Below are 57,671 nucleotides of genomic sequence, written 5' to 3' on the forward strand. Positions count from 1 at the left end.
GTCCCCGAGTGATCCCCATGGCCGAAGCCGCTGCCGCCACTACCGCCCCCGCCCCAGCAAAGGGCGGCTCCACCAAGCTGCTGCTGATCATCCTGATCGTGCTCCTGCTCGTCGGCATGGGCGGCGGCGCTGCCTGGTTCTTCCTCGGAGGCGGCAATCACGCCGCATCCGGCCCCGCCGCACCGCCCAAGCCCAAAGAGCCTGTGTTCGTGGCCATGGAAACCCTGACCGTGAATCTGCAGCCCGAAGAAGGCAACGACCGTTACCTGCAGATCGGCATTACGTTCAAGAGCTTCGACAAGCATGCCGAAGACGAGATCAAGACCTATACGCCCGAGCTGCGCAGCAAGGTCCTGATGCTGCTGGCCAGCAAGACGCCCACCGAGCTGTACCCGGCGGAGGGCAAGGTCAAGCTGTCCAAGGAAATCGTTGAACTGTGCGAACACGTCTTCAAGGCTGTCGGCAAGGAATCGCCCGTGGCAGACGTCTTGTTCACCAACTTTGTGATCCAGTGACATGCTCAAGGAAGAGTTTCTTTCCCAGGAGGAAATCGACGCGCTCCTGAAGGGCGTGTCCGATGACGCCGACGACGACCCCGTCGAAGCCGCCGACCCCTCAGGCGTGCGCTCGTACAACCTGGGCTCGCAGGAGCGCATTGTCCGTGGGCGCATGCCCACGCTGGAAATCATCAACGAGCGGTTCGCGCGCAACTGGCGCATCGGGCTGTTCAACTTCATGCGGCGCAACGCGGAAATCTCCGTCGGGCCAGTGAAGGTGCAGAAGTACAGCGAGTTCATCCGCAACCTGGTGGTGCCGACCTCGCTCAACCTTGTGCACGTCAAGCCGCTGCGCGGCACGGCGCTGTTCGTGTTCGACCCCAACTTGATCTTCCTGGTGGTCGACAACCTGTTCGGCGGTGACGGGCGCTTCCACATGCGCGTGGAAGGCCGCGACTTTACCGACGTGGAGCAGCGCATCATCCAGCGCATGCTGCACCTCGTCTTCGAGCACTATGCCAAGGCGTGGCAGCCGGTCTACCCGATCGATTTCGAATTCCTGCGCATGGAAATGCACACCGAGTTCGCCAACGTGGCCACGCCCAATGAAGTGGTGATCACCACCAGCTTCAGCATTGAGCTTGGCAACAATGGCGGCGACGTGCACATCTGCATGCCGTACACCATGATCGAGCCGATCCGCGACCGGCTCACCTCCGCCATCCAGGGCGAAGCGCTGGAAGTGGACAAGCGCTGGCTGCGGCTGCTGTCGCAACAGGTGCAGACCGCCGAGGTGGAGCTGATTGCCGACCTCGCTACGGCCAAGGTGCAGGTGTCCGACATCCTGAACATGAAGGTGGGCGACGTCATTCCGCTGGAGCTGGACGACTGCGTGACCGCCAAGGTAGACGGCGTGCCCGTCATGGAATGCAACTACGGCACGTTCAACGGCCAATACGCACTGCGGGTCAACCGCATGCTGAATATGAGCGGCAGCGAGTCTGCCACGGAGTCTGACGATGACAACTGAACCGACCATGAACCCCGAAGCCAACGCCGACGACATCGATGTCGAGATGACGATGGAAGAAGCCATGGCCCTGGAAGCCGCACAGCGTGCCGCGGCCAACCCGCCGGCCGCTGCGCCCGCCGCCGAATCCAGCACGGTGTTCAAGCCCCTGACGGCCGACGGCATGGGCGGCGCCCAACGCCAAGACATCGACATGATCCTGGACATCCCCGTGCAGTTGACGGTGGAGCTGGGCCGCACCAAGGTGCCCATCAAGAACCTGCTGCAACTCGCGCAAGGTTCGGTGGTGGAACTCGACGCGCTGGCCGGTGAGCCGATGGATGTCCTTGTCAACGGCTACCTGATCGCCCAAGGTGAAGTGGTGGTGGTCAACGAGAAGTTCGGTATCCGCCTCACCGACATCATTACGCCGTCGGAACGTATCCGTAAGTTGAACCGATAAGCCACACAAGTACGCCGTCAATCGGCACCCTGACAGCAACCAGTGCTCCCCCCGGGCAAGGTGTTGAAATGAACCATGCAGTGGATTGGGCCCGCACCCTAGGCGGGCTGTTTGTAGTGTTGGCGATGATCGTAGCGGCCGGCTGGCTGCTGCGCCGTCTGCAGCAGCGCGCGGGCATGGGCCCCGCAGGTTTAGGCCGGCGCCGCAGCCAGGTGATTACCGTGGTCGCACAGCAGATGCTGGGCGCCCGCGAGAAGGTCGTCGTCGTCGATGTGGAAGGCACTTGGCTCGTGTTGGGCGTGACTCAGCAGCACGTGCAGACGCTCCACACGCTGCCGCGCCCCGCCGAAGCTGCTTCCGCGCCGGACGACCAATCCGGCGACGGCACTTCCGGCTCCGGCAAGCCGCCCCGCTTTGCCGACGCGCTGTCCATTCAGCTCAAGCGTCACCTGACGGGAAAGTCGGAATGAGCGCGCGCACCTTCTTCCGTTGCCTGATTGCATTGGCGCTGCTGGGCGCCGCGCCCGCCGTATTCGCACAGGCGCAACCCGGTCTGCCGCTGCTCACGGGCACCGCCGGTGGCCAAAGCTATTCGCTGCCCGTCCAGACGCTGGTCTTCCTGACCTCGCTCGGGTTTCTGCCGGCGATCATCCTGATGATGAGCAGCTTCACGCGCATCATCATCGTGCTGTCATTGCTGCGCCATGCGCTGGGCACGCAAACCACGCCGCCCAACCAGGTGCTGATCGGGCTGGCGCTGTTCCTCACGTTCTTCGTCATGTCGCCGGTGCTCGACAAGGTCTACACCGACGCCTACGTGCCGCTGCGTGACAACAAGATCACCGTCGAACAAGCCATGGATACGGCCGCTACGCCGCTGCGCCAGTTCATGCTCAAGCAGACGCGCGAGCCGGACCTCGCCCTGTTCGTCAAGATGGGCAACATGCCGGCCATTGCCTCGCCCGAGCAAACGCCCATGCGTGCGCTCATCCCCGCCTTCGTCACCAGCGAGCTGAAGAGCGCGTTCCAGATCGGGTTTGCCATCTTCATCCCGTTCCTGGTGATCGACATCGTGGTGGCGGCTGTGCTGATGTCGATGGGGATGATGATGGTCACGCCGTCGATCTTCTCGCTGCCGTTCAAGATCATGCTGTTCGTGCTGGTGGATGGCTGGCACGTGCTGCTGGGCTCGCTGGCGCAGAGCTTTGTGCAATAAGCGCCGATAGGAAACCGACATGACACCCGAGTACGTTCTGGATATGGCCCGCCAGGCCATGCAGGTCGCCATGATGGTGGGCGCGCCGATGTTGCTGGTGTCGCTCGTCGTCGGCCTGCTGGTGGCCGTATTCCAAGCCGCCACGCAGCTCAACGAACAGACGCTGTCGTTCATCCCCAAGCTGCTGGCCGTCGCGGCCACGATGGTGCTCGCCGGCCCGTGGATCGTCGCCGTGATCGTCGACTACACGCGCGGCGTGCTGACCAATATCCCCAACTACGTCAACTGACGCGACGTAGCGCGCAGGCCGCCGATGATCCAATTCACCGCCACGCAGCTCAACGGCTGGATCGCCATGTACTGGTGGCCGCTGGTGCGCGTGCTGGCATTTATCGCCATCGCGCCCCCGTTTGCCAATACCGAGATCCCGACATCGATCAAGGTGGCATTTGGCGTGGTCATCACGGTGGCGCTGGCGCCCATGCTGCCGGTGCCTGCAGGCGTGTCGGTGGGCTCATACGAAGGGCTGTGGATCACGCTGGTGCAGGTGTTGATCGGGTTGGCGCTGGGCTTTTGCGTGCAGCTCGTGTTCTCGGCCATCAGTGGTGCCGGCGAGGTGATGTCGGTGCAGATAGGCCTGGGTTTCGCCTCGCTGCTCGACCCGACGCAAACCGAGAGCAGCATGCTGCTCGGCCGCTTCCTCAGCCTCACGGCCGTCACCGCGTTCATTGCCGGCGACGGCCATCTCGTGTTGCTGCACGCCCTGTTCGACAGCTTCACCGCCCTGCCCGTCTCGGCAGCTCCGCTGGCCAATCCGGGCTGGCAGACGCTGGCCGGCGGCGGCACGATCGTCTTTGCACTGGCCCTGCGCATCGCCTTGCCCATCATCGCGATCATGATGATCGTCAACCTTGGCTTTGCCGTGCTCTCGCGCACGGCACAGGCGCTCAACCCGTTTGCGGTCGGTATCGCCGCCACGCTCGTGGTGGGGCTGATGCTCGTCATGGTGATGATGACGTCGCTGGCGCCGGTGGTGGAGCGGTCTGTGATGGATGCGCTGGATTTGGGTGGGCGGGCGTTTAGCGAGTTCAGTACCCTGCCGCGGTAAGCGTCCACCGCTCGCGCGGGCAAGCCCCCGGCTCATGCGATGATCGCGGTATTCAGCCGAACGATCTTCAAGGGAGTCTCACCATATGAGCCGCCGTGTTCTTGTGACGGGCGCGAGCCGCGGTATTGGCCGCGCCATCGCCTATCAACTGGCATCCGACGGGTTTGACGTTTCCGTGCATTGCCGCAGCAGCCGTGCAGAGGCCGATGCCATCGTCGCAGACATCCAGGCAAAGGGCGGCATTGCCCGCGTGCTGCAGTTCGACGTGCGCGATCGCGACGCCTGCCGCACACAACTCAACGCGGACCTTGAAGCACACGGTGCCTACTACGGCATCGTCCTCAGCGCAGGCGTCACACGTGACGCTGCCTTCCCCGCCCTGACCGACGAAGACTGGGACATCGTTCTTGAAACCGGCCTGGACGGTTTCTACAACGTTGTGCACCCCCTGACCATGCCGATGGTGCGTGCGCGCAAGGGCGGACGCATCGTCACCATAGCGTCCGTCTCGGGTGTGATGGGCAACCGCGGGCAGGTCAATTACAGCGCGGCCAAGGCCGGCCTGATCGGTGCCACCAAGGCGCTGGCAGTGGAGCTTGCCTCGCGCCACATCACCGTCAACTGCGTGGCACCCGGGTTGATCGAAACCGACATGCTGGCCCACATGGAACACATCGACCAAGCCCTGCAAGCCGTGCCGATGCAACGTGTCGGCCAACCCGCAGAAGTGGCTTCCGTGGTCGGCTTCCTGATGTCGGATGCAGCGTCGTATGTGACGCGACAAGTGATTGGCGTAAACGGAGGCATGATCTGATGACCGCTGAAGCAACACACGTCGACGTCGCCATCATTGGCGCGGGCCCTTCAGGCGCGGTAGCGGCAGCCTTGCTGCAGCGCGCCGGGCGCAATGTGCTGGTGCTCGAACGCCAGCATTTCCCGCGCTTCTCCATTGGCGAAAGCTTGCTGCCGCAAAGCATGGCCTACCTTGAAGCGGCGGGCATGCTGCAAGCCGTTGTGGAAGCAGGATTCCAGTACAAGAACGGGGCGTATTTCGTACATCAGGACAAGCACGCCTCCTTCGATTTCCGAGACAAGCATTCCGCGGGTTGGGGCACGACGTATCAGGTCGAACGCGCGGTGTTTGATCAAACACTGATCACAAGCGCCGCCGAACAAGGCGCCGACGTTCGCTTCGGCCACACCGTGCGCACGATGCAGCCGGGCGATGCGCCTGTGCTGGAAGTTGAAGACGAAGCCGGGAACGCTTATGCCGTTCATGCCCGCTTCGTGCTAGACGCCAGCGGCTTTGGCCGCGTGCTACCGCGCCTGCTGAATCTTGAAGCGCCGACCCGCATGCCAACGCGTGCAGCGCTGTTCACGCACGTGCGCGACGCCTTACCTGCCGGTAGCACCGATCGCGACAAGATCTGCATCGCCGTTCACCCAGAGCGGCGCGATGTCTGGTACTGGATGATCCCGCTGGCCAACGGTCGCTCGTCAGTCGGCTGCGTAGCCGAAGCGAGTTTCCTCGACGTGCCGGAGGCAGAGCGCGAAGCGACCTTGCGCCAGCTGATCCAGGCCGAACCCAATATCGCAGCGCTGATCGGCGACGCACCGTTCCTCATGCCCGTGCGACAGATTGGTGGCTACGCGGCCAATGTAGAGCGCCTCTATGGGCCAGGCTATGCGTTGCTGGGCAATGCGGGCGAGTTTCTGGACCCGGTGTTTTCGTCAGGCGTAACGATCGCATTGCGCTCGGCGGACCTGGCGACGCGCGTCCTCGTGCGTCAACTCAACGGCGAAACCGTCGATTGGCTTGCCGATTACGACAAGCCGCTACGCAAAGGCGTCGATACGTTCCGCGCCTTCGTTGACCGGTGGTACTCGGGCGAGCTACAGGACATCATCTTCCACCCGCGCCACTCGCCAGGTATTCGCCGCATGATCAGCGCCATCCTGGCGGGCTACGCCTGGGACGAAACGAATCCGTTTGTAGTCAATCCGGAGCGGCGCCTGAATACGCTGCACGAGGTATGCCGGCGGGAAATGGCCTAAGGGAAGCGCCGCGCGCGCAGGCCGATGCAGCCCGGGCCCGCTTACCACCTGCGCGCCAACAAATCATCCACCACCGGCACAACGGCCAGCAGCATCAGGATGGACGCCAGCGGAATCGTGGCGGCATAACCCAGATACTTGAAGCCCAACGCGCCTGCCACGCCGCCCACGAAGAACATCCCCAGCAACGACGCCAGCAGTCGCAGCTTGGGCCGGTTGGCCACGACGGCCGGCAGGTTGCGGTGCCCGTGGTTCCAGTAGATCGCCTTGCCGATTTCGATGCCGATATCGGTGGCCAGGCCAGTCACGTGCGTGGTGCGGATTTCCGCTTTCGAAATCTTGGTGATGATGGCGTTCTGCAGGCCCATCAGGAAACACAGCAGCGCCACGGTGGCCGGCACAAACACGACCCGGTATTGCCCCAGCGACGTGCCCATCAGGCCGAAGAGCAACAGCAGCGCGGCCTCAAGCATGAGCGGCAACGCGAATTCGCTCTGCGTGCTGCGCCGGCGGCCCCAGTTGACGAGCACCGCCGTGCAGGCGGCACCACAAAGGAATGCCAGCAGCGAGGCGAAGCCGGCGAGCACAAGGACGATATCGCCCAGCACGAGCGAGTCGGCCATCGCCGAGACGATGCCGGACATGTGGGAGGTGTATTGCTTGACGGCGAGGAATCCGCCTGCGTTGGCGGCGCCCGCCACGAAGGCCAGCGACTGACCGAGGCGCCGGTTGGCGTCCTCTGAGCGTTCCGGGCTGGTCAGGCGGCGAAGATACTGGATAGGCATGACCAGTCCTGACGGTAGGTTAGCCGACATGATACGCCGCGCCACCCCACCGTCTGCCCGCGGCGGATCAAGGATTGATGTACTGGAACAGCGACATGCCCTGCATGGCCGTGAACGTCTTCTGCGCGGCCTGCAGCGACACCTGCTGCTGAGAAAACTGCGAAATGGCGGTGGTGTAGTCCACCGATTGCAGCTTCGAGATCTGCTCCTTCAACTGCTCGCCGTAGTTCGAGCCGCTGCTGTTGAGCGTGGTGATCTGCGCTTGCTGCGTGCCCACCGTCACTTGCGCTTGCAGGGCGACCTGGTAAGCGTTGTCCAGATTGCCCTGCGCCGTCTGCACGGCCTTTTGCAGGTTCGCGACGTCGGTGGCCTGGGTGGCCGCGCTGATCGGGGTCGACAGCGCCGAGATCAGGTTCTCGTACGTCTTGAAGATGCTCTGGTTGGTGTTCGGGTTGGACGTATCCGAGTTGGGGATGCGCACGAACACCGAATCGCCCGACACCGAATTCGGCATCGAAATGTTCTGGGATACCTGCACCGTGGGCGGCTGGCCGCTGCCAACGTACTGCACGGAACCGCTGGTGTTGGTGAAAGGATCGGTCGTGCCGTTGGCGCCGCCAAACAGGGCCACGCCTGCGGCATCGCGCTGGTTGGCCGTCGACAGCAGCTGCTGGTACTGCTGCTTGACCTGCGCCAGCACACCAATTCGCTGCGAATCCGTCATCAGCGAGGTGTTGGCCCCCACCAATGTCTGCTTGCCTTGCTGCAGCGTGGTCACCAGGTTGGTCAGCGCCGAAGACACGTTGGTCAGGCGCGCGTCGGTGGCGTCGCGATTGGCTTGGTATTGATCGTTGGCGTCCTGCGTTTGCTGCAGTTGCGCCATCTGACCAAACGCGCTGGGGTTGTCGCCCGCGCTGTTGAGCGCGATGCCGCTCGCAATCTGCTGCTGCAACGTGAGCAGGTTCGATTGCGTGTTCTGCATCGAAGCGGAAGACGCTGCAAAGAATTGGGCGGTACTGACTCGCATGATCGGTCCGGACGGTAGGGCTTTAGGACGTTATCGGCAGGCGGGGCGATTTCTTCAGCCGTCCCGATCAGCCGCCGGCAATCGACAGCAAGCTGGCGAACAGCGAATTGGCGGTCTGCATCACCTTGGCGGACGCCTGGTAGGCCTGCTGATACTTCATCAGGTTCATCGCTTCGTCATCGAGGTTCACCCCCGACACCGACTGCTGCTGTTGCGTGGAGCTGGCCAGCAGCGCCTTCTGCGAGGTCAGGTTGGTGCTGGCCCGGTTGGCCTGCACACCCACCTGGGTGACGAGGTTGTTCCACGCCGTGCCGATCGACGTCGTGCCGCCGTCCAGCAGGTTGCTGTTACGCAGCTTGGCCAGCGCGCTGGCGTTGCCGTTGTCGGTGCTGTTGGCGGTGTTGGCCGAAATGGTGAACGTATCGCCGTTGCCGGGCGAGCCCGACAGCGTCATCTGCACGCCGTTGAACGCATACGTCGCGCCCTGCGTGTACGGTGCCGTGCCACCCGTGTACGTGGTGGACGTGCCGCCCGCCGTGACCGTCACGCTGCCCGGGAACCCCGACAGCGAGCCGCCGACGGCCGAGCTGTACGTCAGGTTGATTGGCGAGGTGAGCGGCGAACCGGCATACGTGCTGTCCACGCCCAACGACGACACCGCGGCGCTGCCCGTGTTGTTGCTGCCCTGGTTGAGCACCACGGGCGAGGCCGCCGCCACGTTGTGGTAATCGGTGGTGAGCGTCTGCATGGTCGCGGCCGCGTTGGCGGTCGGACGCACCAGGAAGGAATCGCCGCTGTTCATCGTGCCCGACAGGTTCAGCGTGACACCGTCAATCGTGGTCGGCCAGCTCGACACCGTTACAGAGGCGGAGCCGTCCGGATAGTGCGAAACGGTGTAGGCGCCGCCCTGGTACTTGACCTGGTAGTCGTAGCCTTGCCCCGCATTGGCGTTGGTGATGCTGGCAGTGAGCGTGCCGCTGCCGGTGTTGTTCGCGCTGGGCGCAACGCTCGGGCTGGCCACGGAGAAGAGGTCCGTGCCCATCTTGCCGTTGGCGTCCATGCCGAGCTTGTTCTGCGCATTCACGTCGGCCGTCACGGCCGTGGCCAAGCGGCCCAGGCTGTTCTGCGCCGGAATGAGCGTATTGCTGCGGAAGTCCATCAGGCCGCCGAGCGCACCGCCGCCGAGCTGGCTGTCGTCGATGTTGACCGTGCCGCCCGGGCTCTTGTACCCCACCGACAGTTGCGTCGGGTCGTACTGCGACGGCACCGCCGTCAACTGGTAGCTCTGGTTGCCCTGCACCAGCGCCTGGCCGTTGCCCACGTAGATGTTGAACTGGCCGTCGCCGGTCTGCACCACGCTCGCCTTGATCGACTGGTTGAGCGTCTGCACAAGCTGGTCGCGCTGGTCACGCAGGTCATTGGCCGGCTGGCCGGTCGACGCTTCCGCCTTGGAAATCTGGTCGTTCAACGAGGCGATCTGCTGCGCCGTGCCGTTGACCGAGCTGATCTGCGTCTGCACCTGCGTATTGACCTGGTTGTTGAGCGAACTCAGCTGCCCGGCAATCGAATTGAAGCGGCTTTGCAGGCCCGCAGCCGCGTTCAGGAAAACCTGGCGAGCGGTGGTATCCGACGGCTTGGAGGCCAGGCCATCGGCGGCATTGAAGAAACTGGTGAGCGACGAAGTCAGGCCGCTGTTGCTGTCCGACATGTACTTGCTCAGGCCCGACACCAGGCTGTTGAGCTGATCGGCCGCGCTGGTCGACGCCTGGCCGCTTTGTACCTGCGCAGTCAGGAACTGGTCGTAGATGCGCTTGACGGTCGTGACATTGGCGCCCTGGCCGAGATAGCCCACGCCGGCGTACAGCGGAATGTTTTCCGTCTGCACGGCTTCCTGGCGCGAATAGCCGGGCGTGCTGGCGTTGGCAATGTTGTTGCCGGTCACTTGCAGGTTGATATCGGCAACCCGCAGGCCGGACGCGCCAATATTCAGAAGGGAGCTGCTCATAGTTGTCTCGGTGCGGGCAGCATGAAGCCGCCGAAATAAGCTCTAGAAACAACATCGGCCGGACAAGCGCAAACTTGAGCCGGCCGTCGTCGCCAAAACATGCTTCTTAGATCACTCAAACGATCTGTTTGAGCACCGCCATGATCTTGTGGGCGTAGTTCGGATCGGTGGCGTAGCCCGCGCGCTGCAAGCCCTTGGCGAACGACGCCGCATCGTTGCCGTTGCCGGCTGCCACGACGTTGCTGTAGCGCGGGTTGTTGGCCAGCAGGTTGGCGTAGTCCTTGAATGCCTCGGCATATGAGCTGTAGGCGCGGAATTTCTCCTGAACCTTGTGGGCGACGCCGCCGATGTATTCGGTGGTCGTCACCGTGGCAGTTTTGCCTGCCCACGAGCCGCCAGCCTTGATGCCGAACAGGTTGTGCGTGTTCGTGCCGTCGCGTGCCTTGATCTCGCGACGGCCCCAGCCGGACTCCAGCGCGGCATGGCCGATCATGAAGTTGGCCGGAATGCCAGTTTCCTGCGCGGCCTGCGATGCGTGGCCGATCAGCTTGTTGTAGAAGCTGGTCATGCGCTCGCCGCGCGGCTCAGACGCCACCGTCGACAGGTCAACCTCGGGCGGTGCGCTGGGCGCCTGGGCTTGTGCATCCGCCTGCTTGCGCAGGGCGGCCAGTGCACGTTGCACGCGTTCTTCCAGGCCCGGGCGCGGCACGGTGCTGATGCCCGAACCGTCGTCTTCCGTGCCGGGCGCAACGGCTGCGGCCATGCTGTTGAGCGACGAGCGGGCGATCGCCTTGGCGGCATCGCTCGTGGAGCCGGCCGCACCTGGCAGCGCGGTATTGGTGGCCGTGGTGTTGGACAGCGCGGTATTCACCTTGCCGCCCGCGTCCGGGTTCACATGCGTGGCCTGACGCAGCATCTGCTTCAGAAGCTGGTCTGCCACGCCCACGCCACGCGAGGCCATGGTCTGCGAAAGCTGCTGGTCGAGCATCGACGTGTACATCTTGCTCGACGACGAATCGAGCGGCCCGTTCTGCGGCGTTGCATCGCGCATCTGCTTGAGCATCATGTTCACGAAGATCGCGTCGAACTGCTTGGCGACGGTCTTGGCGGCGCCGGTCGGGTCCGTACGCGCCGTTTGCTTGAGCGACTCGAAACCCTTGGAGTCGAGCGCCAGGCGGCTGGTGAGGTCGGTTTGGTTCATCGTGGCCTCCCCAGCGTCAGATGATTTCCAGATCGGCGCGCAGCGCGTTGGCCGCCTTCATCGCCTGCAGGATTGAGATGAGGTCTTGCGGGTTGGCGCCAATCGCGTTGATGGCCTTGACCACGTCCGCAAGGTTGGTGCCGCCCTTCACGCTGATGAGGCTGCCGCCTTGCTGCTTGACCTCGATGCTCGAGCGCGCCGCCGCCACCGTCTGCCCTTGCGAGAACGGCGCCGGCTGGCTCACGACCGGGTCCGTGCTGATGGTGACCGACAGGCTGCCGTGCGCCACCGCGCAGGGCTCGAGCTTGACGAGCTGGTTCATGACCACCGAGCCCGTGCGGGCGTTGATCACCACACGTGCGGCGGCCAGCGCCGGCGTCACGTCAATGTTCTGCAGCTTGGCCAGGAAGCCGACGCGGTCCGACGCCAGGGCCGGTGCGCGCACGTTGATCGTGCGGCCGTCCGCAGCTTGCGCCGTATCCGTGCCGAACTGCTTGTTGATGGCCGTGACGATGTTCTGCACGGTGCCGAAATCCGTCGTGCCGGTATCGAGCTGGATGCTGCCCGCCTCGCCCACCGTGGCCTGCACGGCACGCTCCACCGTGGCGCCATTGGCGATGCGGCCAGCGCCGAGTTGATTGATCTGCACCTTGCTGCCATTGGCCGATGCGCCTGCGCCGCCAATCACCACGTTGCCTTGTGCCAATGCGTAGAGCTGGCCGTCCACGCCCTTGAGCGGCGTGAGCAGCAGCGTGCCGCCACGCAGGCTCTTGGCGTTACCGATGGACGACACCGTCACGTCGATGGTCTGGCCCGGCCGCACAAAGGCAGGCAGCGTGGCCGTCACCACCACGGCAGCGGTGTTCTTGAGCTGGATGCTCGCACCGGGCGGCACGTTGATGCCGAACTGCGTGAGCATGTTGTTGAAGCTCTGGACCGTGAAGGGGGTCTGCGTGGTCTGGTCGCCGCTTCCGTCCAGGCCCACGACAAGGCCGTAGCCGATCAGCGCGTTGTCGCGCACGCCGGCAACGGTGGTCAGATCCTTGATGCGATCAGCGTGTGCCGTTGTCGGAACAACCGCCGAGATTGCGCTCAGTGCCACCAGGGCCGCGCCAAGGGTTCGATAGAACCTGGTTCGATGCAAAGTCATGGCAGATCCCTTAGAACGGTGACACGGTCAGGAAGAACCGCGACAGCCAGCCCATCTGCTGCGACTCGGCCACATAGCCCGTGCCGCGGTATTCCATGCGTGCGTCCGCCACCTGGGTAGACAACACGGTGTTTTGATTGTTGACGGTGGTCGGGTTGACCACGCCGGAGAACTTGATCGACTCGGTGCCCTGGCCAACGGCCATCTGCTTCTCGCCGCTCACCACCAGGTTGCCGTTGCCCAGCACCTCGACCACCGTGACGGTAATCGTGGCCGTGAAGTTGTTCTGAGCACCGTTGGCGCCCTTGCTGTCGAACTTGTTGGCGTCGCTGGCCGACACACCCAGCAAAGACAGCACGCCAGCGTTCATGCCGGCGAAGGTCGGCACCGAAGCGCTCATGCTGCCCGAGCGGTTGACGCTGCCGGAGGTCTGCTTGCTGGCCGCCGTGTTCTCGGTGATCACAATCGTGATCGTGTCGCCCACCATGTGGGCGCGGCGGTCTTCAAACATGCCGCGGAAACCACCGCTGCCCGATGCCACTTCCTGGTAGATCGCCCCGTTCTGGCGCGGCGCCATCACCGGCATCGGTGGGCGCGCGGTTGTCGGACCCTGCACGATCGGGGCCGGCGGCGGCAGCATGCCGCACGCCGTAGCGAGCAAGGCGGCCGTGCCAAGCACGGCCAATCGAACGACTCGAACAGCAGACACAGCGCGGCCGCTGTGCTTGCCATTCTGGAGCGAGTAAACCGGGGGGGTATGCATCGCACTACATCCTCAAAAACTGCGCCGTCAGCTCAAAGCTGAGACAGCTTCTCCAGCATCTGGTCCGACGTCTGGACCGACTTGCTGTTGATCTCATACGCACGCTGCGTCTGGATCATGTTGACCATTTCTTCCACCACGTTCACGTTGGACGTTTCAACGTAGTTCTGATTGAGCGCACCCACGCCGTTCGAGCCCGGGTTGGCCAGGTTGGCCGTGCCCGACGCTTCGGTTTCGGCGTACAGGTTTTCGCCCATGCTGCGCAGGCCGGCCGGGTTGATGAAGTTGGCCAGCTGGAACGTGCCCACCTGCGTGTTGTTGACCGTGCCCGGCGTGGTGACCGTCACGACGCCGTCCTTGCCGATGGTCAGGCTGGTGGCGTTCTGCGGCACCGTCACGGCCGGCTGGACCGGGTAACCGCTCGAGGTCACGAGCTGACCCTGCGCGTTGATCTGGAAGCTGCCGTCACGCGTGTAGGCCAGCGTGCCGTCGGGCATCTGCACCTGGAAGAAGCCGTTGCCGTTGATGGCCACGTCGGTCGAATTGCCGGTCTGCTGCAGGTTGCCCTGCGTGTGCAGACGCTCGGTGGCGACGATGCGCGTACCGGTACCGATCTGCATGCCCGAAGGCAGCGTGGTCTGTTGCGACGACTGCGCACCCGGCTCGCGCACGTTCTGATACAGCAAGTCTTCGAACACGGCGCGCGAGCGCTTGAAGCCCGTCGTGTTGACGTTCGCCAGGTTGTTCGAGATGACATCCAGCTGCGATTGCTGGGCGTCCATCCCGGTCTTGGAAATCCACAGGGAGCGAATCATGTTCGAGTCCTTGGTTGATTCAATTCATTGCGCCGGCCGTTCAGGCGTGGCGCAGCAGTTCATTGGCCGACTGGGCGTTCGTGTCGCTCGTGTGCAGCGACTTCATCTGCATTTCCAGTTGGCGCGAGATTTCGATCATGTTGACCAGCGAGTCGGTCAGGTTGACGTTGCTGCCTTCCAGCGCCCCGCCGGTCACACGAACTTTTTCATCCACGTCGGCGTCCTGACCGTCGCGCTGACGGAACAGGCCGTCGGCGCCGCGGTCGATGTTCGACGGGTCGATGCTCACCAGCTTCAGACGGCCCAGCGACACGGGCGGCGTACGGCTGTCGGCGCTGATCGCGTTGACCGTGCCGTCCTTGGCAAACTGCACCGTGGTGTCGGGCGGCAGCGTGATCGGGCCGCCGTCACCCAGCACGGGCTGGCCGGAGAGCGTCTGGATCGTGCCGTCAGGACCGAGCTGGAACGTACCGGCGCGGGTGTAAGCCTCGCCGCCTTCGGGCGTCTGCACGGCAAAGAAGCCTTGCCCGTCGATGGCCACGTCCAGGCTGCGGCCCGTGGTCTCGATCGGGCCGGGCGCGAGGTCCGTACCGATGGCCGAGGCCATCACATAGCTGCGCGTGGGCGAGCCATCGCCTTGCACACCCACCGTATGGAACGCGTCGATCTGCGCCTTGAAGCCGGTAGTGCTGGCGTTGGCGAGGTTGTTGGCGCTGGCAGCCTGTTGATCGAACAGGTGCTTTACGCCAGTCATCGACACGTAGATCGAGCGGTCCATGCGAGTGTCCTTGGTGTGCGGTCAGTCAGCTTCGGGCAACGACGATTACATCGTCACCAGGGTCTGCAGAATGGTGTCCTGCGTCTTGATGGTCTGCGCGTTGGCCTGATACGAGCGCTGGGCAATGATCATGTTGACCAGCTCGGCAGACAGATCCACGTTGGATTGCTCCACCGCCGATGACTGCAGCAGGCCGAACGAGCCCATGCCCGGCGTACCCAGGTTGGGGGCGCCCGAGTTGGACGTTTCCACCCACTGGTTGCCGCCGATGTTCTGCAGGCCTTCCGGTGCCTTGAAGTTGGCCATGGCGACCTGGCCCAGCGTTGCCGTGCGGCCGTTGGAGTAGCGCGCGGTGACAGTGCCATCGGTACCGACCGCGTAGCTGGCCAGGCGGCCAGTGGCGTAACCGTCTTGCGTCACGCCCGGGGCGGTGTCGTTGTAGCCGCCGCCGTACTGCGTGGTGCCCGTGAAATCCATGCTGGCGATGCTCATGCCGGGGAAGGCCGTGGCGATCTTGCTCGGCGTGGAAGTCAGCTGGCCGCTGCTGTTGAAGGTGAGCGACGTCACCGGGTTGCCGCCGGTCGGGTTGTTGCCGTCAACTTGCGAGTACACATCCCAGCCCGCGGCGGTGCGCACGTAGTAGTTGGTCAGCATGTGGGCCGTGCCCGTGCCGTCGTACACCTGTTCCGAAACGGAGTGGTTGAACGTGGCCGAGTTGGTGGGCGAAAACGGCGTGGTGGTCGGCGCCGTGGCGGCAGCATCCAGGTTCACGCCGAACGCGGTGTTGGTGGTGGCCAGCGGCGCCAGGTCGTTGACGGGAATCTTCAGGTTGGTCAGCACGGCCGTGTTGACCTTGCCGGTGGAATCCACGCCGTAGCCGGTCAGGTTCTGGCCGGTGGCCGAGATGATGAAACCGTTCTTGTCGGTCTGGAACTGGCCGTTACGCGTGTACGACACCTGGCCGCTGGACGGGTCGACCATGCGGTAGAAGCCCGTGCCGTTGATGGCGATGTCCAGCGGGTTGCCGGTGTTGGTCACGTTGCCCTGCGTGAACGACTGCGACACCTTGGTCACGCTCACGCCCTGGCCGATCTGGTTATCGGACGCACCCACGAGCGAGCGTGCGTACACGTCGCCAAACTCGGCGGTCGATTTCTTGTAGCCGACAGTGTTGGCGTTTGCCACGTTGCTGCCGATCACGTCGAGGTTTGCAGAGGCGGCGTCGAGACCGCTCAGGCCTTGCTGGAATCCCATAGTGTTCTCCCGTAGAAGATAAAAGCGCGGGGTCTGCCCGCAGTTGACCGGTAATTACTGAATCGATGCAACGTCGGACAGCTTGGCGGTTCCGCCAGAAGCCAACACCAGCTGCATCGTGCCGTTGTTGATCGTGACGCCGGCCACCTTGTCGATGCCCAGCGCGTTGGCCGTGACGACTTTTCCACCCTGCGTGGCCGACACCTTGATGGAGTAGGCGCCGTCGGCGAGCTGGTTGCCCTTGTCGTCTTTGCCGTTCCACGTGTAGTTGCCACTGCCGGCTGCCATCTGGCCGAGGTCGACGGTGCGCACAGCCACGCCCGCAGCGTTCGTGATCGTGACGACGACATCGTCGGCGCCGTTGGGCACCGAGACGCCGAAGTTGGCAGCGCCCGAAGTCAGCGTCAGGTTGTTGGTCGGCACCTGCACGGTGCGGCCGATCATCGACGACGCCTGCGTTGTCGCGTTCTGCGTGAGCATGCTCGACATCGTGGTGTTCAACTGCTGAATGCCGTTCACAGTGTTGATCTGCGCAAGCTGCGAGGTCATCTGCGAGTTGTCCATCGGGTTGAGCGGATCCTGGTTCTTCAACTGCGCCACGAGCAGTTGCATGAACGTGTTCTGCAGGTCGTTGCCGCTCGTGATGGCAAGCTGGTTGCCCGAGGTCGTGCTCGAGGCGCCGGTGGTGCTGGTGGTTGAGCTGACGGTCATGTTGGTGTCTCGCTAAGAATGGAGCCGCTTACTGGCCCAGGGTCAGAGCCTTGGAGGCCATCGTCTTGGTGGTGTTGGCGACTTCCACGTTGGCCTGGTACGAGCGCGACGCAGAAATCATGTTGACCATTTCGTCCACCACATCGACGTTCGGCATGGTCACGTAGCCGTCGGCATCGGCCAGCGGGTTGCCTGGCTGGTGCATGCGCTTCATGGGGGTGACGGTGTCTTCCACCACGCGGTCGACCGACACGCCGGTGGCGTAGTCGTCAGACTCCTGCACGGGCGAGAACACCACCTGCTTGGCGCGGTATGCCTTGCCGTCCGGGCCCGTCACGCTTTCGGCGTTGGCCAGGTTGGAGGCGACCACGTTCATGCGCTTGGACTGCGCGGTGAGCGCGCTGCCAGCTACATCCATCACCTTGAATAGCGACATGTTGATTCCGATGTCTTCAAATACTGTTGCCGGCACCGCTGCCGGACCGATCCGGTTGTTCTGTATGGCGGCTTGCTCCGGACCGATATTTCCCGGCCCGGAGCGCCACACAGTTCCCGCCCCTCTTTCGCCGCGCGTGATTGCTGCGCGGTCGTCTTAATTGCCTGTCTGCTGCTCTTGCTGCTCTGCTACGTCGCGCTAGCTGTTTTGAATCGCTGCCAGCATCGACTTGATCTTCTGCGTCACGATGCTCAGATCGGCCTCGTAGCGCACGGTGTTATCGGCAAAGCGCATGCGCTCGCCATCCATGTCCACCGTGTTGCCGTCGATGGACGGCTGCTGCGACGTGCGGTACTGCACTTCGCCCTGCAGCGCCTTGGTCTGCTGCGACAGCGACGCCTGCATCAGCGACACCTCGCCGGCCGGTGCGCCATCTACCGTCAGGTGGCCCGCAGCCGTTGCCGTCATCGGCAGGCTGTTACCGCTTTGCTGGCCGACCGCCTTCTGCAGCGCCGACTGAAAATCGAAGTCGCGCGCCTTGTAGTTAGGCGTATCGGCGTTGGCGATGTTCGAGGCCAGGATCTGGTGACGCTGCGAGCGCAAGTGCAGCGCCTGCTCCTGAAAACCGAACAACTGATCCAGCTTGTCGACCATGTCTGTCATTCCTTGCGTGTGGCGCCCTGGTTACTGCTGCCACCCGCCGGGGTTGCGTTCTGTATTGCGTTTGCGTGTTGCGCGTTCCCTTCGGACGGAGAACTCGGCATCAGCGGCCCCTTCAAAACCGCCGATGCCGTCTCCAAAACCGCTGAACCGCTTGTCATGCTGAGTTGCCGTCATGCGACCTCAGTGGAAAAGACCTGTCTGCGAATCCGATATCTGGCCGAAGAACGAGCAACCTCGCCACCTACCGGAACAGGCTGTACGGCCAGGAACCGCACAACGCCAGGGACTTCACCACGTTGCAAAGTCTAGGGGCCGGTGTGCAAGACCATTCGTCCGAATAAGGGGGGGATTGGCCGACATTTCCGCATTTGGCGCTCGCGCACGCGTGGCTAAACTTCACCGGACTTTTGATGAAGGGGCTCTCCATGTCCACGCGGTTTGCACGCAGCGCGCACCACCCGACCCGAACTTCCGTCACGGCCATGCCGCTGGCTGGGCGCCAGCGCAAGCTGTTGTTGATCCTGGCGCTGGGCCTGCTGGCCAGCGTCGTGCACCCGATCCTGGCGCACGCACAGGGCATGGTGCGCGTCGGCTATCCGCCGGCCCAGGCCGTGCAACAGCCCGCGCAGCCCACCACCATCCAGGGGCCGAACGCCATCCAGATGCAGATTCAGCAGCAACTGCAGTCGCAACTGGACATCCTGGGCGGCACGAATGAGACGGGCGCGCCACGTGCGTCGGTGGAAGTCGGCCCGGTAGATGCCCGCGTGGCCAATCAGCCCTGCGACCAGATCGACCTGATGCTGCCGGCGGCCAACCGCCTGCGCGGCCGTATACAAGTGGGCGTGCGCTGCCGCTCGCCGCACGCCTGGGCGGCCTGGGTGCCGGCCACGATTCAGATTACGGGGACGTATTACGTCGCGTCGCACCAACTCTCGCCGGGCAAGACGCTCGATATGGGCGATCTGGAAGCCCGCACGGGCGACCTGTCGATGCTGCCGGCCTCGGTCGTGCAACAGCCGGCCGATGTGGTGGGGCGTGTACTGCTCACCAGCGTGGCTGCCAACCAGCCGCTGCGCGCCGAAAGCCTGCGCCTGCCGATTGCCGTGCAGGCCGGCCAGACCGTCAAGCTCCTCGCCGAGGGCGGCGGCTTCCAGGTCAGCAGCGACGGCCGGGCCTTGAACCAGGCGGCCGTGGGCCAGGTGGCGCAGGTGCGCACCGCCAACGGCAATGTCGTCTCCGGCATTGCTCAGTCTGCTGGCGTCGTGGCGATCCAGTTTTAAGACCAAATTGATAACGACTGATCACTTTTAACCGTGATGCGTTATCGATACCTGCCGCTAAAGTTTGAGCCGGGGTTGGCCGTTATGGGTGATAGGATGAACGCGCTCTTCGGAGACACCCGTGAAAATCAACCATATCGTGAACAACACGCCGGCCGTTGCGCCGACCAAGGACGCTGCGTCCGGGGCGACGCGCGCGACCGGCTCGTCCCCGGCCGCTACGACGGCTTCGGGCACCACGCGCCACACCGGCGATTCGCCGTCGCTGTCGGTCCAACAAGTCTCGCGCCAAGTGGGCAGCGGCGACTTCGACGCCGCACGCGTCGAGCAGATCCGCAGTGCTATTCAGAACGGCACGCTCAAGATGGACGCCGGCAAGATCGCCGATGCGGCGCTTTCCGACGCGCAATCGCTGCTCTCCACGCGCTCCAAGAAGGTCTGACGGGGGGTTCCCGTCGTCCGTCCCCTGTATTTTCTGACGCCGCCGGTCCGAGGGTTTCCGCCTCCGGACTGATCGCGGCGGGGCGGCGTGCCGGCCGGCGGCTGCCCAAGCTTCCCAGCCTGAGGTAGTCACCATGGACAACACACTGCTGATCCGCACCCTTGCCGACGAGCAGGAACTGCTGCGCGCAGCCACCCTCACCCTGGATGCCGAAGCGCAGGCGTTGCGCGATGGCGACATGGTGGAACTCGAGCACATCACCCAGACCAAGCAGAAACAGCTCGCTGCGTTGGGCGAAGCCGACCGCGACCGCCGCCTGTGGTGGGCCCAGCACGGCGGCGCCGATCCGTACGGGCTGGTCAAATACCTGCGCACCGATGAAACCGCCAGCCGCCTGTTCGACGAAAACCTGGCCCTGGCCCGCCTGCTGCGCCAGCGCAACATCGACAACGGCACCCTGATTGACCTGCGCCTGCGTGCCACGCAGAACGCGCTGTCCGTCCTGCATGCTGCCAACAACGGCGGCGGCACACCCTACGGCCGCGACGGCAAACAACCGTTGTCGATGCCACGCTTCTCCGTCGTCGCGCAATAAGCCACCACAACACGTTTTTGGGTACAAAAGCCCCGCTTTACGCTTACGTCAATGGGCGTGAAGTGGGGCTAGCTGCTGCTGTCTGATCCTGCTATCTATAGGGGGGTCTAGCACACCACCGATCGGGGTAAACAAAAAGGTTTACATCCCATTGATGGGTGCAACAAGCATGCTGGGGATTTATTCTGCGATTTTGGCGGGGTTAATCCTCCGCGCCTGGCGACATAAACAAGAAAAACCGGAAGGAAATTGCGCCTGAATGGCGTGCCAAGGTTTCGGCCCGGCGGCACCGCACTGCGGTGACCGCCGGTTGAACGGGGAATATACCGAGACCGCACGCCAGAAGCATTTTCCACAAGCACGGCTGCATTGATTTTGGATCGAGTGGTCCAAATAGGCGCGGCAACAAGCTGATTCCGGAAATGGGCAAACAAACCATAACCAGACAGGCGGCGCAGTGAAATCAATCGTAGTGGAGGCACACCCTTTGGTGCGTGCCGGCGCGACCCATGTGTTGCAATCCTTGCCGGCCATCACCGAAGTGGTCAGCGTCGAGCCGGACGAAGCTCTCTTTGAAAACCTCGCGGCGCATGCGGACGCCGAACTGGCCCTGATCGGCCTGCCCTTACCCGGCATCGACGATCTGCCAGCCCTCTCCCGGCTGCTGCAACAGCCGCATCCCCGACATGTCGCCGTACTGGGCGAAACCGATTCCGCTGCGCATGTGCGTACGCTGATGCAATTGAATGTCTCGGCCTATCTGCTGAAAAGCTATTCCGGCAAATTGATTGCAGCGGCATTGGAATTGGTGCTCGCCGGCGGCCGTTATGTGCCGGCGTCGATCGTGCTGACACGGCCTGAAGCCATTGCGGCAGGTTCTGCCAACGGTAATGACGATGGCGCGTTACTCGGCCTGACGCAGCGTCAATATGAGATTCTCGTCTTGCTCTCGCGCGGGCATCCGGTCAAAACCATCAGCCGCATGCTGAGTATTTCCGAGGCGACGACCAAGGCGCATATCAACGCGCTGTATCGCCGGCTTGAAGTGCGCAGCCGTACCGAGGCTGTCTTCGTGGCCACGCAGCGCGGCGCCATGCTGCTGAATCAGCCAAACATTGGAGCCGAGGCCCCAGCGCCGCTCTCGCCGCCGTTGCGCCTGGCGCGCACCGGCTGACGCCGCCGCCCTTTCGGTTTTTCCACATAACAAAAAACGGCGCCCGGAATCCGGACGCCGTTGCAAATGCCCGCCCACGCTGTCGAGACGTGGGCGGTGACAAGGAAAAGCAGAACGCGAAGGCTTAGAACTTTGCGCGGATGCCTACACCGAAGGTGTCAGCCGTCGAGAGGTCCGACACCTTGTCGCGGAAGTAAGCCGCATACACATCGGTGCGCTTGGACAACGAATAGTCGTAGCCCACCGCCCAGGTGTTGCGCTTCACGTCAGCCGCACCTGAGGTCTTCGTGTAGGCATACGATGCCAGCACGGCGCCCGGGCCCACCGGAATCGACACGCCCAGCTGACCGCCGTTGCTCTTCGCGTCGCCGGTGCTGATCGTGTTCTTGATGTACTGGTATTGGCCGTACAGCTTGACCACGCCAAAGTCATACGTGGCACCCAACTGCCCCGCCGTCTGGCGCGCAAAACCAGCCACCAGGCTGTTCAGGTCACCAGGCGCGCCGTCGTAGCGCACCTGCTGGAACGCCGCCGTTGCTGCAAAGTTGCCACGGAAGTACAGCAGGCTGCCGCCCCACTTGTTCTGACCGTTGTGGCCGGCTTGCTCGCCCGCGCCGTAGATCAGGTTGGCCGTCAGGCCGCCCATGTCCGGCGTGGAATACATGATCGAGTTGTCCCAGCCCGAATCCCCCACCAGGCCCGAGATACCTGCGGCGCCCGTACGGCCGTTGCCGAGGTAGGTGTGGAACACCATCGGCGAGAACGTGTAAGAATCGATGAACGGATTAAACAGGATCGTCGAAACGAAGTACGGCGGGGTGTTACGGCCGAGCTTGATCGAGCCCCAGCTGTTCGACTGCAGACCGACAAACGAATTACGGGCGAAGAAGTGGTCACCATCAAAACGGCCCGACTTGCCCGTGTCAGGACGGAAGAACGCTTCCAGCGTGAAGATCGCCTTCAGGCCGTTACCCAAATCTTCGCTGCCCTTCATGCCCCAGTACGACGTCGACATGCCGCCCGAGTTGACGCCCCAGGCGCGGTCCTGGCCCAGGTTCTTGGTGGCGCCCGCCCAGGCATCCACCTGGCCATACAGCGTCACAGACGATTGGGCCTGCGCCGCGCCTGCAGTCAGGGCCGCCGCGGCAGCCAGTGCGGCCAGCGAAAAACGTCGCTTGAGTTGCATTGTTGATTTCTCCCTCTTGTGGTTCCGATGTGTTGAATCGACTGAATCAGCTTTGAGGCGGCAGGTGGCTCAACCCACTGCTGCTGAGATGGCGCCATGAATGCAACAGCCGTGCCAATACGTTGTCGGCAAAGCGTCGCTTCACAAATAAATACGTTTTCTGGGGAAGGGGCGCAGACTAGCTTGAATACTTTAGGCGGACAAGTCCCCATCGCGGGGTGTGTGGCGCCGTTTCTGCACCGGTCTGGCGCAGTGCGCTTTCAGTCGTTTTGGAGCACGCGGATGTCGACTTCGCGCGTGTAGCGCTCGGGGGAAAAATCGCAGTACGTGAGGGAGATCGGCACGTCGGCCACGCTGTAGCCGATGCGGCGCACGCGCACCAGGGGCACACCCGCTTCCACACCGAGCTGCGCAGCCTGGTGGGCATCGGACACACAGGCAAGCGGCGCCTCGCGTGAGCGCGCGATAGTCAGGTTGGCGCGCTGGAAGACCTGCACGAACAGGCGATCTTCAAAGTCGCGCGCCTCAAGCATCGCCGCAAGCCGGGACGTCAGCCACGTGCGCAGCAGCATGATCGGCTGCCCGTCTACCTGGGCACGCCGCTCGACAAACGCCACCTGCGCGCCCACCGCCAGATCAAGCGCTGCGGCCACGGTCTCGTCGGCCGCCTCCAGCCGAAATGCACTGACCGTATAGACGGCGCCCGGGACGTATTCCAGCGCTGCGTCGGACTGGCCCGGCGCGTACAGCACCGGCCGATGCGGTCCCACGCGATCGAGCACCACGCTCCGCTGCCCCCGCGAGCGCCGGAGCAGCCCGCGCGCCGCCAGTTCATTCAGCGTGCGGCGCGCCGTCAAGCGCGATACGCCGTAGCGCTGGGCGACTTCGTTCTCGCTGGGCGCGATGCTGCCCGCCGGCAGCGTTCCGTGCAGGATGTCGAGCCGAATGCGGTCGGCCAGTTCGAGGTATTTGGGCAGGCGTGGCGTCATGCCGTCGTTATACAGGAACGATCATCGGGCGCAGCAATGCAAATGGCCCACCGGGCAGGTGGGCCATTTGCATTGCACGCTTGCGCGCGCGTCAGGCAGAGCCTGGCAGATCAGGCGATCAGGAATTTATCGCGGTTCTTGCCGATCCAGGCCGGAGCACGGCCGCGGCCGGACCACGTTGCGCCCGTCTTCGGGTCACGGTACTTGGCCGGCACCGGCGCTTTCGCACCGGCACGGCGGCCGCGACGCTGAGCCAGGCCCAGGTCTTCAGCCGTCAGGCCATATTCGGCAACCGTCTGGCGCACTTGCTGGATCACCGCTTCCAGCTCCTTGGCACGCGCAGTTTCGATCTGCTCTTCCAGTTTGGCCTTTTGTGCAACCAATTCCTTGTATGTCGCCATATGCGCTCCCAATAGATTCTGGTGTGAAGTCTGGTGTGGATCAGATATTAGATCAATTGTATTCATAACTGAAATCAAATTTCAACGTTTTTGATCCTGCCCCTTCAAACCGCGCCACTAAGCCGGGAATCAACTCGTGACACACCGGATGCTCAGTTTCAACCGGAGAGTCGGATTGACGTGTCGGATTAGCGTACGCGATCATGCAAGGCCGCAAACTGGTATCGCGCTGCATTTCAGTGCCACCACCATAGCAAGCGCCGCCGGGTCCCGCAATTCCGGCTTTTGTCGCAAGCTTCACTCTGCAGCATCGCAGCAGTACAGCAAACGCAATATCAATTCATACGCAAGCCGCCGCCCAGGTGTGCCATTGCACCGCAATGGCGCTCGCCATGGCATGCCAATTTGGCTTGGTCGTAAAACGATTCAAAGCACCACCTCCCAGGTTGCAGTTGGATGAGACAACGATGAATTCGCTCTTGCCACGTCGTTTTTACTCTCTGCTTTTGGTCTTTGGCGCGCTGGTCGGCTCCCTGTTTGTTGCCGCGACGCTTTTCTTTCCCGAATGTTCTGTCGAACGGATCAGCGCTTATTTGATCCTGACAATGGGAACATGCGTTTTGATGTGTGCAATCGGATTGGCACTGACGCATCGCTGGATCGATCAGCACTTCACCGTGCAGGAAAGTGGAAATGGCCGGGATTCCGAAATGGAACCAGCGCCGCCAGCCAAGCCACGGCAAACCGATTTGAAACCCGCCACCCACCCGAACAACATCGGGACCGACAAACCAAATCCGCAATGTGTTGTATCGGCCACAAACTAGGCTTTGCGCCGCGCACGACTTTTGCGCATCATGAAGAGCATTGCCCTCGGCTTCCGGTAGCCGGCGTTCTCGTGGCCAGCGTCGCCCGAGGTCCATGCTGAGTGAGATATTGGGCAATACCTCAGGTTGGAGCGTGGGATGCCAGACGAAATTTCCTACCCGTTGTCGGCGCAAAGCCTTCCGGTTCCGCTCTATGTGGTGCTCGAAGGCCGCATCGTCTTTGCCAATGCAGCCGGCGTTTGCATGGTGCGGGCGCTTTCGTCCGACCAACTGCTCGGCGAGCCCTTTTCGCGCTTCTTCCAAGACGTGCCCGCCTGGCTCGAGACCCATACCGGCGGCGACGCCGATGCAAGCCCGCCCGATGCTGGCGCCACGTCGGCGGCGCAACTTGTCTCCGCCCTTTGCGCAGGCGACTCCAACGAGGTGGTCAGCGTTCGGCTGACGGTCACGCCAACCCGCTTTGACGGGCTGCCGGCGCAGCAGGTTGTCGTGCACGGCTTGCCGCTGCCGCTCGATGCGCAGCTGCCGGGCAAGGCCGGCGAACGCGTGCTCAGCGCCGAGGCCATTGGTGCCGCGCTGCCGCACGAGCATCTCGATCATCTGCTTTCCACACTGCCGTCCGCCGCCTCGCTGGGCGAGCGGCTGCATGCTGCGCTGCGGGCGCTGGAAGCAGCGTTGCCATCGACGCTCTGCGTGGTGGTGCGTGTCGTCTCCGGGCGCGCGAGGCTCTATGGCACGCAGCGCGCCCGGGCGAAGCTGGCATTGCGCGACGATCGTGCAGCGCACCTGGCCACCGCAGCGCAGGGTGAATTCGATATCGAACTGGCACGCATCGCGCCACTGCTCAATGAGCTGGCGCCCATCGAGCTGATTCGCGAAACCAATGCGCCCACAGCTGTGCGCGAAGCGCTCGTGCGCGTGTTGGATACCGCGCAGCCGACATGGCTGTGCCGTATCCCGGCGCAGCATGGCGGCATGGCCGTCGCCGATGATCTGCTCTGCCTCTTCTTCCCAACGGCCAACCCGACCGACGACGCAACGTTGCGCGCCGAGTGCGGCCGCTACATCGCCGCGCTGGTCAAGCTGCTGCGCCTGGAGAATGAATATCGCCAGTCCCGCGAGCTGCGCGATCAGTACCGGCTGGTCGTCAATCATTTGAGCGAGGGCGTGCTGACGCTGTCCACCGATGGCCGCGTGCTGTCGTACAACCGCAGCGCGGCCGAGATCCTGCGCATGTCGGGCCCGTCATGGAAAGGCCGCCCGCGTGTGGCACTGAACGACATGATGTTGGGCGAAGACGGCGCCATCCTGCCGCGCGCCGCATGGCCCTCCACGCTGGCCGCCCGCACGGGGCGCGCGATCAGCAACGTCGTCGTGGGCGTGCCGGCTGGCAATGGGCAGATCGTGTGGCTGCGTGAATCGGTGCTGCCGATGTTCTCGCCAGACAGCGCATCACCGCATGCGGTGCTGGTCATCTTTACCGACATCACGGCCGAGCGGTCCGCCTACGAGCAACTTCGCCTGCTGGAGACCAAGGATTCGCTCACGGGTCTGCCCAATCGGGCGGCGTTCATCGAGCGGCTCGATGCGCGGCTGACGCTGCCGTCCACGGGGGAATCAGCGCTGCTGTATATCGGGCTGGACCACTTCAAAACCGTGAACGAGGCGATGGGGCACCACGTGGGCAACCAGGTGCTGAACATGGCGGCGCAGCGCATCCGCACCCAGGCGGGCCAGCGCGCGTTGCTGGCCCGCCTGGGTGGCGACCAGTTCTGCGTGGCCATCGATGACCCGACTGCCGCCGACACGCTCGCGCAACAGGTGCTCGACGCACTGGCCCGCCCCTTTACCGGCGGCGAGCGCGAGGTGCATCTGTCAGCCAGCATTGGCGTGGCGGCCTACCCGGAAGACGGCGCCGATGCGGCTTCGCTGGTCAGCCATGCTGAAGCCGCCATGTACCGCGCCAAGGAAAACGGTCGCAACCGCATCACCCGGTATTCGCGCGCGCTGGAAACACAGATGCTGCGCCGCTTCACGCTCAACGAGCGCATGCGGCGTGCGCTGGGGCGCGGTCAGGTGCGGCTGGTGTATCAACCCAAGTACGCGCTGGAATCTGGCGAACTGGTGGCGGTCGAAGCGCTGATGCGGTGGTCCGACCCCGAGCTGGGCGCGGTGTCGCCCACCGAGTTCATCGACGTGGCGGAGGAGTCGGGCTACATCCTCGAACTCGGCCGCTGGGCGCTCATGCAAGCCTGCGCGCAGGGCGAGGCATGGGCGCGCAAGTTCGGCTTCACGGGCCGCATGGCGGTCAACGTGTCCGCGCGGCAGTGCGATGCCGGCGTGATCGAGCGCGACGTCGACGAGGCACTCAAGTCCTCAGGCATGGCGCCGGGCCGACTGGAGCTTGAATTGACGGAAAGCGTGCTGCTGGCCGACCGGCAATCGACACAGCGTCTGCTGATGAGTCTGGCCGCGCGGGGCGTGCGCATCTCGCTCGATGATTTCGGCATCGGGTTCTCGTCGCTGTCGTATCTGCGCAGCTTGCCGATCCACAACATCAAGATCGATCGATCGTTCATCAGCGGCGTACCCGGGGTGGCCGACTGCGTGGCACTCACCAAGACCATCATCGCAATGGCCCGCGCACTGAACATGACGGTCACGGCCGAAGGTGTGGAGACCCCCGAGCAATCGGCGTTCTTGTCCGCGCATGCATGCGACGAAGTGCAGGGCTTCCTGTTTGGGCGACCCCTTGAAGTGTCTGCACTGGAAGAGTTGCTGCGCACCCGAAGCCGCGCGCAGGCATAAAAAAACGGACCAAAGGTTTAACCTCGGGTCCGTTTCTTTTCAGTTCGACGCCCAGGTCGAACCGAAATCAACGCGTCGATACGTTGCCCACCAGGCCGCCCAGCGCGGCGCCGCCCAGCGTAGCACCGGGGCCGCCAATCAAGGCTGCGCCGGCCAAGCCACCCACACCCGCACCAATGGCGGTATTACGTTGACGTGCCGTCATGTCGGCACAGCCGGTTGCAGTCAGCAGCGTGGCACCGGCCAGCAGAATCGTCAGTACCCGAACCATGTTCTTCTCCTTGAATGCGTCGGTCGCGATCAGCCATCGCGTATCGGAAGTCTGGCCAACGGGCGCTCAATATGCTGTTTCAAGTTGTAATCAATCGTTGCAATGTGCAGACCGGCGTCTCCCGACAATCCCCTGCCACATTCGCGAGCAGCGCCGATCAAAACCCGTCACCACGCGGGTCGGATGATGTTTCCCACAGACTTATCCACATGTTCTGTGCATAACCTGCCCAAACGGCGAAGACCCAAGTCACAAAAGGGCTTGACGGGTTTGTGCAAACGTGCAGATCACGTAAAACGTATGCGCGCGGGGTGAGTTATCCACATCGAAGGGGCCTGTTACATCGTGCAACAAACCCTTGTACGTCAAATGCTTGCGGGAGGTTCTGCAAGCGGTGCGCGCGATGCTGTGGACAAGTTGCGTCGACCGAAAACGCGGCGTCAAGCCGGTCGATCAGTTCGAGATACAGGGCGCTGGGGCCACCCGTGAAGCCTTACTGGGTCCGGCGTATTCGAAACTAATCGATGATGAGGAGAATATGAGGCTATGACGGGTTATCGAGTATCGCCGCATGCAGCATAGATAGGCGCAATCAGCCGTCCCGGGGGGCGCTAGACCCATGCCTATGCCTCGGCACCTTTTCGGTAGATTGGCGCGCGCACTGGCCGCTCCGCGTTATCAAGGAACAAACCGCCAACTATTTCGTGCAACAGCAAGTCCCGCTCTTGATTCCGACTTTTTGGGACTAAGACGATGGGCGGTTCCCATTACGAGTAGCCTCACCGCGCCGTTCGGCTACGTACGGCCAGCCCCAGCGCGAATTCCCGCCGCGATGAAGTTCACCAGATAGTCCGCCTTACGTCGCAAGTCGCCGGCCTTGACCTTGCCACCCGAGATACGTTCGATGCGGCGATCGAACACACTCATCACCAGGGCTCCGACAGCAAACAGGTATGCCCAGTGCGCGTAGCTGGCGGAATGACCCGGCAATGCCTTCCTGATCGCACGGACGAATTCCACCGCAAACGGATCAAAGTAGTCCGAAACGATGCCCCGCTCCGCTTCACGGGGATCGGAGGCCTCGCGCGCGACCAGCTTTGCGTAGGCCAAGCCGGCCTCCGTAGTCTGCAGTTGCATCATCGGTACGACGAAGGCACGGACGATATGCTCGAGCGGGTCTTCGCCAGCGACGACAGGCTCCCGCAAGGCCGCTAGCCGGGCCTCGAGCACGGTCTTGCGACGCTCAAACAGAGCGCGATACAGGTTTTGCTTGGTCTCAAAGTGATAGACGATCAACGGCAGTCCGACCTCGGCCGCCGTGGCGATATCACGCATCGATACGCCGTCGAAACCGCCTTCAGCAAACAGACGCTCTGCCGCATCCAGCACCCGTTCGCGCTTGCTCACCTCTCCGGCCGGCTGCGGCTCGGCCCGGGCCTGCGCCCGCGCCTTTCCCGGCGCCTTGGATACCACCCTCGGCGTTTCTCCGCCCCGCATGCTGCCCCCCAATAAAGAAGTTCGATTGTAGCGAACGTCACTCCGCCCTCGCAGCGCACCACGTTTACCCCAATGCAAAACCATACTGAACGATCGTACAGTCAGCATTAAATAAAAACTGATCGATCGTACAGTCAGTTCACATTCGACATCCGCCAGCTAAGTGGCATCGAACCAGGAGACCACACCGTGACCCCCACCCCCGCCTCCTCGAAGTGGCGTGTGCTGATTGGCTGCTTCTTGAGCTACATGTTCGACGCGGTGGACATCATCGTCCTCGCCATCGCCATGCCAGCGATCACGACATCGTTGCACATCACGCAGGCGCAGGCAGGCCTGCTTGCCACGGCCACGTTGCTTGGTGTCGGACTTAGCAGTGTGGTGCTGGGACGGTTGGCCGACACGCTGGGGCGCAAGACCGCCATGCTGTTCTCACTGGCTTGCTTCGGTGGGCTGACTATGACCATCGCCGGCGTTGCCGACTGGCGCGTCATTCTGGCGCTGCGCTTTCTCTCCGGGCTGGGCATGGGTGGTGTCTGGAGCACTGCAGCAGCCCTCGTTAACGAAACCTGGCCGGCCCAGCAGCGCGGACGCGCGACCGCATTCGTGCTCAGCTCATTTTCGGTCGGTGGTGCACTGGCGGCAGCGGTATCGTCCTACGTGCTGCCGGTGTATGGATGGCGCACTCTGTTCTTCGTCTGCGGCGTGGCAGTAGCGACTGCGATGGTCTATGTGTGGCTACTAGTGCCTGAATCGCAAGTCTGGCTCGATCAACGACACAGCAAATCGTCCACCAGCGCAACCAGCCACCGAACGGGCAATCTCGCTGAGATTTTCTCACCCGGCCTGTTGCGAATCACTGTACTTGGCACCCTGACCTCAACGTTGGCGCTCTCCGCATACTGGGGTGCCTCGACCTGGTTGCCGACCTATCTGGTCAAGGAGCGCGGCCTTGATGTCGCCACCATGGCCCGCTTCATGGTCCTACTCAACGTGGGCATGTTTGTCGGATACCAGGTCTTCGGTCTGCTGGCTGACCGCATCGGCAAACAACGCGCGGTGATTGTGTCGCTGGTGGGCAGCGGACTGACACTGCCGATCTACACGCTCGCAACGGGCCATACCACCTTGCTGCTGCTCGGCCCCGTCTTTGCGTTCTTCCAGGCCTTCGCCGGCGTGGTGGGCTCCTACTTCCCAGAACTGTTTCCCACCCGCGTGCGCGCGACAGGCGCTGGCTTCTGCTTCAACGCTGGCCGCGGCTTCTCCGCCGTCGCACCGCTGGCCCTGGGTTCAGCCGCGATTGCGTTCGGATTTGCCACATGCATCGCGGTGTGCGGCTTGCTGTTCATGCTTTCCGCTGCGGTCGTCGCTTTGTTGCCACGCGACGCGGCAGGCAAGGATATCGGCGCCGCTGGCGATCTCATTCATCTACCCGGCGGTGACGCCAACCCTACCCTCGACGTGCATTGACTGGCACGCGCTCCGTTCTTGCACATTGCCAACAAGGAACACTCAACCATGACGCGCCGCTTCGTCGACCTTTCGATCTATCTGGAGAACGACGTCATCTCCGACCCGCCTGGCTACGGCCCCAAGATCGAGTACCTATCTCATTGCTCCACTGCCGAACAGGTCACGAGCTTTTTCCCGGGGCTGAAGCCCGCCGACCTGCCGGAGAGCGAAGGCTGGGCCATCGAGCACATCCAACTCAGCACGCACAACGGCACGCACCTGGATGCGCCTTACCACTTCCACAGCACGATGAATGAGTCGATAGGCGAGCCTGAGCGCGCTATCACCATCGACGAGGTACCTCTCGAGTGGTGCTTCCAGCCAGGCGTGAAGCTGGACTTCACCGGCCTGGACGACGGCTACGTGGTCACCGCTGCCGACATCAAGGCGGAACTCGCGCGCATCGACCACGAGCTCAAGCCGCTGGAGATCGTCGTGGTCAACACAAGCGCCGGAAAGCGCTATGGCCAGACCGACTATGTTTCCTCGGGCTGCGGCGTCGGACTCGACGCCACCATGTACCTCCTTGAGCATGGTGTACGCCTCACCGGTACCGATGCCTGGAGCTGGGATGCGCCGTTCGTGCACACGGCGAAGAAGTATGCGGAATCACATGACGCCTCGCTGATATGGGAAGGCCATAAGGCGGGCCGCAACATCGGCTACTGCCACCTGGAGAAATTGCACAACCTGGAGGTGCTGCCGCCGCACGGCTTCTATATCTCCTGCTTCCCGCACAAGATTCGCGGTGCCTCGGCCGGCTGGACGCGCGCCGTTGCCATTTTCGACGATGCCCTGAACGCCGAGTGGTGACACATGGAACTGAACCACACGCATGATGCCTCCCGCCGCAGCTGGCTAGAGCAGGCCAATGCGCCAGTCAGCGACTTCCCGCTACAGAACCTGCCGCTGTGCATATTCCGGCGCAAAGACAATGCCGAAGCCTGGCGTGGTGGAGTCGCCATCGGTGACCAGATCGTCGACCTAGCGGCGCTGCAGTCGACCACATGTCTGCAGGACCACGCCGCGGTGGCCGTGCGGGCTGCGGCGGAACCGACTCTGAACGCGCTGCTCGACCTGGGCTCCGGTGCTTGGCAAGCACTGCGCCACGGACTCTTCGCGTTGTTGCAATCGGGCAGTGCGCACGAGCAGCGCGTGCGCGAGACACTCGTTCCGCAGTCGGAAGCTGAGTACGCAGTACCAGTACGCATCGGCGACTACACGGACTTCTACACCTCACTCGACCACGCGGTGAACTGTTGCCGCCAGTTCGGCATCGAGGTCAACCCCAACTTCGAATGGTTGCCGATCGCCTATCACGGCCGCGTATCGTCGATTGGCGTCAGCGGCCAACAAGTCTATCGGCCGATGGGGCAGACCCGTCCGGATCCGGCCGGCGCGCCCGTGCACGGACCTTGCCAGCGACTCGACTACGAGCTGGAAGTGGGCGCGGTGATCGGCACCGGTAACCCACGCGGCACGCCCATCCCTCTGGCGGAGGCGCAAGAGCACATCTTCGGCTTGTGCCTGCTGAACGATTGGTCCGCGCGTGACATCCAGACCTGGGAGATGCAACCGCTTGGGCCCTTCCTCGCCAAGAATTTCGCAACCACGTTGTCGCCCTGGATCGTCACGCTCGAAGCCCTGTTGCCTTACCGCACGAGCTGGACGCGCGCCCCGGAGCGGCCACAACCGCTCGACTATCTGTGCTCGGCCGACAACGCCGCCGCCGGCGCCTTCGACATCCAGCTGGAGGTGTCGATCCTCAGCGCACGCCAACTCGCCCAGGGCAAGCAAGCGCGCCCGCTGACTCGCACCAGCTTCCGCCACCAGTACTGGACGTTGGGTCAGATGATCGCCCACCACACCGTGGGGGGATGCAACCTCCAGGGCGGTGACCTACTGGGCAGCGGCACCGTCTCGGGCCCCAGTTCCGGCGAAGCCGGGGCGCTGATCGAACTCACTGTGTCGGGCACGCGGCCGGTGCCGATCGGTGACGGCGAACAGCGCGGCTTCCTCGAAGACGGGGACACGGTCGTGTTCCGCGGCTGGTGCGAGCGCCAAGACTTCGCGCGGATCGGCTTCGGTCTCAACTACGCCACCGTGCTGCCACCGCCGGCATTCAACTAACGATCCCACGGGCGTTGGCGGTGCGACGACATGCACCGCTCCAGGCCGTCAGCCGCGGCGCAGCTCGAATCGAAGACTGAACACCTCGCACAGCTCGCAGGGTGAAAGGTTGCCGTCACCGGTCAGCCTTCTTACCTGCTGGGCTGCCTTGCTCTTTTGGTGTGAACGTAGTCAATAAAAGGAGGAGACCAATTGAAAAAGACACCACAGACCCACATTGCACCGAGCGGCAAAGCCGCCAGCAAACCCACAAACCCATCGAAAACACGGCGCATGACACGATGCTACGTGCTCGCCCTGCTTGCGCTGCCTTGCGCCGCGCACGCAGACAGCCTGCAGTTGTACGGTCTGGCGGACACCTATGTCGGCGTGACTCACCTGAGCGGTGAACAAGCGACGCTCGGCGTGCAAAGCGGTGGGCTGACAACGTCCTTCTGGGGTATGACCGGAACCGAAGATCTCGGCTCGGGGCTGAAGGCGAACTTCCGTCTTGAGGGGTTCTTTCTCGCAGATACGGGCGCCAATGGGCGCGCGCCCTCGGATGGCCTTTTTGCCCGGAATGCTTACGTTGGCTTGGAGAATGGCTTTGGCGAGGTTCGCTTCGGTCGGCTTGCAAATCCGATGTTTCTGGCGACAGCGCTCTTCGACGTGTTTTCGGGGTCCACAAAGCTGTCGCCGCTCTTGAACGTGCTGTGGACACCGCAGGAGGGCAGATACATTGCTGGCGACACGGTGTGGAGCAATGCCATCGGATACTACTCGCCAGAGGTAGCCGGATTCTCCTTCCGGGGCTTGTATAGCCTAGGTGAACAGCCGGGCACGAACACGCAGAACAACGCCGTCGGCATGTTGCTTTACGATCGCGGACCTTTTTCGGCAACCTTCGCAATCCAGAAAGCGCGTATCGGCCCCGGCCTTCCCACGGGAAGCTGGGCTCAGACCACCACGATTGGCGGGCTCTCCTATGATTTCCACGCCATCAAGTTGCTCACAGAATATGCACGCACCAGCACGAGCGGGGCGTCGATGACAACGGACACGATCCAAGTGGGTGCTCAGATTCCGGTGGGTAGCGGGAAAATCCTGGCCTCCGCAGTGTCCTCGCGGGTGCGCAGCGATGTCATGCCGAGCTATCGGCGTCATGGACTTGCCGCCGGCTATGACTACAGCTTGTCGAAGCGGACAGACATCTACGCAACGACGATGCTCGACAAGATCACCGGTAAAGGCTGCGGCACCACGCTTGCGCTGGGTATGCGCCACAAATTCTAACGACGCATCGGTGTCCGGACTTGGAGATAAGTCCGGCACCACTTGACCTTATGACATCGGCCATTCAGGAGACAGACATGCAAGTTGATTGGGATGTGGAAATTCCCATGGACGACGGGTCGGTCGTCCGCGCGGACGTATTTCGGCCGGAGGGCGAAGGGCGCTATCCCGTCCTCATGTCCTGCGGGCCGTACGGGAAAGGGTTGGCGTTCCAGGAAGGCTATCCGGCACAGTGGAAGTCGCTCGTCGCGCAATGGCCGGAAATCCTGAAAGGAAGCTCCGGCCGTCACGCGAACTGGGAAACGGCGGACCCAGAACGCTGGGTGCCCCTGGGCTATATCTGCATCCGGGTGGATTCGCGCGGCGCGGGCCGCTCGCCGGGCGTCATCGATATCTTCTCGCCGCGCGAGATCCAGGACTTTCACGACTGCATCGAGTGGGCAGCCCGGCAGCCCTGGAGCAACGGCAAGATCGGCCTGGCTGGCGTGTCCTACTACGGCGTCACCCAGTGGCTGGCGGCCGCCAAACGCCCGCCGCACCTGGCGGCGATCTGCCCCTTCGAAGGCTTCTCGGATTTCTACCGCGACGGTTGCCGGCATGGCGGCATCCTCAACACCTTCTTCGAAGCCTGGTATCCCAAGCAGGTGGAAAACGTGCAGCACGGCCTGGGCTCGCGGGGCCGGGTGAATCCAAACAACGGGGTGCCAATTTCCGGTCCCGAGGAGCTGAGCGAAGAGGAGTTACTCAGCAACCGCGTGGACGTCGGTGCGCAGTTGCTGGACGCGGAGCTCATCACCGCCCCCTACTATGAAGGGCGCCGCGCCAACCTCGCGGCGGTCGAGGTTCCGGTGCTCAGTTGCGCCAACTGGGGCGGCCATGGCCTGCACCTGCGCGGCAACGTCGAAGGCTGGCTGGGGGCCGCCTCGAAGCAGAAGTGGCTGGCATTCCACGGCCGCGAGCACTGGACCGAGTTCTACACGGACTACGGCGTCGCGCTCCAGCAGCGCTTCTTCGATTACTTCCTCAAGGGTGAGGACAATGGCTGGGACACCGAGCCGCCGATCCGCATGCAGGTGCGCCATGTCGACCGCTTCGTCGAGCGCTTCGAACAAGAGTGGCCGCTAGCCCGCACGGAGTGGACTCGCTTGTATCTCGACGCAAGCCACGGCGCGTTGCGACCGCAGCAAGCCACCGCAGGCTCCGCAGCCACCTACGACGGCCTGACTGGCAAGGTGGACTTCAGCACGACGCCCTTCGAGCGCGACACCGAGGTGACCGGGCCGCTGGCCGCGACGTTGTACGTCTCCACGACGGCTCGGGACATTGACCTCTTCCTCACCGTGCGTGCCTTTGCGCCAGACGGCAAGGAGTACCTCATCGTGGGCGCCGTGGAGGCGAACGCTCCACTGGCGCAGGGGTGGTTGCGGGTCTCGCACCGCAAATTGGACGAGAAAGCCTCCAAGCCCTACCGCCCCGTGCACGCGCACGACGAAATCCAGTTGCTGACGCCGGGTCAGGTCTACGAAGTACAAGTCGAGATTTTGCCGATGTGCTTTGTGTTTCCGGCCGGCTGGCGGCTCGTGCTCACGGTGGGCGGCTCCGACTTCCAGCATGACCTGCCCGGGCCCTATCCGCAGATCTACGGCAAGGAGATGCGCGGCTGCTCAGTACTGTTGCATGACAGCCCGCAGGACCGCACACCCCAGCGCTTCGGTGGGCAAACGATGATCCACACGGGTGGCGAACATCCGTCGTACCTGCTGGTGCCCGTGATTCCTTGCAGGCGCTGACAGGAGCTACTCATGTTCGTCACACGCCGCCACATGCTCGCGCGCGCAGACGCCACGTGCGCTACCGCTGCACTTCAGCCCTGACGAGCCGCACCCGGGGCAGCAGGCGGGGCCCGCCCGGACGGTCAGACTGATCAACATTTGGACCACAAGAAAGACCGCCGGACGGGCCCAGCGTAAGCCTGTGGTCGCACTGGGCGAAGTCCCCCCAAAAAAAAGACCCTCTTTCGTTTGCCATCATTACCGACGATACGATCCGCGGCCGGAAATATCGGTAGTTAGCCACGACCGCTGGCTCGCCGGTGGGGATAGTTTTCTACGAACCGCAATGGGACAACAAGCGAGGGAACGCCTTCAATGTGCGCCACAATGCCTCTCCCGCGGTCGCTGTATCCGAAACTAATCAACAGATTGCTTCTACCACGCCGAATACATAGGCCATCGACCCGCTCGCCTTAGTCATGTGCCTGCTCGCCTGCTAAAGCCCCTAGACAAGCCAGTATCCGGAACTAATCAACAGCCTGTATCCGGAAGTAATCGAACGCCTCACTGAAGCACTCGATCAGTTCGGAATCCAGGGCGCTATGGCCACCCGTAATGCCTTTTTCGAGCCCGTACCCGGTGAGGAAGATGGTCTCGGCTCAATTCAAACTGCGCAATATCGGGCTGCTTCGATGATGCTGGTGAGACTGACGCGTCGACCTCGCGCGCGCGCCGTGCACAATCCAACGCTGCTGCGCAGGCGTCGTCCGGCGGGGTCTCTAGAAACGGCCGCAACAATGCCAGTATCTGGTCGCGTGCCTTGTGAATCGCGTGCGTCATAGGGTTCCGGTCATTGAATTGCCTAGCGTTATGTAGGAACTGGAATGAAAGCCAATACGTCGCCACGATGACCGCGCAGCGGCAAGCCGTTTCCAGTTGAGCCAGGCGCGGCCCACCCTGATGCTCAGATCGGTCTACGCAGAGCGCGGCACTCAGAGCGTGCACGCTTTGGTCGATCAATTCCTTGAACCCTTGCTCAAGCATCCGGCTTGATGCAATCAGCCCATTCATGTCCCGGTAAAGAAACCGATATTCCCAGACGCAATCGAGAACCTTGAGCAGGCGTTCGGATAGGCGCTCGCCCGACAGGGCGCCGCCCGGACGACCACGGAGTTGCGCCTGCATGTCGCGTTTGAAGCAATCGAAGAGATGCATCACAACCGCTTCCTTGCCGCGAAAGTAGTAGTAAAAATGGCCGGGGCTCATGTCGAGCCCCGCACAGAGGCCGGTTGTCGTGACGCCCGCCACACCGACCTCGTTAAAGGCCTTCAAGGCGTAAGCCACGATCCGCTCGCGTGTCTGGCTTGCTTGGTCACCGGAAATCAGTGCGCCTTGTCGCGGCTTCGGTGTGATACGCCCCATGCCTGGTCATCCAAGCGGCGGCACGTCGGCACGTGCGACGCTTGCCCCGCTCGCTATCCGCTCGCGGGCAAAATCTGCGAGCGTGCGCAGGGCCTCAACTGCGGAGCGCAGATAAAACGATTGAAGGTGAAAGACATGCCAGCGCGCAGCGTGAACCTCAATGCGGCACGTCACGCCGCAGCCCGTGGCGTGCTCTGCCAGCCGGGTGGCATCCGAGCGCAGCACTTCGTGTTCGCCAACTTGGATCAGCATGGGTGGGAGGCCACGCAAATCCACCTTGAGCGGCGCGTGCTCGGCGGCCATGGCGGGTGCCTGGTACCAGCGCAATCCTTGTTCGAGCCAGCCGCGGCGGATCATTGGATCGTGGGTGCGCTCAGACACCAGCGTGTCGCCGCTCAACGTGGCATCGGTCACGGGTGAGATCAGCAGCAGGCCTGCAGGAGCGGCATCGCCACGCTCCCGCAGCGCAAGCGACAGTGCCAGGGCCAGTGCGCCACCGGCAGAGTCGCCCGCGACGACGATCTTCTCTGCGGCATAGCCCTGGCTGCGCAGCGCGTCGTAGCACGCCAGTGCATCGTGCAGCGCGGCAGGGTACGGGTGCTCGGGCGCAAGCCGGTAGTTGGGCACGCAGACCGGCATGCCCGATTCCACCGCCAGGCGGGTCGTGATGCTGCGGTGCGTGCACGGGCTTCCCAGGCAAAAAGCGCCGCCATGCAGGTAGAGCATGGCGCCACCGGTCTCGCCGCGTTTGGGCGCCACCACTTCAACCGGCACGTTGTTGACCGAGTTGCGGTACCGGATCACCCCGCTCGCACCCGGCATGAGCGGGGAGAGCAGGCGCACGACGCTGCGCTGCACGGTGACACCAAAAGGCGGGCCGATGAGCGAGCGAAAACCGATGCGCAGGAAGTTCCGCAGGAACCATGTATTGGCCGCTTCCCACCACCCTTGCGGTTCGGCCACGGCAACGCCGTCGGTCGGCCCCACCGGTCCTGGCAGCGCTCGCGTCAGGCGGTATGCCTGCAGGCTCGAAAACCGGGTCAGCCAGCGGTAGGTCAACGTGAAGCCCGGCCAATTGGTGCTGTTGTGGCCGCTTGCATCCACGTACCAGCTCTTGCACCCGCTCCAGACGGTTTTCGCCAGGCGCTGCTGAATGTGCGCATTGAAACGCCGGTAGCGGCGCGCATCCGTTTCGATACTGGTCGTATGGGTGGCCGTCATCGCCTTGCAGCAGCGGATGACGTGAGCGATCTGGCTCTCCAGCATGTAGACGATGGAGTTGTGCCCAAGATTCGTGTTCGGACCGTACAACATGAAGAAGTTGGGGAACCCCGGCACAGTCAAGCCAAGGTATGCCTCTGCCCCCAGTCGCCAGGCATCGTTCAGGTCCAGACCCGCGCGCCCGGTGATCCGCATGGGCGAGAGGAATTCAGTGGCGGCAAAGCCTGTGCCGTAGATGATGGCGTCGACCGGGTGGTGCGTGCCGTCTACGGTTTCGATGCCTTCGTGGGTCACCCTGCGGATGCCTTCGGTGACCAGGTGAACGTTCGGCTTGCTCATGGCCGCGAGGTATTCGCTTGAGAGCAGGATACGCTTGCAGCCGATCGGATAGTCGGGCTTGAGCTTGGCGCGCAGCGCGGCGTCGGGAACCTGTTTTGAGAGCAGCCGCCGGAACGGCACGCCCACCGCCAGTCGCATAAGCCCCTTGAAGCGCGTGAACGCCAGCGCGCGAGATTCATAGCGCGTGTAGATCATGGCGCGGTGCAGCTTCATCGTCCATGGCAGCGCCCGGAACACCGCTTTCTCCCAAGGCCGATAGGCGCGATCGGGGCGAGGCATGATGTAGGCCGGCGAGCGCTGGAAGACCGTGAGTTGCTGCACCGTATCGGCGATGGCCGGCACGAACTGGATGGCCGAAGCGCCCGTTCCCACCACCGCCACGCGCTTGCCTGACAGCGCGTAGCCGTGATCCCAGTGCGCGGAGTGGAAGGTGTGCCCCTTGAAGGTTTCCATGCCCGGCAACTGCGGGAAGGCGGGGCGGCTCAACTGCCCAGTGCCGCTGATGAGCAGGGGCGCGCTTAGCGTTGTCCCATCCTGTAGCGTGACCCGCCAGACCGAATGCTGTTCGTCATACTGCGCACACGCGACTTCGGCGCCAAACCTGATGTGCGGTTCGACGGCGTATTTGCGCGCGCAATGCTGCAGGTACGCGTGGATTTCCGCTTGGGGCGCAAAGGTGCGCGACCAGTTCGGGTTGGGTTCGAAGGAGAAGGAATACAGGTGTGAGGGCACGTCGCACGCCGCCCCCGGATAACTGTTGTCGCGCCAGACGCCGCCAACGTCGTGTGCCCGCTCCAGGATGACGAAGTCGTGCAGCCCGGCTTGCTTGAACGCCACGGCCATGCCAATGCCGGCAAAGCCCGATCCGATGATGATGGCTGCGTGCGGAGTTGCCGCGTCGGACGGGCGGATGGGGTTAGCTGAAAGCATGGCTGGTTTCCTTCAAGGCATCGAATTGGGACTGCGCGGGCACGGAGACCACTTCGCGTGGCGCTGGCTGAACCCGGCTGCGGCCCCGCATCATGTCGACCGCCTTCTCGGCAATCATGATCGTCGGCGCGTTGGTGTTGCCGCCGATGAGCGTGGGCATGACGGAGGCATCAACGATGCGTAGGCCCTCCAGACCGCGCACGCGCAGTTGAGGGTCTACAACGGCGTGCGGGTCGTTGCCCATCCGGCATGTGCCAACCGGGTGGTAGACGGTGTCGGTGCGCTGCCGCAGGACCTCGCGAATCTCGTCGTCGGTGTTCACGTTGGCGGTGAATACATCCTTCGTGATCCATTCGGCCAGCGCTGGCGCTTGCATCAGCCTGCGCGTGAGCTTGAAGCCCGCCACCATGTCTTCCAGATCCTGCGAGGCCTGGAAGAACGCGGGGTCGATCAGCGGTGCGTGCTGGGGGTTGTTGCTCTGCAGGGTGACAGAGCCGCGGCTGCGCGGACGCAGCAGGCAGACATGGCAAGACAGCCCATGACCCAGATGAAACGACCGCGCATGGTCGTCCACCAGCGCGACGACAAAATGGAGCTGGATATCGGGCATCGCGAGCCCGGCGCGGGTCTTGAGAAAGCCGCCGCCTTCGGCAAAGTTTGACGTGAGCGCGCCTCGCCGTTCCTGGCGGAAACGTCGGATCTCTTTCAGCATGCGCAGGCCGCCGCCGATCGACACACCCATCGTGTCGAGGCTGCGCGCCCGGTAGCCGAAGATGAAATCCGGATGGTCTTGCAAGTTCTTGCCCACCCCAGGCAGGTGCGCGCGCGTCTGAATGCCGAGGCGTTCCAGTTCATGAGAAGGGCCGATGCCGGAGAGCATCAGCAACTGGGGTGTCTGGAATGCGCCGGCGGCCAGTACCACTTCGCGGCGTGCCCGCACGGTGTGAAGCTGGCCGCCTTGCAGCATTTCAACGCCCACGGCCCGGTTGCCCTCGAACAGGATGCGCTGGACTTGCGCATGCGTCTTGACGCTCAGGTTGTCCCGCCGCCCGATGTGCGGCAGCAGGTAGGCGCGTGCTGCGCTCCACCGCTCGCCGTGCTTTTGGGTCACCTGGTAAATGCCGACGCCTTCCTGTTCTGCCCCGTTGAAGTCATCCGTCAAGGGCAGCCCCGCTTGGCGTGCGGCTTCCAGATAGCGTGCCTGGAAAGGGTTGTCAGAGCGCAGGTCGCTGACCCAGAGCGGACCATCCCGGCCATGCCATGCGTTGTCGAGCCGCTCGTTGTGCTCGCTGAGCCGGAAATACGGCAGCACGTCTTCATATGACCAACCGACATTGCCGCGCGCGGCCCAGTCGTCGTAGTCATTGCGATGCCCGCGTATGTAGACCATCGCGTTGATCGCCGATGAGCCACCCAGTGCCTTGCCTCGCGGTTGGTATCCCCTGCGCCCGCCGAGTCCGGGCTGGGGCACGGTCTCGAATGCCCAGTTGTTGAGCTTGGTCGGCAGCATCGCAACGGCGCCGGTCGGGACATTGATGACGGGTGCACTCCCGCCACCGCCCGCCTCCAAGACGCAGACCGTCACCTGCGGGTCTTCAGTAAGTCGCCCTGCCACGACGCTGCCGGCGGACCCGCCGCCCACAATGACGTAGTCGAAGATGTTGCCCATGTTGTTGTCTCCACAATGTCTTTTGAGCCAAGCGCTGTGAACCGCCAGCCGCTTGACGATCCGACGTGCGAGGCTGGCGCTGCGGGCTCGGGAAGCTCTGTGTCTTGTCAGGAGCGTGCGGTGCAACACCACCGGGGCGGCATATCGGATGGGCTTGATGTTGCTTCCGGCATGGGAAAACACCAATGGTGCGCGGGGACAACTGTTTTAGTATTTGGGCCAAACGACACATCCCAAGGGTTTCTCCGTATGCGTTTCTGGGAGTTCACTCGGAGCCCGGCCAGCGCGCGCTTGCTGGTCGATTTCGGGCAGGAGCGCGGGCTTTCGCCGGCAAAGCTGCTGGCCGGCACGCAGCTGTCGCTGGCCCAACTGTCCGACCCGAATATGGAAGTCACGGCGGCGCAAGAGCTGCGCGTGGTCAGCAACCTGCTGCGCCTGTTGAAGCATCCGCCGGGGCTCGGATTGGAGCTGGGGCTGCGCTACCACTTTTCGGCGTATGGGGTGTGGGGCTACGGCCTGATCAGCAGCGCCACAGCGGGCGATGCCATGGCGTTAGCCCTGCGTTTCCTGCCGCTCACCTACGCATTTACGGTGATCACGTATCACGAAGAGGGCCATCTCGCCGTGCTGAGTTTTGGCGAGCCGGAACTCGCCGATGAGGTGAAGCGTTTTGTTGTGGAGCGCGACATGGCCGCCGCCGCGGTCTTGCTGCAGGAAATCGGGGGAGATGACTTCGCACTGTCTCGATTTACGCTCAGAGCCGGCCCCCCACTCGCGCGCGAGCCTTCTCCGGTGCGCCGGACGCTCTTCGCAGCGGAGCCGGAATACTCAGCGCACGTCAACAGTCTTGCGTTCGACCGAACATTTCTGAGCCGGCCACTGCCACACGCCAACCCCATCACGGCTTCGATGTGTGAGCAGATGTGCAGCCGTCTCATTGAAGAGCGGCGCCTACGTGTGGGCACTGCGGCAATGATCCGCCATTACTTGAGCGCAGCGCCAGGCAACACGCTTTCTACGCTAAGCAGCATGGCGCGCCTGATGAACACCAGCGAACGCACGCTCAAGCGTCGGCTGCACGATGAAGGCACAACCTTCAGAGCGTTGCTGGCCGAATCACGCGGTGCGATGGCCGAGGCGCTGCTCAAGGAGGGTGAGCTTGCGCTCAGCGAGATCGCGGAGCGGCTTGGCTTCGCCGACTTGTCCACCTTCTCGCAAGCTTTCAAGCGCTGGTATGGCGTGGCGCCCAGTACGATGCGCCGCCAAGGCTTGTCTATCGACGACGAGACGGACCAAGTTTGACCCTACACCGGAATCAGTTCCTCACGGCATTGGCGAACTCGTCCGCCAAACAAGGTTGCGCGCCTACGCGAGGCGCGCCGGGGGCCTGGCGCTTGCGATAGTCATCCCAAGCAACGCCAGTGTGGCTAAGACACATGCCTGCGTCGTTTGCCGATCGGTATCAATCGACAACGCCGGAGCCTGTGGCGGCTCATAGATATCGCTGATGCCGGTAAAGCTGGAGATCGCTCCAGCGCGAGCACTCCTGTATAGCCCTTTCGGGTCACGCGCCTCGCACACGGACAGCGGCGTCGCGACATGCACCTCATGAAAGCGCGACGCGCCGACAATCTGTCGGGCACGCTCGCGGTCATCGCGGTAGGGCGAGATCAGGGCGGCAATTGCCCACGTGCCGGTGTTGTTGATTTGCGCACACCATTGCGCCACACGGCGTACGTTCTCGCTGCGATCAGCCCGGGAGAATCCAAGATCCGAGCAGAGCTCCTTACGCACGGCATCACCGTCGAGCACGCGGCACGGCACGCCTTGTGCTGTGAGCGATTCGGCCACGGCCAGCGCCACTGTGGTCTTGCCGGCGGCGCTGAGCCCCGTCAGCCAGAGTGTGGATGGAACCGGTTGCATGCCTTGTTCCTTAGCGTGCTTTGCAGACGGGTGCCAACGGAAGCAGCGCCGGCCATTGCTCGGCCCAATCTCCGCCGTGGTCCAGGCCCGGCACGATGTTGGCCTGTGCACATCGGCCGCCGGTCGCCCGCACAAAACGCTGCGCCACTTCCGGTGGCACTACGGCGTCGTCCGCGCCGCTGAAATGCAGTTGCGGGACCATTGCCACACGCGACGCCGCATCGATCGGGTTCAGCGATTCCGGCATCGCCGAGACGTCGTGTAGGCGGTTGATGAACTCTGTATCGAGGTTGCCGGCCACGGTGCGGATGGATGCGATGTCCGCGCGCCGTGCAGCAACCAGCACGGCCACCGCACCGCCACCTGAATAGCCGACGAGGTGAACGGGCTGGCCAGGCGCCTTCGCTGCGAACCGGCTCACGGCCTCGTTCATCGATGCCACGACTTCCGGTGCGAAGCGCTTGCTGGTCCAGTACGGCACAGCACACAGCGGGTTCAACGCCATCGGGGTGAACTGGCAAGGCCGGGCGAGATACACGACGTTCGGTGCCGTGTCCGCTGCAGCCAGGGCAAGAGCAGTGGCCATGCGCGGAGTCGGATCGGCCGATGGCTCGGAGCGGGAAATCCAGGCCAGGCCATCGCCCTCGATGTAGACAGTGATCGGCTGGTCGGCACGCGTCATCCGCACGAAAGCGGTCAACACGAAGTGCTCCGTCTTTACCTGCTCACGATGCAGTTGGAACGGAGCCGCCAGCGCATCGGCGTGGGCATCGCGGTCCAGCGTCGTGCAGTCGGACAGCAGGCTGCAAAGCACAACCAGAAGCACAGCGAACATCGCAGTCAAAACCTTTGATGCGAGAGGCGACAGAGCGGTCATGCGTGTACGCCCCCGAGTTGTGCCAGCGCCTGCGCCATGGCACCCATGACGCTGTCCCAATCGCCACGAGACGGCTGGCGGAACAGGCGCACGCTCGGGTACCACGGCGTGTCATTGCGACCGAGCAGCCAGCGCCAGTCCGGCACGAACGGCAGCATCACCCATGCGGGGCGACCGAGCGCGCCTGCCAGATGCACCGGCGACGAATCCACCGAGATCAGCAGATCGGCCACGGCGAGGATGGCGGCAGTGTCTTCAAAGTCCTGAATCTCGTTGCCGAGCGTCACCATCGACATACCGGGCGGTGGCGACGCGGCCTGCTGTGCGGCCGGACCTTTCTGGATGGCGAGGAACGTGACGTCGGGCCTGCACAACGGTGCGAGGTCCGCCAGCTTCATCGAGCGATTCGCATCGTTGACGTGCGTGGGCCGCCCGGCCCAGACCAGCGCCACCAGCGGGCGCGGCAACCCGGCCAGGCGCGCCTGCCACTTGGCCACGCGTTGCGGGTCCGCCGACAGATACGGGGTGGCACCAGGCAAATCAGACAGCTTCAGGCCCATCACCATCGGCAGGCTCATCAGCTCGCAATGCACGTCGAATGCAGGCGGCAATTGGCCGCGCGCCGTCAGTGCATCAAAGCCTTGGTAACGGCTGGCCAGCGATGCGCTTTCCGCGTTCACCTCCAGGATGACGCGCGCGCCGCTGCGCTCCTTTGCCCAGCGCACCATGCGCAGGAACTGGAACGTATCGCCGTAACCCTGTTCATCGTGGATTAACAGCGTCTTGCCGGGAATGGGCCGGCCGTCCCAGCGCGGACGTTGGACCTTGCGCTCGATGGCTGCGGTGTGCGGCATGCCGTAGCGATGGTGGTACTCGTGCCAGCCGCGCTCAAAATCGCCTTGCAGCAGCAGCGTTTCGGCCAGATTGAAGCGCGCGGTGAGATTGCCGGGCATGTTGGCCACCAGCATCTCTTGAATGGCCTGTGTCTCGGCAATCTTGCCTTGCGGGCGAATCGCGTCGGCCAGCACCTGCCACAAGATCAACGGCCCGGTGCCAGATGCCAACCATGGCCGCACCAGCGCCTCGGTCTCGTTCAGGCGCCCATCGGCCAGCAAGGCGCGGCCCTGGCGTTCTATCGTCGCGACATCGACATAATTCATGGCGCGCTCATCCCGAGGGCGGCAAGCAGCGGGCCAAGATGGTTGGCGTACTTCTGCCAGCGTCCCTTGGATGTGGTGTAGATCGGTTGGCGCACCTGGTTGACGCTGGCGGTACGCACTACCCGTTCGTTTGCGTGGAAACGCAGGCAGGCGTCTTCCCAAGGCAGACCGAGGAAGCCCACCAAACGTCTCGCTTCCCCCTCCAGATCATCCACCACACGTTCATAGTCGACTTCGATGAATCGATCGGCCGGCAGGACCTGAGTCCAATGGGCCATCAGCTTCTGATAGTCGGTGTAGAACTCACCAAGCTCCGCCAGATCGTAGGCGAACGGCTGCTCACCGCTGAATTGCTTCGTGTAGCACGATAGGCACGTGTCCACCGGATTGCGCCGGCAATGGATGATGCGGGCACCCGGCAGGATCAGCGGAATCAGCCCCGCATAGATGAAATTGCCCGGCATCTTGTCGATCAGGCGTCGCCGCCCTTGTGCCAACGGTTCGATACGGTTCAGGTAGGTTCGGCCCAGGCGCTGCGCGTCCTCCGGGGTCAGCACCTGCGCAATATCGGGAAACAGACCGGCGCCCTCCACCACCTGGCGCAGCGCTGAAAGCTCGCCCGCGCCCATGACCTGCGAGTGCGACGACAGGATCTGTTCGACCAGCGTGGTGCCCGAGCGTGGCATGCCGATGATGAATACCGGCAGATCCGACTGCGCGCCGGCGCCCGCCAGACGCTCCATCCGCTCGGCTGTGAAGACTTCAGCGACGCGCTCCATCCATTGCTGGGTCGCCGTGGCGTCGTAGCTGAATGTCGAGCGCTTTTGCTGGTTTGCGGTATGCAGGTGCGTGAGGGCGCGCGGCGCGTCCTGCAGGTCCAGATAGGCCTTGCCCAACGCGAAATGCGCCGAGATGCGTTCGTTCAACGGCTTCTGTGCTTCGCTGGCGAACCAGGCTTCGATGGCGCCAACATCCGGATCGTCAGCACGGAATGTCTTGACCTCGGCGCGTGCCGTCAACACACGTATGGAAGCTGGAAATATCGACAGCGCCTGGTCGAAAGCCATCCGAGCCGCGTCCTTCTGACCGGACTCCATCAGGAGCGTGGCGCGCCCGATCAACGCCTCTTCCCGCACCGTGCCGGGCAACGCTGCGGCCTGCTCGAAATGCGCGAGCGCCTCGTCGGTTTTGCCCAGCGCCCGGAGCACCTGCGCCAGTGCATGACGGGCTTCGGCACTACGCGGGGCCAATGTCATCGCTTGCTGCGCGCAAGCGAGGGCGGCGTCCAGGCGTTCAAGTTGCGTCAACGCTTTCGCACGGGCGGTCAAACCAGCGGGATGCTGTGGCGCGAAGGCCTGCAACGCGTCCAGCACCTGGAGCGCAGCGGCATGCCGATGGCGTGTCACCTCCACATCGGCCAGGTTCAAGTAGGCATCGATCAGACGCGGGTTGAGTTCGATGGCCAGACGCGCTTCTGCGGCCGCCCGGTCGTACTGTCCTTGCGAGGTCAGCAGGAAAGCGAGGTTGCTGTGTGCCTCGGCATAGTGCGGGTTCAGCGCCAACGCCTGGCGGTAGTGCTGCTCTGCTTGCCCAAGCCTGTCCAGGCGTCGATAGGTATTGGCCAGATTGTTGTGTGCTTCGGGAGCATCGGGCGTGAGCGCCACAACCCGTTCGAGGCACGCAAGGCTCTGCTCCAGCTTGCCCGCTTCCTGCAGCAGGATGCCGAGGTTGTTCCAACCCGGCACGAGCGATGGGTCCATCGCCACCGCGCGCTGTGCGGCCTCCTCTCCTTCGACCAGCATGCCCTTCTGGCGATACATCTCGGCCAGGTTGCTGAAGTAAATGGCAGGGGCACGCGGCGCCATGCAGGCCTGACGCAGTTGCGCGATGGCCAAGTCAAGGTTGCCGTAGGCGTGGGCCATGAGCCCAAGCAGGTGCAGCGCATCGGCCTGGCCTGGGAATGCCGCCAGCACGCGCTGACAATAGACTTCGGCCTCGGCCGCCTGGCCGGCATTCCAGTGCGCATGCGCACGATCGAGCGCTTCGGGAATGCTGATGGGGTCTGTGTTGGGCGCGCTCGACATGCGGGGCTCCAGAGGGTCGCTTGATGACAGCAAGCGCGTGATCGTACTAGAAGGAAGCACGCACCTTCCCGCAAAAAACGCGCCCTTCGGTATCGCTTTTCTGGCTTAGAGGAACGGGGCGCAGACGCCTGCTCCGAGGCAGGCGGATCGACTGCCCATAAAGCAATGAGCGCGCTTCCCCTTTCGGGAGAGCGCGCCATTGGCACATCACTTCAAGTCATTAGAACAACTGACGCAGTTGCAGACTGCCGGCATGCGACACGTACCCGCTGCCCACTTGCAGCGAGTAGCGCGCGCTGATGCTCAGGTTGTTCGCACGCAGCAACTTGACACCGGCAGACAGCACAGCCGAATCCGTCACAGGGCTGGCACCCAACGACGTGAAGCTGGTCTGGCCCGTCGGGTCTGCTGCAAAGCTGGCTTGCGTCTGAGTGCGCGTGTTGTTGTACTCATGGCGCCATGCGACCTGCAGTTCCGGCACGAGCGTGCCGTACGAGGTTGCGAGCTCGCGCGAGAACTTCACGCCGATGTCGCTGGTGACCGACGTCGTGTGCGACGCGCCCACCGACAGTGCTGCACCATTGCCGCCCGATTCGGTGTAGCCGTTCTGACGCAGGTAGCCATACGTCAGGCTGGCCAGCGGCGTGACCGTGGCCACGGCCGTGGCGAACGGATAGCCGGCTTCGGCGCGGGCCACGTACTGTGTACCGCTGAAGCTGCCGTTGGCGTTGCCCGAGAAGCCGGGGAAGTTGACGGCGCGGGTGGTGTCGTAGTGCTGCTGCACGGCACCGGCCGACAGGTTCGCGTACCACGGGCTGCCCGAGTAGCTGGCGTAGCCCATCAGGCCGAACGAATTCACACGCGTCGAGTTGCCATCGGTGTCGCCCGTGTTGCTGATCTTGGCGTTGCTGTAGCTCAACACACCGCCCGCGCGCCATGCGTCGCTGACCGCGTGATCGACGCCGAACAGCAAGCCGCCGAAGTTGGCGCTGTAGCCGTCCACCTGATCGCGCTGGCCCTGGTGTGCGTGGCCGCCAAATGCCTGGCCCCACACGCCCCATGCCGGAGCCGCTTCACCGGTCGAAACACCGCTCAGGCCACCGGCCTGGGCAAGGCGCATGCTGTCGGCATGCGTGGAGATGATGTTGAGCACATCCAGCGTCGGTGCCAGTGCGGCCTGGGCCGTCGACCCCTGCGACACCGGGTTCAGTTGCTTGCCGGCGTGGTTGGCGGCGTCGGTGCTGCCCAGGTTCAGCGCCATCGAGGCGTTGTACAGGTTCAGCAGGCCCGGATCGCTGATGCCCGTGTACTGCGACAGACCCGTGAGCGCCGCTTGGGCGTTCGGCACAGTCGCCGGGCTGGGGACCGGTGCAGGCGCGGGAGCCGGAGCAGGTGCCGGAGCGGGTGCCGGCGTGGGGCTCGTGGTCGGGATCAGATCTGCGCTGACCACGGTCACCACCAGATCGCTGCGGCCGTTGGCTGTAACGTTGGCGCCGGTCAGGACACTGTTGTAGCCGCGAATCCCATACCGCAGCGTGCCTTCGTTGTAGTTGGTGCCGGTGCTGGACGCATCAACGATCACATAACGCTGACCCGCGGCAAACGGATACGGATTGACCTGCGCAAACGAAACGGCCGACCCTGCGGCAAGATTCACTGCACCCGAAACCACCAGTCGACCGTAGCCACTGTCGCCGGTGAGCGAGCCGTTGGTCACCGCACCAGTGTTCACGCCAATCTGCAGCGTACCGGCCGCACTCTGGCTGTAGGTGCCGGTAATGGTGATCGGGTTGTTGACTTGCAGGACCGCGCCCGTGTTGCTCACCGCCACCGAACCGGTGGAGGCGGCACCGGCCGTGCGAACGCTGGCCGGGTTGATGGGAGAGGGGAGCACGACACCGATGTTGTCATTCAGCACCAGGTTGCCCGAGCCGAATACGACGCCCGCGCTGGGGCTGACGATGCTACCGATCGTTCCGCCAAAGCCGGTCAGGGTGCCGAATGTCGTGCCCGTGCCGCCATTGATGGTCAGATCTTGAGGGCTCCCGTTCGTGATATTGCCGGCAATCACGCCTGAGTTGGTGATCGGGCCGATCGACCCGGCGTTGTTGATGGCATTGCCAGCGCCGGTGATGGTGCCGCTGTTGTCCAGCGCGCCGATCGTCCCGCCGTTGAGAATGCCGGCGACAAATGGCATGGAGCCCACTGTGCCACCGCTGATCGTTCCGCGGTTGACCAGCGCGCCGATCGTGCTGGTGTTGTACAGGCCCGGGGCGCGACCGCTGATCACACCGCTGTTGGTCAGCGAGTTGATCGTTCCTTCGTTGCTGACGCCGACACCGCCGCCGCTAATGCTGCCGCTATTGGTGAGCGAACCGATCGAGCCCCCGTTGAAAACGCCGGCATTCTGGGGACCGGTGCCCGAGGGGAGGCCAAGAATGGTGCCGCTGTTGCTCAGCGTCTGGATCGTGCCGAAATTGTTGATACCTTCGATGCCACCGCTAATGAGGCCGCTCGCGTTGTTGGTCAACCCGATGATCGTACCGCCATAGTTTGTGACGCCAACGGAGTTGGCACTGGTACCACTGATGGTGCCGCTGTTCGTCAACGTACCGATCGCGGCACTGTTGAGGATGCCGTTCACACCACCTTGGATAATGCCGCTCGCAGCGTTGTTCAGCGTGGTGATCGCACCGCTGTTGGAAATGCCTAAGCCGCTACCCGTACCCGCGCCATTGGTGCCGGTTCCGTTATTGCCGCCGGTTCCGCTGATGATGCCGGTGTTGCTGAGCGAGACGATGGTCCCTTGGTTCTGAATGCCGAAGCCGTTGCCGCCGACGCCGCCTGCAGCGCCCGTGCCGCCAGCGCCACCGTTGCCACCCTGGCCAAGGATGGTGCCGCCGTTGTTCAGCGTCGTGATCAGCGCGCTGTTGATCAGGCCCGTGCCGCTACCGCCAGCGCCACCTACACCGCCGGGCAGACCAGAACCGCCGGCGCCGCCGTTACCGCCGACGCCCGTGATCGTGCCGTTGTTGTTCAGCGTCGTGATGTTGCTTGCCGCCAGGCCAAACGCGTTTTCGCCCCCACTCCCTGCCCCGCCGGGCCCCGGCATTGGCGGCATGGGAGGCGGCATTATGATTCCGCCGGCCTTGCCATTGCCCCCCGCCTGGCCGATCGCACCGATAACGCCGCCGGCCGCGTTGTTCAACGTATCGATCGAGCCACCGTAAGAGGAAATTCCGGCATTGCTCCCGACGATCGAGCCGCTGTTGCTGAGCGTGCCGAGCGTGCCATCGGTCCCCAGCGCAGTGCCAGCGCTTGAAACGCTGCCGCTGCTGGTTACCGTGTAGTTGCCGGCGCCCCAGAACTGCGAGGTGGTGAGCGCAGTGCTGACAGTCGTATCGGCCGCAGCGATGGCCGGGACCATGCTGGAGAGCGCAGCCGCGATTGCCAGCGCCAAGGTGCTCTGTTTAGGAAACTGATTGCGTTGAGCCATTGTTTTCGTACCTGAGATAGGCGGTTGAACGGCCAATTCGAGCGGCGCCCCGCCACAGGTGTTGAGGCTCAAGGTCTGCCTGTCGGTTTCCCCCGAGCCTCAACACTGTGCGGTTTGCTTGCGTCGAACGACTTCCCCGTTTCGCAATCCGGTACGTTCCGGCAAATGGCGCTGTTATGTTCTGCGCGCCTCTGCAAGCCACGTTCTTGGATCAGGCAAACCTGCCGGCTGGCTCTGTTCTGACGCGGCACCGGATGCCGCACGCGAGCGTTTGACCGACAGCCCTGAGCCGCTACCGACTCCCCCCGGACTGCTGACACATGTGTGTCGGACCCGATAGTGACGATTTTTTTTGGGCCAGTCTTGACCGTGCGTCTCAGTTTTTGAAAAGTTCCGCGCGGTGTGGAAATGTCGATAAGATCCGTGCGCCATCGCCCGGAACCCTTTGCATGCACCCACGCACTCCCGCGACGCCAACGCGCACCATCACGCACCGAGACCGTGCATGAGCCGGATCATTTTTGCGTGGGAGTTGGGTGAGAACCACGGGCATCTGTGGCGCCTGCTGCCGATTGCCCTGGCGCTGCAAGCGCGTGGCCACGAGGTGGTGTTCGGGCTGAAATCGATGGCCTCGGCCCAGCGCTATCTGGCGCCTCACGGCATTCGCTGGTTTGCCTGCCCAACGCCGACGAACGTCACAACGCTGGGCCGCGAGATTGCGACCTACGCCGACATTCTCGCCACCTATGGCGCCACGCAGCCCGACCTGCTGGGGGGCATGGTGCACGCCTGGCAGCACCTGTATGCCACGCTCCAACCCGATCTGGTCGTGATCGACCACGCGCCGTTTGCGCTCTTGGCCGCCAAGCGCGCAGGCATCGGCACTGTCCAGGTCGGCACCGGCTTTACCATCCCGCCCACGCTCTCTCCGGCACCGTGTTTCCGCCCCTGGGAAGCGAGCAACGCTGAAGCGCACGCGCAAACGCAGGCCGCCGTGGAGCGCAACATCCAAGCGTTGTTCGATTCGCCACAACCGCTCACGACGTTACTCACCGCTGATCACACCCGGCTGTTGACGCTACCGGAGCTGGACCACTACGCCCCGTTGCGGCCGCCTGGCACCACCTTTCTCGGCCCGATACCCGAGCCGGATACAGGCGAACGCGTGCAATGGCAGCAACCCGACAAGCCGCACGTCTTCGTGTATCTGCAAGTGCAGCCCTGGCTGGATACCGTGCTGACAGCGCTGGAAGCCTCCGGCGCCGAAGTGATTGCGGTCATCCCAGACCTCAGCTGGGAGACGGCAAACCGCCACCGCGGCCTGCGGCTCTATCGGCAGCCCGTACGGCTGCTCCCCCTGCTTGCCGGCTGCACGCTGGCCATCACCCACGCGGGCCACGGCACGGCATTGAACTGCTTGCTGGCCGGTGTGCCGATGCTGCTGCTCCCGCAGCACATCGAGCAACTGATGGTCACCGAGCGCGTAGCCGCCATGGGCGCCGGCCTTGGCATCCTGCCGGCGTATGTGGAGACCGGATTCCGCGCGGTGCTCCACGATCTGTTGGGCAACCCCAAATACCGTGACGCGGCGCGCACCATTGCGGCGCGCCACCACAGCGTGCCGCGCGATCGCGCCTTGGAAGAGGTGACAGGATTGATGGAAGATGCGCTGACGCAGCGCCCTTAGGTGCCGCCAAGCGCTGCGCAGTGTTGGTCCCGTGTCTCACCCTTTGTGGGGGAGCGCTGCGTCGCCCGCGATTTATTCGATACAGTCCCAGCGATAAGAAGCGGTACATAAAAGCCGTACCACAAAATACTCACGGGACGGGGACGCTCTTGCATGAAACATTGCCCTCTCACGGCTGACGTTCGCCTGCCGTGTGATGCGCCGCCATGGTGGGCCAATTTCGAGACTCCGCGATGCGCACTGCATTGAACGACGATGCGCTCCACACTGCGCCGCCACTCAGCCGCCTGTTGTTGCCCGAGCAACCGACGCTCGCACCCGGCATCGTGCATAGCGATTTCAGCGTTCAAGGCGACGCACGAAAGGGCTTTCTGGCCTGGCAGGAGCGGATGAGCCCGGTCTACGACATTCGGCCTGCGGGCAAGCAAGCGGAGGATACGTTCGATGCATCACTGTCCCGCTACACGATCGACAACCTGAGCCTCATCGACTTTCTCACCGCGCCAAATCTGGCCGTGCGATCGTTGGGTCGGGTCTCGACCGAGAGCGTTCGCGATGTCACGTTCAGCATCTTTCTTGAAGGGCCGCCGTCGCAGTTTCTGGGCAACAAGCCGCGCACTGAAGCGCAGCCCGTTCCGCGCGTGCCAAGCATCCTCGCGCTGGACATGGACCAGCCCTGCACCATCCGAAGCTTTGAGGGCCGGCTCCTTCTTCTCTTTGTGCCGCGTGCGCTGGTGGAACGGTTCTTTCCTGATGCCGCGTCGCTGCATGGCCGCTGCATTCATGCTGCCACCCCGCTGACGCGCCTGCTGATCGAGCATGTCATCGCGCTCAGGCGGCAAATCGTTGGGCTGAGTAAGGAAGAAGCGCATCAGTCTTTTCTCACGGCAGTGGAGCTGATCCTTGCGGCCTTCGCCCAGCAGGCGGGCTTTGCCGGCAACGCCCGCGCGGCGGTACGCGCTGCCGTCTATGGCAAGGTGCGGCGGCATGTGGAAATGCATCTGCGTGATCCGAATCTGTCGCCTGAAAGCGTGTTGGCATCGCTGCATTTCTCACGCGCCAGCGTCTATCGACTCTTCGAGCATGAAGGCGGCCTGGCCGCGTATATTCGCAATCGCAGGCTGCGGATGGCGGCCGACGAGTTGGTGCGCCTGCCGCACCGGGGCATACAGGACGTTGCCTCGGGATTGGGGTTCAACGATGCGTCGAGCTTTACGCGTGCATTCCGTCGCGCATTCGACATCGCGCCGCGCGAATTGCACGAATACGCACCGTTGCTCCGGCGCGATCACACACAACAAACGCGCTTCATATAAAAGCATCGTCAGTGCCATAAAACGCCTGCAAGGTCACTTTGCGCCCAAGGTGTTGGTCCTGAACCTCACCCTTTGGTGGGGGGCGCCGCGCTGCGCGCGGTTTCTTCGATACAGTCCCAACCATAAAAAGCCGTACATAAAAGCTGCACCATAAAATTCTCACGGGGCGGAACTCTCTTGCATGGAACAGTGCACGCTCACGCCCGACGTTCGCCCGCCGGGTGAATCCTCCATCGTTCACAGCCACTTCGACGTGCGGACGCAAACGCATCAGCAGCCGCTGCTGGCGTGGCGAGAGCGGGTCGGCCACGTCATCGACGTCCTCCCGTCGCGCGCCGATCTTGAGAGGCCGTTTCACGCTGCCATCGATCGCTACAAGGTCGACGATCTGGTGTTCACCGATTGCCGGTCCGATGCGATGGTGCTGGACCGTTCGCTCGCGCGCATCTCGACCGACCCGATCCGCGACTACGCGTTCCACGTGTTTCTGGAAGGTGGTGTCACTGATGTCGCCGTGCGTTCGTCTTCGTCGCGCGGCAGCATGCCGACAGCTGGCAGCATCCTCACACTGCACATGGGCCAGCCTGTGCGCATGCAGCGCAGCGCTTGCCGGGTCGCCACCATCTTTGTGCCGGGCGCACTGGTCGGAGAGATCTTTCCCGACCCCGAAGCCATCCACGGCCGCTTGATCGCGAACACGACGCCGCTCACGCAGCTGATCGTCGAGAACGTGAAGGCACTCAGTCAGAACATTGCAGACATGAGCGCACACGCGGCGGGCAATGCCATTCGCGCGAGCACGCAACTCATGGTCTCTGCGTTCGGCAAGCAAGCCCAACTGAGCGGCAATGCGCGCGCGGCGGCACGGGCTGCCATGTTCGGTCGCGTGCGGCGCTACATTCAAGCCCATCTGCGTCAGGAAGACCTGTCGCCAGAGAGCGTGCTGCAGGCGCTACAACTGCCTCGCCAGACGTTGTATCGCCTGTTTCAGCACGAGGGCGGCCTGGGTGCCTACATCCGCCACCTGCGTCTGCGCGAGGCGGCAAGCGAACTGGTCCGGCACCCCAACCTGACCGTGACAGACATCGCGTTCGGGCTTGGCTTCAAGAGCTCGTCCGATTTCACGCGCGCGTTCCGTCGTGCATACGACATGGCACCCCAAGACTTCCGGGCGCTGTCCGGCAAAACGTCTTACGCGCGGCCGAAGGTTTCGCGCAACGAGCCGATTGCAATCAGCACATAAGCAGCGGTTTCAGGCCGCAGCGCGGCGCTCCTTGAACGCGAGCACGGCAACGAAGCTCACCAGGCATGCGGGCGCCACATACCAGGCAGCGGATACCGGGTCACCCGTCCACTTGATCAGCCCGGTGATGATGAATTGCGCGGTGCCGCCAAACAGCGTGATGCCCAGGGCATGCGAGATCGCAAAGCCGCTGGCACGCACCCGCGCCGGAAACGCTTCAAGAACAAGCAACGCGCCGATGCTGGTGCCAAGCGCCAGCAAGACGCTGATCACCGCAGAGCCGAGCAGGACGGCCCGCGGGCTCTGTGCATGCGTCATCATCGCGAAGACCGGGTACGCCAGGACCGCCGTCGTGCCCGATGTGATGAGCACCATTGGCTTGCGGCGTGGTAACCGGTCTGCCAGCAGGCCCGACAGCGGCGACACCACCACCAACAGCAACGTCGATAACGTCGACGACATGAACCCGATGATGGCGGGCATGTGCAACACCCGCGTCACGTAGCTCGGCATATACGTAATGACTGCGTAGACCGGTACCGTGCTCCAGATTTTCGACAATGTGGCCAACGCCAGCGTGCCGCCGTGCTCCCGGCACAGTTCGACAAACGGTATGGCAGTGCCGCGATTGGACGCAGCAGGAACGGGACTATCGACAAGCCGACGACGCAGGTACAGACCAGCGGGCACGATCGACAACCCGATCAGAAAAGGGATGCGCCAACCCCACTGGGTCAGGCTTGCCGGCGACATCGTGCTCGTGAGCAGTGTGCCGAGCAACGCGCCAAGCAACGCGGCCGCAGCCTGACTGGCGTATTGCCAACTGACCAGAATTCCGCTTTGTGATGGTGGCGCAGTTTCCATCGCGAACGTCACGGCCGTCCCCACCTCACCGCCGGCGGCAAAGCCTTGCAGCAACCGCCCGACGATGATGATGAACGGTGCCGCCGCGCCAATCACCGCGAACGGCGGACATACGGCAATCGCGGCCGTCCCGATGGCAGTCAGCCAGATGGTGATCGTCATGGCGGCTCGGCGGCTGACCCGGTCGGCGTAAGCGCCGATCACCATGGCGCCGAGCGGTCGCATGAAGAAGCCGACGCCAAAGGTACCGACTGCCAGCAACAGCGACGTCATCGGATCCGTGGCCGGAAAGAACTGGTCTCCGATCATCACAGCGAAGTAGCTGAACACCGTGAAGTCGAACAGCTCAAGACACGTGACTAGCGACGTCGCAATGACGACCTTGAGCATCTCGCGGTGGGAGTTAGCGTGTGCGGCGCGCAAATCGCGTGTCATGGGTGGAAGGCCCCATCCGTATTGTTGTTCTCGATTCGGCTCGCGCGAGAAGTCTTGCTGTGGTCGCTGTATCCGAAACTAGCCAGTACCTTACACGCCGCCACTGCAGGCGCAAAGTATCAGTTCTCTGGCGCGGTCGAGGTATCGCTGCTCAACGTCCAAAGCCACTGGACAAGCCGGTATTCGGACCTCATCGAGCGCTTCAAGCGTTTATTCGCCAATCGCCGCAACACCACGTGCATACGGCCTCAAGACCCGGCGCCCGCAAGATGTCAGTTAGGCGGCCGCATGCCGGCGGGCGGACGTCTGCCTGAAAATGCCGAACTCGGGCGTTTTTGGCTGGCGCATGGATCGCCAAGGGTCGAGCTCGAACCTCTGCGGGCGACATTCGAGCCTCAAACAGCCGCGTTCGTCAGTCTGAGCTCGAAACTTTCGACCTCTGAGAATCGATGGCGGCCCTCCGACGGTGGAGCGTCAGCCTCCGCCTGGCAACTTCGGATGTTTGACGGCGAAGCACGGGCCTCGGAGAGCCGATGGGTCGGATGTTTTTGGGCCGCATTCGGGCCTCTGAGCCCCGCGCGCCGCAGTCTGGCGGCGGAGCGTCGACCTCACACTGCCGAAATCGAATGTTTGAGATCGACACACGCACCGAAAACTGCGGCGCTCGGCAATCTGCTGGGAATACGCGCGGGGCATAGCGCCAGATGTGCCTCACCAAGGTTCGATCGCCGCAAGCATTGCACTGGCATGCGCCGTGCGCGCTCGCGCTTTGGAGCATGTCTGGCGGGCGAGTACGGCGGCGCTTCGTTGTAAGTCGACCCCGTTCGATCACGGGGCCAGATCGGCGGGCGTGTCGACATCGCGCAGGATGCCCGCGTCATCTGCGTCAATGCGGGTGAGCTTGGCGGGA

At 63.4% G+C, this 57,671-nt stretch carries 51 protein-coding genes (1 of these 51 running past the window's edge); 24 read left to right on the plus strand and 27 right to left on the minus strand.

All coding sequences use genetic code 11. The annotated features are described in order from the left end of the window. Positions 1–17: 17 nt before the first annotated feature. From fliL to ACCD03_RS00045, 9 genes are all read left to right on the plus strand, one after another. Positions 18–515, plus strand: a complete 498-nt coding sequence (fliL, locus tag ACCD03_RS00005; protein WP_045203497.1) for a flagellar basal body-associated protein FliL — start codon at positions 18–20, stop codon at positions 513–515. Position 516: 1 nt separating this feature from the next. Beyond that, positions 517–1,527: a flagellar motor switch protein FliM gene (gene fliM / locus ACCD03_RS00010; protein WP_045203498.1), complete on the plus strand. Its 1,011-nt coding sequence runs from the start codon at positions 517–519 to the stop codon at positions 1,525–1,527. Next, positions 1,517–1,969, plus strand: coding sequence for a flagellar motor switch protein FliN (gene fliN / locus ACCD03_RS00015; protein WP_325650644.1), 453 nt, complete (start codon positions 1,517–1,519; stop codon positions 1,967–1,969). The genes fliM and fliN overlap by 11 nt, the downstream gene beginning before the upstream one ends. A gap of 68 nt (positions 1,970–2,037) precedes the next feature. Further along, complete coding sequence (gene fliO, locus ACCD03_RS00020) at positions 2,038–2,439, plus strand: flagellar biosynthetic protein FliO (protein ID WP_253541271.1); 402 nt, start codon at positions 2,038–2,040, stop codon at positions 2,437–2,439. Beyond that, positions 2,436–3,185: a flagellar type III secretion system pore protein FliP gene (gene fliP / locus ACCD03_RS00025; RefSeq protein ID WP_325650647.1), complete on the plus strand. Its 750-nt coding sequence runs from the start codon at positions 2,436–2,438 to the stop codon at positions 3,183–3,185. Before fliO ends, fliP begins: the two co-directional genes overlap by 4 nt. Before the next feature lie 19 nt (positions 3,186–3,204). Next, entirely contained in the window at positions 3,205–3,474 is a 270-nt protein-coding gene (gene fliQ, locus ACCD03_RS00030) for a flagellar biosynthesis protein FliQ (RefSeq protein ID WP_004631435.1), read from the plus strand. 24 nt (positions 3,475–3,498) lie between these two features. Beyond that, complete coding sequence (fliR, locus tag ACCD03_RS00035) at positions 3,499–4,293, plus strand: flagellar biosynthetic protein FliR (protein ID WP_253541269.1); 795 nt, start codon at positions 3,499–3,501, stop codon at positions 4,291–4,293. An 85-nt stretch (positions 4,294–4,378) separates the two neighbouring features. Continuing rightward, positions 4,379–5,107, plus strand: coding sequence for a 3-ketoacyl-ACP reductase FabG2 (locus ACCD03_RS00040; RefSeq protein WP_325650650.1), 729 nt, complete (start codon positions 4,379–4,381; stop codon positions 5,105–5,107). After that, entirely contained in the window at positions 5,107–6,348 is a 1,242-nt protein-coding gene (locus ACCD03_RS00045; RefSeq protein ID WP_325650652.1) for an NAD(P)/FAD-dependent oxidoreductase, read from the plus strand. The genes ACCD03_RS00040 and ACCD03_RS00045 overlap by 1 nt, the downstream gene beginning before the upstream one ends. A gap of 41 nt (positions 6,349–6,389) precedes the next feature. Here ACCD03_RS00045 and ACCD03_RS00050 read toward each other — a convergent pair whose 3' ends face one another. From ACCD03_RS00050 to flgB, 12 genes are all read right to left on the minus strand, one after another. Continuing rightward, positions 6,390–7,133, minus strand: a complete 744-nt coding sequence (locus tag ACCD03_RS00050) for a YoaK family protein (RefSeq protein WP_045203505.1) — start codon at positions 7,131–7,133, stop codon at positions 6,390–6,392. Between the two features lie 67 nt (positions 7,134–7,200). Next, positions 7,201–8,160: a flagellar hook-associated protein FlgL gene (gene flgL, locus ACCD03_RS00055; protein WP_024977574.1), complete on the minus strand. Its 960-nt coding sequence runs from the start codon at positions 8,158–8,160 to the stop codon at positions 7,201–7,203. A gap of 67 nt (positions 8,161–8,227) precedes the next feature. Continuing rightward, a complete protein-coding gene (gene flgK, locus ACCD03_RS00060) occupies positions 8,228–10,165 on the minus strand; it encodes a flagellar hook-associated protein FlgK (RefSeq protein WP_045203507.1) in 1,938 nt (645 codons plus the stop codon). Between the two features lie 115 nt (positions 10,166–10,280). Beyond that, the gene (flgJ, locus tag ACCD03_RS00065; RefSeq protein WP_316676494.1) at positions 10,281–11,366 is read right to left on the minus strand and encodes a flagellar assembly peptidoglycan hydrolase FlgJ; all 1,086 of its coding nucleotides are present in this window, start codon (positions 11,364–11,366) and stop codon (positions 10,281–10,283) included. 16 nt (positions 11,367–11,382) lie between these two features. Then, the gene (locus ACCD03_RS00070) at positions 11,383–12,516 is read right to left on the minus strand and encodes a flagellar basal body P-ring protein FlgI (RefSeq protein ID WP_413410411.1); all 1,134 of its coding nucleotides are present in this window, start codon (positions 12,514–12,516) and stop codon (positions 11,383–11,385) included. Between the two features lie 10 nt (positions 12,517–12,526). Next, positions 12,527–13,279: a flagellar basal body L-ring protein FlgH gene (locus ACCD03_RS00075; RefSeq protein ID WP_253541222.1), complete on the minus strand. Its 753-nt coding sequence runs from the start codon at positions 13,277–13,279 to the stop codon at positions 12,527–12,529. 32 nt (positions 13,280–13,311) lie between these two features. Further along, positions 13,312–14,094, minus strand: a complete 783-nt coding sequence (gene flgG / locus ACCD03_RS00080) for a flagellar basal-body rod protein FlgG (RefSeq protein ID WP_009240010.1) — start codon at positions 14,092–14,094, stop codon at positions 13,312–13,314. A 40-nt stretch (positions 14,095–14,134) separates the two neighbouring features. Further along, the gene (gene flgF, locus ACCD03_RS00085) at positions 14,135–14,872 is read right to left on the minus strand and encodes a flagellar basal-body rod protein FlgF (RefSeq protein WP_045203511.1); all 738 of its coding nucleotides are present in this window, start codon (positions 14,870–14,872) and stop codon (positions 14,135–14,137) included. Between the two features lie 45 nt (positions 14,873–14,917). Continuing rightward, positions 14,918–16,126 carry a flagellar hook protein FlgE gene (gene flgE, locus ACCD03_RS00090; protein ID WP_045203512.1) on the minus strand — a complete coding sequence of 403 codons (1,209 nt, stop codon included), beginning with the start codon at positions 16,124–16,126 and terminating at the stop codon, positions 14,918–14,920. 54 nt (positions 16,127–16,180) lie between these two features. Next, entirely contained in the window at positions 16,181–16,837 is a 657-nt protein-coding gene (locus ACCD03_RS00095; protein WP_325650663.1) for a flagellar hook assembly protein FlgD, read from the minus strand. A 28-nt stretch (positions 16,838–16,865) separates the two neighbouring features. After that, positions 16,866–17,273, minus strand: coding sequence for a flagellar basal body rod protein FlgC (gene flgC / locus ACCD03_RS00100; protein ID WP_024977566.1), 408 nt, complete (start codon positions 17,271–17,273; stop codon positions 16,866–16,868). Between the two features lie 198 nt (positions 17,274–17,471). Then, positions 17,472–17,927 carry a flagellar basal body rod protein FlgB gene (gene flgB / locus ACCD03_RS00105; protein ID WP_253541789.1) on the minus strand — a complete coding sequence of 152 codons (456 nt, stop codon included), beginning with the start codon at positions 17,925–17,927 and terminating at the stop codon, positions 17,472–17,474. A 434-nt stretch (positions 17,928–18,361) separates the two neighbouring features. Between flgB and flgA the strand changes: the two genes are divergently transcribed. The 4 genes from flgA (at position 18,362) to ACCD03_RS00125 (ending at position 21,430) form a co-directional block, all read left to right on the plus strand. Then, the gene (flgA, locus tag ACCD03_RS00110) at positions 18,362–19,219 is read left to right on the plus strand and encodes a flagellar basal body P-ring formation chaperone FlgA (RefSeq protein WP_045203515.1); all 858 of its coding nucleotides are present in this window, start codon (positions 18,362–18,364) and stop codon (positions 19,217–19,219) included. Positions 19,220–19,340: 121 nt separating this feature from the next. After that, positions 19,341–19,661 carry a flagellar biosynthesis anti-sigma factor FlgM gene (gene flgM / locus ACCD03_RS00115; RefSeq protein ID WP_413410412.1) on the plus strand — a complete coding sequence of 107 codons (321 nt, stop codon included), beginning with the start codon at positions 19,341–19,343 and terminating at the stop codon, positions 19,659–19,661. A 133-nt stretch (positions 19,662–19,794) separates the two neighbouring features. After that, positions 19,795–20,256: a flagella synthesis protein FlgN gene (locus tag ACCD03_RS00120; RefSeq protein ID WP_045203516.1), complete on the plus strand. Its 462-nt coding sequence runs from the start codon at positions 19,795–19,797 to the stop codon at positions 20,254–20,256. 457 nt (positions 20,257–20,713) lie between these two features. Then, the gene (locus ACCD03_RS00125) at positions 20,714–21,430 is read left to right on the plus strand and encodes a response regulator transcription factor (protein WP_082076022.1); all 717 of its coding nucleotides are present in this window, start codon (positions 20,714–20,716) and stop codon (positions 21,428–21,430) included. A gap of 124 nt (positions 21,431–21,554) precedes the next feature. Here ACCD03_RS00125 and ACCD03_RS00130 read toward each other — a convergent pair whose 3' ends face one another. The 3 genes from ACCD03_RS00130 to ACCD03_RS00140 all read right to left on the minus strand — a co-directional run bounded on the left by ACCD03_RS00130 (position 21,555) and on the right by ACCD03_RS00140 (position 24,006). Continuing rightward, complete coding sequence (locus ACCD03_RS00130; protein ID WP_045203518.1) at positions 21,555–22,616, minus strand: porin; 1,062 nt, start codon at positions 22,614–22,616, stop codon at positions 21,555–21,557. Positions 22,617–22,876: 260 nt separating this feature from the next. Next, positions 22,877–23,605 (minus strand): GntR family transcriptional regulator, encoded by a 729-nt coding sequence (locus ACCD03_RS00135; protein ID WP_413410413.1) that lies wholly within the window; start codon positions 23,603–23,605, stop codon positions 22,877–22,879. Positions 23,606–23,715: 110 nt separating this feature from the next. Further along, positions 23,716–24,006 carry an H-NS family nucleoid-associated regulatory protein gene (locus ACCD03_RS00140; protein ID WP_004631395.1) on the minus strand — a complete coding sequence of 97 codons (291 nt, stop codon included), beginning with the start codon at positions 24,004–24,006 and terminating at the stop codon, positions 23,716–23,718. Positions 24,007–24,473: 467 nt separating this feature from the next. Here ACCD03_RS00140 and ACCD03_RS00145 point away from each other — a divergent pair, with 467 nt between their 5' ends. Beyond that, positions 24,474–24,833: a hypothetical protein gene (locus ACCD03_RS00145; protein WP_413410414.1), complete on the plus strand. Its 360-nt coding sequence runs from the start codon at positions 24,474–24,476 to the stop codon at positions 24,831–24,833. A gap of 138 nt (positions 24,834–24,971) precedes the next feature. Further along, positions 24,972–27,641, plus strand: coding sequence for an EAL domain-containing protein (locus ACCD03_RS00150; protein WP_413410415.1), 2,670 nt, complete (start codon positions 24,972–24,974; stop codon positions 27,639–27,641). Positions 27,642–27,708: 67 nt separating this feature from the next. Here the strand turns inward: ACCD03_RS00150 and ACCD03_RS00155 are convergent, their stop codons facing one another. Both ACCD03_RS00155 and ACCD03_RS00160 read right to left on the minus strand, forming a co-directional pair. After that, positions 27,709–27,912: a hypothetical protein gene (locus ACCD03_RS00155; RefSeq protein WP_009277078.1), complete on the minus strand. Its 204-nt coding sequence runs from the start codon at positions 27,910–27,912 to the stop codon at positions 27,709–27,711. A 795-nt stretch (positions 27,913–28,707) separates the two neighbouring features. Beyond that, positions 28,708–29,319: a TetR/AcrR family transcriptional regulator gene (locus tag ACCD03_RS00160; protein ID WP_325650719.1), complete on the minus strand. Its 612-nt coding sequence runs from the start codon at positions 29,317–29,319 to the stop codon at positions 28,708–28,710. A 279-nt stretch (positions 29,320–29,598) separates the two neighbouring features. Between ACCD03_RS00160 and ACCD03_RS00165 the strand changes: the two genes are divergently transcribed. The 5 genes from ACCD03_RS00165 (at position 29,599) to ACCD03_RS00185 (ending at position 36,113) form a co-directional block, all read left to right on the plus strand. Continuing rightward, complete coding sequence (locus tag ACCD03_RS00165) at positions 29,599–30,879, plus strand: MFS transporter (protein ID WP_413410416.1); 1,281 nt, start codon at positions 29,599–29,601, stop codon at positions 30,877–30,879. Positions 30,880–30,927: 48 nt separating this feature from the next. Then, positions 30,928–31,734, plus strand: a complete 807-nt coding sequence (locus ACCD03_RS00170; RefSeq protein ID WP_413410417.1) for a cyclase family protein — start codon at positions 30,928–30,930, stop codon at positions 31,732–31,734. 3 nt (positions 31,735–31,737) lie between these two features. Then, on the plus strand, positions 31,738–33,051 hold the full coding sequence (gene fahA, locus ACCD03_RS00175) for a fumarylacetoacetase (RefSeq protein ID WP_413410418.1): 1,314 nt from the start codon (positions 31,738–31,740) through the stop codon (positions 33,049–33,051). Between the two features lie 192 nt (positions 33,052–33,243). Then, complete coding sequence (locus tag ACCD03_RS00180; RefSeq protein WP_325650681.1) at positions 33,244–34,323, plus strand: porin; 1,080 nt, start codon at positions 33,244–33,246, stop codon at positions 34,321–34,323. 77 nt (positions 34,324–34,400) lie between these two features. Further along, complete coding sequence (locus ACCD03_RS00185; RefSeq protein ID WP_325650683.1) at positions 34,401–36,113, plus strand: CocE/NonD family hydrolase; 1,713 nt, start codon at positions 34,401–34,403, stop codon at positions 36,111–36,113. Positions 36,114–36,695: 582 nt separating this feature from the next. On the opposite strand, the gene ACCD03_RS00190 is transcribed toward ACCD03_RS00185, so the two are convergent. Genes ACCD03_RS00190 through ACCD03_RS00200 form a run of 3 tightly spaced genes read right to left on the minus strand, consistent with a single transcriptional unit; the run spans position 36,696 to position 41,676 of the window. Beyond that, positions 36,696–37,517, minus strand: coding sequence for a TetR/AcrR family transcriptional regulator (locus ACCD03_RS00190; RefSeq protein WP_413410419.1), 822 nt, complete (start codon positions 37,515–37,517; stop codon positions 36,696–36,698). A 6-nt stretch (positions 37,518–37,523) separates the two neighbouring features. Beyond that, positions 37,524–40,007, minus strand: a complete 2,484-nt coding sequence (locus ACCD03_RS00195; protein ID WP_413410420.1) for a flavin-containing monooxygenase — start codon at positions 40,005–40,007, stop codon at positions 37,524–37,526. Beyond that, complete coding sequence (locus ACCD03_RS00200; protein WP_413410421.1) at positions 39,994–41,676, minus strand: GMC family oxidoreductase; 1,683 nt, start codon at positions 41,674–41,676, stop codon at positions 39,994–39,996. The genes ACCD03_RS00195 and ACCD03_RS00200 overlap by 14 nt, the downstream gene beginning before the upstream one ends. Positions 41,677–41,925: 249 nt before the next feature. Between ACCD03_RS00200 and ACCD03_RS00205 the strand changes: the two genes are divergently transcribed. Next, a complete protein-coding gene (locus tag ACCD03_RS00205; RefSeq protein WP_413410676.1) occupies positions 41,926–42,978 on the plus strand; it encodes an AraC family transcriptional regulator in 1,053 nt (350 codons plus the stop codon). A 63-nt stretch (positions 42,979–43,041) separates the two neighbouring features. On the opposite strand, the gene cysC is transcribed toward ACCD03_RS00205, so the two are convergent. From cysC to ACCD03_RS00230, 5 genes are all read right to left on the minus strand, one after another. After that, the gene (cysC, locus tag ACCD03_RS00210; protein WP_413410422.1) at positions 43,042–43,599 is read right to left on the minus strand and encodes an adenylyl-sulfate kinase; all 558 of its coding nucleotides are present in this window, start codon (positions 43,597–43,599) and stop codon (positions 43,042–43,044) included. A 10-nt stretch (positions 43,600–43,609) separates the two neighbouring features. Beyond that, positions 43,610–44,434 (minus strand): alpha/beta hydrolase, encoded by an 825-nt coding sequence (locus ACCD03_RS00215; RefSeq protein ID WP_413410423.1) that lies wholly within the window; start codon positions 44,432–44,434, stop codon positions 43,610–43,612. Positions 44,435–44,472: 38 nt separating this feature from the next. After that, positions 44,473–45,636, minus strand: coding sequence for a glycosyltransferase family 9 protein (locus ACCD03_RS00220; protein WP_413410424.1), 1,164 nt, complete (start codon positions 45,634–45,636; stop codon positions 44,473–44,475). Beyond that, the gene (locus ACCD03_RS00225; protein ID WP_413410425.1) at positions 45,633–47,720 is read right to left on the minus strand and encodes a sulfotransferase; all 2,088 of its coding nucleotides are present in this window, start codon (positions 47,718–47,720) and stop codon (positions 45,633–45,635) included. The genes ACCD03_RS00220 and ACCD03_RS00225 overlap by 4 nt, the downstream gene beginning before the upstream one ends. A 220-nt stretch (positions 47,721–47,940) precedes the next feature. Beyond that, complete coding sequence (locus ACCD03_RS00230; RefSeq protein ID WP_413410426.1) at positions 47,941–51,216, minus strand: autotransporter domain-containing protein; 3,276 nt, start codon at positions 51,214–51,216, stop codon at positions 47,941–47,943. 505 nt (positions 51,217–51,721) lie between these two features. On the opposite strand from ACCD03_RS00230, the gene ACCD03_RS00235 reads away from it, so the two are divergent. The 3 genes from ACCD03_RS00235 to ACCD03_RS00245 all read left to right on the plus strand — a co-directional run bounded on the left by ACCD03_RS00235 (position 51,722) and on the right by ACCD03_RS00245 (position 55,462). Beyond that, the gene (locus ACCD03_RS00235) at positions 51,722–52,903 is read left to right on the plus strand and encodes a glycosyltransferase (protein ID WP_413410427.1); all 1,182 of its coding nucleotides are present in this window, start codon (positions 51,722–51,724) and stop codon (positions 52,901–52,903) included. A gap of 233 nt (positions 52,904–53,136) precedes the next feature. Continuing rightward, on the plus strand, positions 53,137–54,219 hold the full coding sequence (locus ACCD03_RS00240) for a helix-turn-helix domain-containing protein (protein ID WP_413410428.1): 1,083 nt from the start codon (positions 53,137–53,139) through the stop codon (positions 54,217–54,219). 181 nt (positions 54,220–54,400) lie between these two features. Further along, positions 54,401–55,462, plus strand: a complete 1,062-nt coding sequence (locus tag ACCD03_RS00245) for an AraC family transcriptional regulator (RefSeq protein ID WP_413410430.1) — start codon at positions 54,401–54,403, stop codon at positions 55,460–55,462. Between the two features lie 9 nt (positions 55,463–55,471). On the opposite strand, the gene ACCD03_RS00250 is transcribed toward ACCD03_RS00245, so the two are convergent. Both ACCD03_RS00250 and ACCD03_RS00255 read right to left on the minus strand, forming a co-directional pair. Then, a complete protein-coding gene (locus tag ACCD03_RS00250) occupies positions 55,472–56,761 on the minus strand; it encodes an MFS transporter (RefSeq protein ID WP_413410432.1) in 1,290 nt (429 codons plus the stop codon). Between the two features lie 828 nt (positions 56,762–57,589). Continuing rightward, positions 57,590–57,671, minus strand: partial view of a nucleotidyltransferase family protein gene (locus ACCD03_RS00255; protein WP_413410434.1) — the 3' end only. It continues 515 nt past the right edge of the window; the window shows 82 of its 597 coding nt (coding positions 516–597); the start codon falls outside the window, past its right edge — the gene reads right to left on this strand; it ends in the stop codon at positions 57,590–57,592.

This window comes from Ralstonia sp. Ralssp135 (assembly GCF_047304345.1).
GTDB lineage: Bacteria > Pseudomonadota > Gammaproteobacteria > Burkholderiales > Burkholderiaceae > Ralstonia > Ralstonia chuxiongensis.

Bases quoted from the DNA above. Each gene is read 5' to 3' on its own strand.
- fliL (WP_045203497.1), top strand. From the start codon at position 18: ATGGCCGAAGCCGCTGCCGCCACTACCGCCCCCGCCCCAGCAAAGGGC.
- fliM (WP_045203498.1), top strand. From the start codon at position 517: ATGCTCAAGGAAGAGTTTCTTTCCCAGGAGGAAATCGACGCGCTCCTG.
- fliN (WP_325650644.1), top strand. From the start codon at position 1,517: ATGACAACTGAACCGACCATGAACCCCGAAGCCAACGCCGACGACATC.
- fliO (WP_253541271.1), top strand. From the start codon at position 2,038: ATGAACCATGCAGTGGATTGGGCCCGCACCCTAGGCGGGCTGTTTGTA.
- fliP (WP_325650647.1), top strand. From the start codon at position 2,436: ATGAGCGCGCGCACCTTCTTCCGTTGCCTGATTGCATTGGCGCTGCTG.
- fliQ (WP_004631435.1), top strand. From the start codon at position 3,205: ATGACACCCGAGTACGTTCTGGATATGGCCCGCCAGGCCATGCAGGTC.
- fliR (WP_253541269.1), top strand. From the start codon at position 3,499: ATGATCCAATTCACCGCCACGCAGCTCAACGGCTGGATCGCCATGTAC.
- ACCD03_RS00040 (WP_325650650.1), top strand. From the start codon at position 4,379: ATGAGCCGCCGTGTTCTTGTGACGGGCGCGAGCCGCGGTATTGGCCGC.
- ACCD03_RS00045 (WP_325650652.1), top strand. From the start codon at position 5,107: ATGACCGCTGAAGCAACACACGTCGACGTCGCCATCATTGGCGCGGGC.
- ACCD03_RS00050 (WP_045203505.1), bottom strand. From the start codon at position 7,133: ATGCCTATCCAGTATCTTCGCCGCCTGACCAGCCCGGAACGCTCAGAG.
- flgL (WP_024977574.1), bottom strand. From the start codon at position 8,160: ATGCGAGTCAGTACCGCCCAATTCTTTGCAGCGTCTTCCGCTTCGATG.
- flgK (WP_045203507.1), bottom strand. From the start codon at position 10,165: ATGAGCAGCTCCCTTCTGAATATTGGCGCGTCCGGCCTGCGGGTTGCC.
- flgJ (WP_316676494.1), bottom strand. From the start codon at position 11,366: ATGAACCAAACCGACCTCACCAGCCGCCTGGCGCTCGACTCCAAGGGT.
- ACCD03_RS00070 (WP_413410411.1), bottom strand. From the start codon at position 12,516: ATGACTTTGCATCGAACCAGGTTCTATCGAACCCTTGGCGCGGCCCTG.
- ACCD03_RS00075 (WP_253541222.1), bottom strand. From the start codon at position 13,279: ATGCATACCCCCCCGGTTTACTCGCTCCAGAATGGCAAGCACAGCGGC.
- flgG (WP_009240010.1), bottom strand. From the start codon at position 14,094: ATGATTCGCTCCCTGTGGATTTCCAAGACCGGGATGGACGCCCAGCAA.
- flgF (WP_045203511.1), bottom strand. From the start codon at position 14,872: ATGGACCGCTCGATCTACGTGTCGATGACTGGCGTAAAGCACCTGTTC.
- flgE (WP_045203512.1), bottom strand. From the start codon at position 16,126: ATGGGATTCCAGCAAGGCCTGAGCGGTCTCGACGCCGCCTCTGCAAAC.
- ACCD03_RS00095 (WP_325650663.1), bottom strand. From the start codon at position 16,837: ATGACCGTCAGCTCAACCACCAGCACCACCGGCGCCTCGAGCACGACC.
- flgC (WP_024977566.1), bottom strand. From the start codon at position 17,273: ATGTCGCTATTCAAGGTGATGGATGTAGCTGGCAGCGCGCTCACCGCG.
- flgB (WP_253541789.1), bottom strand. From the start codon at position 17,927: ATGGTCGACAAGCTGGATCAGTTGTTCGGTTTTCAGGAGCAGGCGCTG.
- flgA (WP_045203515.1), top strand. From the start codon at position 18,362: ATGTCCACGCGGTTTGCACGCAGCGCGCACCACCCGACCCGAACTTCC.
- ACCD03_RS00120 (WP_045203516.1), top strand. From the start codon at position 19,795: ATGGACAACACACTGCTGATCCGCACCCTTGCCGACGAGCAGGAACTG.
- ACCD03_RS00130 (WP_045203518.1), bottom strand. From the start codon at position 22,616: ATGCAACTCAAGCGACGTTTTTCGCTGGCCGCACTGGCTGCCGCGGCG.
- ACCD03_RS00135 (WP_413410413.1), bottom strand. From the start codon at position 23,605: ATGACGCCACGCCTGCCCAAATACCTCGAACTGGCCGACCGCATTCGG.
- ACCD03_RS00140 (WP_004631395.1), bottom strand. From the start codon at position 24,006: ATGGCGACATACAAGGAATTGGTTGCACAAAAGGCCAAACTGGAAGAG.
- ACCD03_RS00145 (WP_413410414.1), top strand. From the start codon at position 24,474: ATGAATTCGCTCTTGCCACGTCGTTTTTACTCTCTGCTTTTGGTCTTT.
- ACCD03_RS00150 (WP_413410415.1), top strand. From the start codon at position 24,972: ATGCCAGACGAAATTTCCTACCCGTTGTCGGCGCAAAGCCTTCCGGTT.
- ACCD03_RS00155 (WP_009277078.1), bottom strand. From the start codon at position 27,912: ATGGTTCGGGTACTGACGATTCTGCTGGCCGGTGCCACGCTGCTGACT.
- ACCD03_RS00170 (WP_413410417.1), top strand. From the start codon at position 30,928: ATGACGCGCCGCTTCGTCGACCTTTCGATCTATCTGGAGAACGACGTC.
- fahA (WP_413410418.1), top strand. From the start codon at position 31,738: ATGGAACTGAACCACACGCATGATGCCTCCCGCCGCAGCTGGCTAGAG.
- ACCD03_RS00185 (WP_325650683.1), top strand. From the start codon at position 34,401: ATGCAAGTTGATTGGGATGTGGAAATTCCCATGGACGACGGGTCGGTC.
- ACCD03_RS00190 (WP_413410419.1), bottom strand. From the start codon at position 37,517: ATGGGGCGTATCACACCGAAGCCGCGACAAGGCGCACTGATTTCCGGT.
- ACCD03_RS00195 (WP_413410420.1), bottom strand. From the start codon at position 40,007: ATGCTTTCAGCTAACCCCATCCGCCCGTCCGACGCGGCAACTCCGCAC.
- ACCD03_RS00200 (WP_413410421.1), bottom strand. From the start codon at position 41,676: ATGGGCAACATCTTCGACTACGTCATTGTGGGCGGCGGGTCCGCCGGC.
- ACCD03_RS00205 (WP_413410676.1), top strand. From the start codon at position 41,926: ATGCGTTTCTGGGAGTTCACTCGGAGCCCGGCCAGCGCGCGCTTGCTG.
- cysC (WP_413410422.1), bottom strand. From the start codon at position 43,599: ATGCAACCGGTTCCATCCACACTCTGGCTGACGGGGCTCAGCGCCGCC.
- ACCD03_RS00215 (WP_413410423.1), bottom strand. From the start codon at position 44,434: ATGTTCGCTGTGCTTCTGGTTGTGCTTTGCAGCCTGCTGTCCGACTGC.
- ACCD03_RS00220 (WP_413410424.1), bottom strand. From the start codon at position 45,636: ATGAATTATGTCGATGTCGCGACGATAGAACGCCAGGGCCGCGCCTTG.
- ACCD03_RS00225 (WP_413410425.1), bottom strand. From the start codon at position 47,720: ATGTCGAGCGCGCCCAACACAGACCCCATCAGCATTCCCGAAGCGCTC.
- ACCD03_RS00230 (WP_413410426.1), bottom strand. From the start codon at position 51,216: ATGGCTCAACGCAATCAGTTTCCTAAACAGAGCACCTTGGCGCTGGCA.
- ACCD03_RS00235 (WP_413410427.1), top strand. From the start codon at position 51,722: ATGAGCCGGATCATTTTTGCGTGGGAGTTGGGTGAGAACCACGGGCAT.
- ACCD03_RS00240 (WP_413410428.1), top strand. From the start codon at position 53,137: ATGCGCACTGCATTGAACGACGATGCGCTCCACACTGCGCCGCCACTC.
- ACCD03_RS00245 (WP_413410430.1), top strand. From the start codon at position 54,401: ATGGAACAGTGCACGCTCACGCCCGACGTTCGCCCGCCGGGTGAATCC.
- ACCD03_RS00250 (WP_413410432.1), bottom strand. From the start codon at position 56,761: ATGACACGCGATTTGCGCGCCGCACACGCTAACTCCCACCGCGAGATG.